Genomic DNA, 56,883 nt, shown 5'->3' with positions numbered 1-56,883 from the left:
CAAGCCCGTCCTATTCATGGCTGCCACGCTCTCGTTGGAACTCCCACAACAACAGCACCCCGGTCACCAGCGCGAAGCCGAACAGGAAGTCCTCGACCGGAATGTCGAACGGAAACCGCAGCCCACTGGTGTGCCGCTCGTCGTAGCTGACGATTGGTGCACTGAGCTTGGTCAACCAGCCGTCCACCGGAACCTGAAAGCCGAGCACGATCACCATCGACAGCCAGTAGGCGGGCCGGCGAAACAGGCCGGTGCGCAACAACATCAGCTCCAGCGCGCACACGCCCAACACCGCGAGCACGGCCGGCAGTGTGTATCCCAGACCGCTCATCGGCGCCTGCTCCACGCCAGAATCGTGGACACCGCGTTATACGTCAGCAATCCGCACAACGGAATCACCACGAAGAACAGCACTTCCTCGATCGGGATGTGCGGGGGGATCTCGATGCCGGTGAGGTACTTGCCGTCGTACCACCACACCCCAGCCGCTATGGCCACCGCATCCCACACCAGGAACAACGCCGCGACCGGCGCCACCGCGCGGACGAGACGGCGGGCCTGACGGTAGACGCCGCTGCCGAACAACTCCAGTGGCGCTGTGATCAGCAGGCACAAGCCGAGCACAATCAAATACTGCCAGCGATCGCTCACGCCGCACCACGCTTTCGGTGCTGGGTCCGTCCGGCGGGATGCGAGAAACGAACCCGCCACGACTGCAGCAGGGCACCACCGGCGACTTGTATCCGGCGCGTGGTACCAACCGTGGCGCGGTGACTGAAGACGGAGAAGTCGCTGTCCTCAATGCAATCCAGGATTTCGGAGTACAGCGTCAAGGCCGTCGCCACACAGGGCTGTGACCGCCGCGCCAGCATCGGGATCCCGCCGGCGGCGAATCGATAGATCTCCCGGGTGATTTCGTGTTGGGCCTGCAACGCGCCGCGCACCCGTTCATCGGTGCGACGATGATGGTGGCACCACATCAACAACTCGCGATCCACCCCGTGTGCGGCGAGTTCGTCGGCCGGCAGATAGATCCGGTCACGCATCAGATCTTCGTCGACGTCGCGCAGGAAGTTGGTCAACTGAAACGCCTGTCCCAGTGCGGCGGCGTACGGTGCGGCCTCGTCGATGTCGCGGGTGCCCAGTACCGGAAGCATCTGCAGCCCAATGACTTCCGCCGAGCCGCGCATGTAGCGGTTGAGCGCGGCGCGGTCGGGATAGTCCGTGACGGTGAGGTCCATCCGCATCGACGCGAGGAAGTCCTCGAACAGATCCGCCGGAATGCGGTAGCGGCGGACGGTGTCGTCGACGGCGGCAAGAATCGGTTCGTCCGGGCGGGCTCCACCGGCGAAGAACTTGTCGGACAGGCACTGCAAGCGCTCGGCGCGGGCGCAGACGTCGAGATCCGGATTGAACTCGTCGAGGATGTCGTCGGCGTGGCGGGCGAAGGCATAGAGCGCATGAACCGCCGGTCGCTGGTCGGGAGCAAGCAACCGAGTGGCCAGAAAATAGGTGCGACCATGTGCGGCGGCGATCTGCCGGCACAGGCGATATGCGGCGCGCAGCGCAGGGCTGTCGATACCGGCGGCGTCTAATTCGGTGCGAATCACGGCAATCGGGCTCTCACACTGGATGTGGGGGAGCGGTCGAGGACCCCGGTGATGCGGTCGGCGGCGAGCCGTCCACTGATCAGGGTCGTCGGCACACCCACACCAGGTACGGTCGACGATCCGGCCAGCACCGCGTTCTCGATTCCGCGCACCAGGTTGGCCGGACGGAACGGGCCGGTCTGGGCAAAGGTGTGGGCGAGGGCGAACGGCGTTCCGGCCGTCATCCCTTGGCGGGCCCAGTCGGCGGGGGTGTCGAGATGCAACAATTCGGCCCCGTCGCCCACCTCCGGCAACAGTCGCTCTGCGACCGCGTCCAGCATGTTCTGCGCATACGGCTTCGCCGCCGTGGACCAGTCGACCCGGCGCCGGGACAGGTTGGGCGCCGGAGCCAGCACATACAGCAGATCTCGCCCGGCCGGCGCCAGACTGGCGTCGCTGGCGGTCGGGCGGGTCACCAGCAGCGAAGGATCCCGCATCAGTTGGCCGTCGCGGATGATGTCGGTGAAGGTGTGCTCCCAGGCGTCACCAAAAAGTATGGTGTGGTGTGCCGTCTGGGCGGGTGTGGCGCGGCAGCCCACATGCATGACCACCGCCGAGGGTGCCGCGCGCAGTGGCAGTAGCCGTCTCGGCTTCCGACCCAGCAGTCGGTAGGTGAGTGGCAGTTCGGTGGTCAACACCACCGCGTCACAAGGGATGCGTTCGCCGCCCTCCGTGAGCACCGAGGTGACCCGGTCGCCGCTGCGTTCGAGATCGGTAACCGTTGAGCTGTAAAGGAATTGGACGCCGGCTTGTTCGGCTACCGCTGCCAGTGCGTCCGGGAGCGCACGCACGCCGCCGCGAGGGAAGAACACCCCGGAGACGGTGTCCATGTAGGCGATCACCGCATACACTGCCAGCGCGTGCTGCGGGGCGACCCCGGCGTAAAGCGACTGGAAGGTGAATACCCTTCGCAGCAGGGGGTTGCTGATGTGCCGCTTGACCATCGTCTCCCACCGCCGGAACCCGCCGATGGCAGCCAGCTTGGCCAATTGGGGAGTCAGCATGGACAGCGGTGAGTCGAAATTCGCGTCGATGAAGCCGGCGAACTCGGTCCGGTACAAGCCTTCCAGCCAGTCGCGCAACGCGCGGTAGCCCGCCGCTTCGCGGGGGCCGCCGAATTCTTCGACCGCGGCGGCCATCCGGTCTGCGTCGCTGTGCACGTCGATGGTGCTGCCGTCGGCGAACATCGCCCGGTAGCAGGGCTCGACCGGCATCAGCTCCACGTGCCGCGCGCTCGTTTCACCGACCGCGGCGAACACCTCGTCGATGATGTCGGGCATGGTGAGCACGGTCGGGCCGGTGTCGATCGAGTAACCGTCGATGTCGCGGCGGCCCGCGCGCCCGCCGGGCCACGGCTCGCGTTCCACGACCGTGACTTCCCGACCGCGGCCGGCCAGGTGCAGCGCCGCGGACAATCCGGCAAACCCCGCACCAATGACGACAACGCGTTCCGTCCGTCCTCGGACCGTGTGCATCAGCGCTCCCGGGAGATCATGCGGCGCGCTGCGTGCACACGCCGGCCATGTCGGTCAAGGCGACCTTGAGTAAGCCGTCGATTCCGCTGCGATCCAACGAGTCCAGTGCATCTCTGACCCGCTTGGCAATCAACTCCTCGACCCATTGCACCGCTCCGGTGGCAGAGATCAGGTTGCGCCAGTAGTCGACCGCGGCTTCGTCGAGCTGATCGACGTTCATCAATTCGCCGAATTCTCGGCGGGTGGAGATGTCGGCCATCTCGTAAGCCGCGACGACGACGCTGGTGGCCTTGCGCTCCAACAGATCTCCGCCATTGGGTTTGCCGGTGCTGGCGGGGGATCCGAAGATACCGAGTATGTCGTCGCGCAGCTGAAAGGCTTCGCCGACGGCGTATCCGTATTGACCGAGCCTGGTCAGGGTCTGGTCGTCACAGCCGGCCATTGCCGCGCCGATCTCCAGCGGGCGGCGCACCGTGTAGTTGCCGGATTTGCGCCGGGCCACTCCCAGCACCGAATCGATGTTCGGGATTTTACGCAAATCCATTGCCAGATCAGCGAATTGACCGACTGCGAGCTCGGTCCGCATCGCATCGTAGCGGGGCCAGGCACGCTGCAGATGATGCTGGTCGAGACCGGAGTCGCGTAACATCTGCTCCGCCCAGATCAGGCACATGTCGCCGAGCAGCGTCGCTGCCGACTCGCCGAACCGGCGCGACGACCCGGACATTCCCCGGTTGCGATGCCAGTCGGAGAACTGCACATGAGCAGCGGGTCGGCCTCGACGGGCAGGCGAGTCGTCCATCACGTCGTCCTGCAGCAGAGCGAATGCGTGCAGCAGTTCCAGGCTCGCCGTAGCCGATAGAGCAGCTTCGCTGGGCGGTGCCCCGCACAGCCAGCCCAGGTACATGAACGTCGACCGCAGACATTTCCCGCCCTTGACGAACTCGAGCAGGATGTTGCCGGCGACGTCGACTCCGCAGTCACCCAACTCCTGGGCGCAACGCGCGCCGACGAACGCGGCAACCTCGTCGAGCACCTGCCGGCGCAGATCCGCTCGCCAGACGTCGAATTGGTCCACCGTGGGCAGGCTCGCCGCGCTCGCTGAAGCTACTTCGGCGAGACGCACCCGCGGAAATTCACGCACACCTCCCACCGAAGCCTCCTTTGCAACGTCGACGAGTCGCTGACCAGAACGGCTCAGATTCACGCGTGGTACCCCCTGACCGAGAAAACAAACCGGTGTCCGGCCCCAGACTTACGGGCGGTGCGGTCGGCCGGCGACTATCTTCATTAGTTTAATCGTTAACTTAATGAATGATCGACCGGCGCGCCAGTCCTGAGTGGAAGCGATTACGACGATCCCGCGGGTGCGGCTGTCAGACTGCGTCTTTCAGTCCTCGCTGGAGGTTTCTCGGGGTTCGGCGGCGTGGTCCGGGCTTCCGGAGGTACGCCGGCTCTCCTTCATCTCGGCTTCGAACACATGCCGGTTGCCGCCGGTCAGCTGGTGCCGCACCAGCTTCTCCATGTCCTGGAAACAGCGGTAGTAGCCGTCGTCATAGTCTTCGATGACCTGGAAGCTCCATCTGCCGGGCAACACATTTCGCCCGATCAGTTCCCGGCTGATGGAATCGGCCAGCTCAGCGTGCCCGCTCTCGCGTAGCAGCTCCACGGCGGTGTCGAGTTGCAGATCAGCATGTCCGGTCAGTTGATGGAACGAGTACAGGTGACCGCGTGCCCGCTCGATGGTCTCGAGCGCTTCGGATACCTTTCCTGCGGCCTCCACGGCGGCATCGTCGGTACCCGGCGGCCGGCGATCACACAGACTCATCGGTTACCTCCCCGTCGCGGCTTTAGGTCGACAGTAATTGCCGAGTCGGCCGCCGCAACTGTCGGTTTCACCGGAGAGGGGCGGGGAACCCTGCGCGGATGGACATCTCAGATCGCCTCTCCGTGCCGTTTCAATGGGGGGCTGCTTTGCGGGGTCGCAAGGTTTTCCACCCCACCGGGGTGCTGGCCGAAGGCTCGCTGGAGCGTGTCGCTCCGGCGGATCAGGGACTGCCGGTGCCGACCTCGCCGGTGATCGCACGGTTCTCCAAAGCGGTGGGAATGCCCGGCTCGGTGCCGGACGCCATCGGTCTGGCGTTGCGGATCCCGCCGCAACTCGCATCCGACCGGGCGTGGGACGTGCTGCTTGTGTCCGCCGGATCCGGCGCGCTGACCCGCATCGTGGGACTGCGGCCCGTCACCTCGTGGTCGTCACAGACGATGACCAGTCTGATGCCGCTGCGCTATCACGGCACGAACTGGTGGTTGCGGGCATGCATCGACACCGAGATCACCGGGAAGGGATTGTCGCTCGACGACGTGCGCGACACGATCCGCAACGGCGGGATCGAACTGCGACTCGATCAAGCGCGCGGGACGGGAGATTTCGCTCCACTTGGTCGCCTGGTGTTGAACGAGATCCTCGAGACCGAATCGGAGCGCGACTTCTCGTTCGACCCGGTGCGCAACACCGCACCCGGCGTCGCCCTGTATCCCGGGTGGTTGGCGGGTCTGCGCAAAAGCGCCTACGCCCGCAGCCGGGAAGGCCGAGACGCTGACTGAAACCTGATGCACGACAAAAGACCCAGCCGCTTGGCTGGGTCTTTTGCGTTGATCGTGCTACTGGTTGGCCTTTTGCCGGCTTTCCGCGGCCTTGGCGCCGCCGCGTGCGCTTTCGGCAGCGGCTTCCTTCTTGGCCGCTTCGCGCTGAGCATCAGCCTTGTCCTGCTGAGCCTTGGCCTCCTTGGCGAGCCTCTCGTTACCGAAGACCAAGCCGATGACCTGCTTGATCAGGCCCTTGACGCCCTCGACGACGCCACTGAAAGCTTCCATCGGTCCACTCTTAGCCATGTCCACCCCTCGGTGTTTTCGGGTACATACTGCGCGGCACTTACCGCGTTGGAAGAAGAGTTCCCGATGCCGCCGTCGAGCAACCACGGCAAACAGGTCGATGCTTGATGCGGACACCGCTACAAGGCCGTGAGCAGTCTGAACGCAGTTGCGAAGTGACCGAAATCTCAGTATCGGCAACGTGCCTGCGAGCGACTGGCGGTGTTTCGACCGGCTTGGTGAGGGTATAGGGGTGTCTGTGAACTCAACCTTGCGCCGCATCCGAAGCGGGGAGCAACAAGTGGTGCGTCTGCAGCGGCGCCTGTGGCTGGCGCAGCTGCTGTTCTGGCCCACCACCCTCGTCGTCGCGATTGCGACGGTTGCAACGGCATGGTCGCTGTGGCAGCGCAGAGCTAGGCAGGGCCGTCCGAGTGACCAAGCGCCGCCGAACACCCCTGTCGAGGTACCCGACCGAGTCGACCCATCATCCGGTGTCGGGCAACTGAACTGACCCGAAAAGCATTGTTTGGTCCGGTTGCGAGCGGGTAACCGCGGCTCATCGGACGGCAGCTGCGCTGAGAGAAACTCTCCGCGAAGCCGCCACTGAACGAATTCGGGTTGGTGGCCCAATGGGATTGGCAAGACGCACTGGCGGGTTTGCAATCGCAATCTTTTTGGCGCTGTGCACTTTTCAGTCACCGGTCACCGCAGCGGGCGACCCAGGGGTGACCGTGCACCCGGGTATGCAGGTTCGCCAAGGTGACAGTGCCTGCGTGATCGGGTTCGTCGAGCCTCAGCTGCGCATCGCGTTGACCGGCGTGCAGTGCGACGACACCCCGCTGGTCACCGACACCCGCGGCCAGCTGGTAGGCACCGTCGTCCTGGTCCGCCGCAACTCGGTCCGACCCGCCGACGGATCGTCCGGGCCGCAGTTCAAAGTCATCAAGCTCGCCGATCAGGCGACCGCCAGCGAGCTGCTACCCGGTGGACGTCGACTGCAGGCGACGCCGCAGCTACGGGCCCAACCGGGCTTACCGGTCTGCCTTTTCGGAACATCGACCGGACAGTCCTGCGGGCATGTCGCCAACCTGGCCGAAAACGGTTTCGACATAAGCGATGTCAAAGCGGACCGGCGCGATCTCGGTGGGCCCGTCTACACGCTGACCGACAACCACGCGGTGATCGTGGGGTTGCTCGGGGGCATGGCCGGGTCGGCGCCGCAGGTGGAGTCGTGGCAAGCGATCATGCGACAGCTCTATCTGGAAAGCCGTGCGCCGGACTCGACCGAGTCGACTGTCGGCGTGCGCATGATCGGTCGTGCGACGCAGTCCAGTGTCGTGGTCCGCTGACGCCCGCCGTGGCCTTCGGCTCAAGAACGTCCCAGCAGATGCCGCAACGCGGCATCGAGGCCGGGCTGACGAAATGCGTGACCGGCCTGAAGTAGGCGGGTGGGGGTCACCCGTTGGCTGGCCAGCGCGAGTTCGCGGGCCCCCTGGGCGCCGAGCAGTACCCGGGGACCTAGCGGCGGCACCGGTAACAGTGCGGGCCGGTGCAACACCTCGGCAAGGGTGCGGGTGTATTCCTCGTTTTGAACCGGTTGTGGCGCAACAGCGTTCACCGCGCCGGACAGACCCGTGTCCCAGAGCGAGCGGTGGTAGATGTCGACCAGATCGTCGATACCGATCCAGGACAGCCATTGCCGACCGTTCCCGAGCCGGCCGCCCAGTCCGGCGCTGAACAACGGTCGCATCAATCGCAACGTGCCGCCGCGCGGTGATTGCACGATGCCGGTGCGGACGAGCACCACCCGCGCGCCGTCCTGCTCGGCGGACTTTGTGGCGTTCTCCCAGTCGGCGACCACATCGGCCAGGAACCCGTCGCCGCGCTCACTGTCCTCGGTGAGGAACTCGTCACCGCGGTCGTAGCCGTAATAGCCGATCGCCGAGGCCGAAATCAGCACCTTCGGACCGTCGGTGGTGCGCGCCATCAGCTCCGCCAACCGGCGTGTCGGCCCGATCCTGCTGTCGTAGACGGCTTTTCGGTGCTTCGCGGAGAACCTTCCGGCGATCGAAGCGCCGGCCAGGTGGATGACGGCGTCCACCCCGGTCAACAGGTCCGCATCGGGTTCTTCGGGGTCCCACCGTCGCTCGCCGGGACCTTGTGCACTGCCGCGGACCAGCCGAATGACGCGATGGCCACCGGTGCTGAGCAACGCCGCCAACGCGGTGCCGACCAACCCGGACGCGCCGGTGACGGCCACAGTCACCGAGCCCAGATTCTGCTCGGCCGCCCGCGCGTGGGCGGCGAGGTCGTCGGCCAACTGGCGGTGCCGGTAGACGAACATCGAACGCAACAGCGAGGCCGGGACCGGGGTGTCCACCGTGTCGACAACCCGGGTCGCGGACGCGTCGACCTCTTCGAAGTCATGGGTGTGCCGCCACCGCCCGATGATCCGCGGCGGCAACGAGGCGGGGCCGTCGCTGGTCAACTCATCGACGAAACGTCTTGGCGGATCGTAGGAATCACCCCGGTGCTGGGCGATCCACCGCAGCCCGCCGGGCAGGCCGAGGATGGCGCGCCCGTCCTCGACCGAGTCGGCCTCGGCGATCAGCCGCATCGGCGACCAGGGCGGCGAAAGTCGGGTGAACGCACCGGGTCGGGTGTGCCAGGCGAACACCTCGTCGCGCGGCACGTTGATCACACTCGAATAAGTGAGGCCCATCTCACGAAGCTACCCGGGAGTTTGCCGGTATGAGGAAGCCGTTTGCGGGAACAGAACTGCATGGACGTTCTCGGTGGTGTGCGGGGCATGTTGGACACCGCCATGGACCGGACGGTCGTCCCGGGATACACCAATGTCGGGTACCGCCTGCGCAACCTGCATTGGGCGGACGACCCTCAGCCGCAGGCGCTGCGGGGGCGGACCGCGTTGGTGACCGGAGCGAATCGCGGTATCGGCAAGGCAATCTCGTCGGGTCTGGCGGCGCTGGGCGCCACCGTCTTGCTGACCGTGCGCGACCGAGAACGCGGTGAGCGGGCCCGCGCCGAAATCCTCGAGGACCATCCCGGGGCCGACATCGCGGTCGAGGTGTGCGACGTGTCCGACCTGACGGCGGTGCACGCCTTTGCCGCCAAACTGGTTGAGCGCGGCTCTGCGCTGGATGTGCTGATCCACAATGCCGGGGTGCTGCCCGCGACGCGCACCGAAACCTCCGATGGGCACGAGCTCACCCTGGCAACCCATGTGCTGGGCCCGGTGCTGCTCACCGAGTGCCTGGGTCCGGCGCTTGCTGCGTCCGGTGACCCGCGGGTGATCCTGATGTCCTCGGGCGGGATGTACACCCAGCCGCTGGCCGCCGATGACCCCGAATACCTGCACGGCAGATACCGCGGTGCGATCGCATATGCCCGGACCAAGCGGATGCAGGTCGCGCTCACTCCCATCCTGGCTCGGCGGTGGGCCGGAATCCGTGTCTACGCAATGCATCCCGGCTGGGCCGACACTCCCGGAGTGGCCGAGGCGCTACCGGGTTTCCGACGGGTCACCGGCCCGCTGCTGAGGTCACCGCAGCAGGGCGCCGATACGGCCGTGTGGCTGGCAGCGACCCGGCCGGCACCGCCGACCGGACGCTTCTGGCATGACCGGCGGTCCCGGCCGCAGCACTATCTGCTGGCGACCCGCTATCCGGACGGCGCGCGAGAACGGTTGTGGGACTACTGCTCTGAAGCCATCGGCTTGCGGGCGAAAGAAGCGGGATAGCCGGCACCGAGACTGGATCCTGGCAGGCCGGCAGATTTTGAATCTCGGCGGTCGGCCAGCGCTACCGATCCGGCAGAGCGTGCTCGACGATGGGTAACCGGGGCTGCGGTTGTCGTTCGGCACGCTTGGCAGCCATGTAGACCTGGGCGGTCCGGGTGGCCACGGTCTGCCAATCGAAGTCGGAAGTGAGGCGTTCGCGCGCGGCGCGGGCACGTCGTTGCGCGGCGGCGGGATCGTCGAGCACGGTGCGCACCGCCGTGGCCAGTCCGGCAACGTCGCGGGGCGGACACGACACCCCCGTGACACCGTCGATCACCGCTTCACCCAACCCGCCGATATTCGACGTCACCAACGGGGTGCCGGCCGCCGCCGCCTCCAGCGCAGCCAGCCCGAACGGTTCGTAGTGGCTGGGCAGCACCGCCGCGTCGGCGCGATGTAACAGCTCCATCAGCTCGGTGTGCTCGCAGTGCCCGGCGAAGTGGACGGGCTTGCGCACCTTGTACTTTCGAGTCTGCTCGACCAGCCAGTCCTGCTGGGTGCCGTCCCCGGCGATGGTCAGCGTGGTACCGGGGTGGGTACGTCTGATCCGGGGCAGCGCGGCAATGGCGTCGTGCACACCCTTTTCGTATTCCAGGCGTCCGACGTAGAGCAGTTCGGCCGGACCGGTGCGCGGGCGCCGCGCGGCGAACGGCCAACGCGCCGCGTCGATCCCGTTGGGGATGACCGAGATCTCAGCCAGCCCGGGCCCGAACAGTTCGGTGATCTCCTCACTCATCGACGCCGAACAGGTGATGAGCGAATCGGATTCGCGCACCAGCCAGGACTCCACGGCATGCACCTGGCGGCTGATGGATCCGCTGACCCAGCCGGAGTGCCGACCCGCTTCGGTCGCATGCATCGTGGAAACGACTGGCACGTCATAGAATTGGGCGAGTGCGATGGCCGGGTGCGCCACCAGCCAGTCGTGCGCGTGCACCACGTCGGGACGCCAGGGGCGGTCGGTGCCGTATCGCTTCAGCGACAGCCCGGCGCGGACCATGGCGTGGCCCATCGCCAGCGTCCAGGCCATCATGTCGGTGCTGAAGCTGAACTCGTGTGGGTCGTGTGCGGCGGCGATCACCCGCACACCCTCGCTGATCTCGTCCGAGGACGGGTGGGTGCTGGGATCGGTGCCGGTGGGTCGGCGGGACAAGACGACGACCTCGTGGCCCGCGGCGGCCAGCGTCGTCGACAGGTGATGGACGTGCCGGCCCAGGCCGCCGATCACCACCGGCGGGTACTCCCACGAGATCATCAGGATCTTCATGCGAAGCGTCCGTCCCGGCGCGAGCGTCCGGAAAATGACACCTGAAGCGGCGTGTCGCCGTACATATGGGGCCGCTCGCGCGGCCGGTGGGAGCTCATCGCGGCAGCCTGCGGGCGTCCAGCGCGCCGAAGAGGCCGTCGGCGAGGTTCCAGCCGTCGGCCAGGCGCTGCGCGGCGTCCCGACGTCCCGACGCCAGCGCCCCGGCGATCTCCCGGGTGGCGTGGGCATGCAGGTGGGCGCGGTAGCGGGCGTAGTCGGCGGCGGAGTCCTTGCTGACCATGAACGGCCAGTCGCTGGACACGGTCAGCAGCGTCTCCCGCAGGATCTGGTCTGCTACCTGATCGCGAGGGATCGGCCCGTCCAGCGACGCTGTCTGCGCCAGCGCCTTGTCCACCGTGGTCAGGGCGGTGTCGACGACCTCGGCGTTGAGCTGGACCAGATCGGCCACCTGCTCGCCGTTCCACACCTGCCAGTCTTTGCCGGAACCCCAAGAGCTGGGCGGTAATTCGACCGGCCCGCCGACGAATCCATCGTTGATGGCGTCGCGCAGCGTGCCCACCCGCACACCGGCGTCCGGCAACGCGCGCAGCACCCGCGCCAACCAGGTCGGGCCCTCGTACCACCAGTGACCGAACAACTCGGTGTCGAAGGCGGCGATGACGTGGGCGGGCCGGCCGATGCGCTGCGACTCGGTCTGCAACCGGTTGCGCACCACGTCGACGAAGTCGGCGACGTGGCCGTCCACGGCGCGGTCGGCGCGCTCCGGGTCGTAGGGCGCCTTGTCCTGCGAGCCGACGTGACGGCCGGTGACCCGGGCCGGTTTGAGGCCGGTGAGGTGGTCGTAGGTGTGGAAATCGCGGTACGCGGCGTGGCCCGGGTAGCCGGACTTGGGCGACCAGACCCGGTAGCTGACCTGCAGATCCCGGCCGAAAGCCACCACGTCGCTGTGCCCGACCGGACGGCCCAGCGCGGTGTCGCCGTGCAGCGACGGCCCGTCGACCATGAAATGACTGACCCCGGCGGCCGCATAGTCGTCTTCCATGCCCGGGGCGTAGGCGCATTCGGGCGCCCAGATCCCGGTCGGGTTGTGCTGCAGTCGCAGTCGCGCGTCGGCCAGGCCTTCGCGCAGCGCGAACTCGCGCAGTCGTGGCGCCAGCAGCGGCTGGAACGGGTGGGCCAGCGGACCGCCGAGCAGCTCCACCGTGCCGGCATCGATCAGGCCGCGCAGCAGCGGGCTGCCCCCGTGCCGCCACAGTGACGCAAAATCCTCCAGAGCCTGGTCGGCCTCCGCTGACTCGCGAATACCGAAGGCGCGCAACGCTTCTGGCGTGCACGACTGGTAGTTGGCCGACTTAGACGCCGGGATGGTCCGCACGCTGGCGGCCTCGGCCGCGCGCAGCTGCCAGTTGGCCAGCCAGTGGTACATCCCGTCCAGGCAGTACGGGTCGTCGAGCTGTGCGTTGACCACCGGCGTCATACCGAGCGTGATCAGGCCGCGACGGTCCTCGTCGGCCAGTGCGCGCAGCACCCGGAACAGCGGCAGGTAGGCCGCCGACCACGACTGGTAGAGCCACTCCTCGCCGACCGGCCAACGCCCGTGGTGCGCCAACCACGGCAGGTGGGTGTGCAGCACCAGGGTGAACATGCCCGGCACCCGGTGCTGCGGCCCCGTCAAGGGCGCACCGCGATTGCGATCAGGTCCAGGCTTGCGTCGATGTCGCGTTGCTGTCGGTCGACGAGCTCGAAGTCAGTTGTCGCTACGGCGGCGACGTCGGCCACCAGCTCGGGGGACCAGGGGGCGTCGGCCACCGCCCGCTCGATCTGCGCGTCGATGATGGATCCGCCGTGACGTGCATCCATCTCGAGCAGCCGCGGGCCATGAAACAGGCCCAGCAGAGCCACCTCTTCGAACCCGCCGTCCATGAGCAACTCGGTGAGCTCGTCGGCGTTGAGTTCGCGGGTGTGGAAAGGGTTGACCGGGGTGTCGCGGCCGGGGGAGAAGGTGATCCGGTTCGGCGTCGACATCATCAGCAGTCCGGATGGCTGCAGCACCCGCGCGCACTCGCGCACGAACTGGCCCTGGTCCCACAGATGCTCGATGACCTGAAAATTGACCACGACATCAACCGAATCGTCGGGTAGCGGCAACTCGGTCAGGTTGGCCTGCAGCACCTCGACCCGGGGGTAGCGAGTGCGGACGTGGGCCACCGCGGCCTCGTCGTAATCCACCGCCACCACCCGCCGGGCGACACGTGCGATCAAATCCGCACCGTAACCTTCGCCACATCCCGCTTCCAGGACGTCGCGGCCGGCGCAACGCGGTGCCAGCCGCTCGTAGACCACCTCGTGGCGACGGAACCAATAGTTCTCAATGTCCAGGTCGGGGATGGTTCGCTCGCCGGTCAGGGTCAACACGGCGTCCAGCGCCGCCGGGTCGTCGGCGTGCGTCTGCGGGGGTCCGCCGGGGACGAATGCGCTCATTGCTAAGGCAGGCTAATGCCTAGCAGCCGATTCGCGAACCATGTACCGGATCCAGGCGAAAGAATGCCCAGCACTACCCGCTATGGTGTTTGAGCAGACCGCAAAAAGTTACCGCCGAGTAACATGCCTGTGCGGTCGCAATAACGCAAAGTCCTGCAGTCGACCGCTGCGGACTCCTTCTAGGAGGACAAACCACACTCATGACGAACATCGTGGTCCTGATCAAGCAGGTCCCAGACACCTGGTCGGAGCGCAAGCTGTCCGACAGCGATTACACGCTGGACCGCGAGGCCGCCGACGCGGTCCTGGACGAGATCAACGAGCGTGCCGTGGAAGAAGCCCTGCAGATCCGCGAGCGCGAGGGCGGCGAAGGAACGGTGACCGTGCTGACCGCCGGTCCCGAACGCGCCACCGAAGCGATCCGCAAGGCGTTGTCCATGGGCGCCGACAAGGCCGTCCACCTCAAGGACGACGGCCTCAAGGGATCCTGCGTCGTGCAGACCGCGTGGGCGCTGGCCCGTGCGCTGGGCACCATCGAAGGCACCGAGCTGGTGATCGCCGGCAACGAAGCCACCGACGGCACCGGTGGTGCGGTGCCCGCCGTCATCGCCGAGTACCTGGGTCTGCCGCAGCTCACCCACGTGCGCAAGCTGTCCGTCGAGGACGGCAAGGTGACCGCCGAGCGCGAGACCGACGACGGCGTGTTCGCCCTCGAGGCCACACTGCCGGCAGTGGTGAGCGTCAACGAGAAGATCAACGAACCCCGCTTCCCGTCCTTCAAAGGCATCATGGCCGCCAAGAAGAAGGAAGTCACCGTGCTGACGCTGGGCGAGATCGGCGTCGAGGGTGACGAGGTAGGCCTGGAGAACGCCGGGTCGACCGTGCTGTCCTCGACCCCGAAGCCGCCGAAAACCGCCGGCGAGAAGGTCACCGACGAGGGCGAGGGCGGCAACGAGATCGTCAAGTACCTGGTCGGTCAGAAGATCATCTGAGCACTTCGAAGAGACGAGAGAGCGAAATAACTCATGGCTGAAGTATTGGTGCTTGTCGAGCAAGCCGAGGGTGCGCTGAAGAAGGTCACCTCCGAATTGATCACCGCCGCACGTGCATTGGGCGAGCCGGCCGCCGTCGTCATCGGTGCGCCCGGCACGGCCGAGCCGCTCATCGAGGGACTGAAGTCCGCCGGTGCGGCCAAGATCTACGTTGCCGAGTCCGATGTGGTCGACAACTACCTGATCACCCCCTATGTCGACGTGCTGGCTGCGCTGGCCGAGTCCTCGGCGCCGGCCGCGGTGCTGGTGTCCAGCAATGCCGATGGCAAGGAGATCGCCGGACGGCTCGCGGCGCGGATCGGGTCGGGTCTGCTGGTCGACGTGGTGGGCGTGCAGGAGGGTGGCAAGGGGGTGCACTCGATCTTCGGTGGCGCCTACACCGTCAAGTCGCAGGCCAACGGTGACACTCCGGTGATCTCGGTGCGCGCCGGTTCCATCGACGCCGAGCCGTCCGACGGCGCCGGTGAAGTGGTGAACGTCGACGTGCCCGAACCCGCCGAGAACGCCACCAAGATCACCTCACGCGAGCCCGCGGTGGCCGGCGACCGGCCCGAACTCACCGAGGCCAGCGTGGTGGTGTCCGGTGGCCGCGGTGTCGGCAGCGAAGAGAACTTCAAGGTCGTCGAGGAGCTGGCCGACTCGCTGGGTGCTGCCGTGGGTGCTTCGCGCGCCGCGGTCGACTCCGGCTACTACCCGGGCCAGTTCCAGGTGGGCCAGACCGGCAAGACGGTCTCGCCGCAGCTGTACATCGCCCTGGGCATCTCCGGCGCCATCCAGCACCGGGCCGGCATGCAGACGTCCAAGACCATCGTCGCGGTGAACAAGGACGAAGAGGCGCCGATTTTCGAGATCGCCGACTACGGCGTCGTGGGCGACCTGTTCAAGGTGGCTCCGCAGCTGACCGAGGGGATCAAGGCCCGCAAAGGCTGAGTTTGTCTGCGCGAGCAGACGTAATAGCCCCCATTTCCTGCGGAAATGAGGGGCTTTTGCGTCTGCTCGGCCAACTGGTCACCTGGCGTGCACCGACATGTCAGGGCGTTGATGCCGATTAGCTGACCGGCTGCGCCACGTTGGGGGCATGAGCATCGCTTCTGTCCTCATACCCAGCGACAAACCGCGTGGTCCCTCGACACAGTCGTCCGTTGGACCGCACTACTCCCTGCTGCTCTCCAGCGACGCCGCCCTGATCGAGGCCGCCCAGCGGCTGCGCTACGACGTATTCAGCGGCACACCCGGATTCACCCTGCCTTCGAACGGCGATGGCCGCGACACCGACCGCTTCGACGAGTACTGCGACCACCTGCTGGTCCGCGACGACGACACCGGGCAGCTGGTGGGTTGCTACCGCATGCTGCCGCCGGCCGGTGCGATCGCGGCCGGGGGACTATACACCGCAACGGAATTCGACGTTCGCGCCTTCGACCCGCTGCGGCCTTCGCTGGTCGAGATGGGCCGTGCCGCGGTGCGCGACGGTCACCGCAACGGCGCGGTAGTGCTGCTGATGTGGGCAGGCATTCTGGCCTACCTGGATCGCTTCGACTACGACCACGTGACCGGCTGCGTGTCGGTGCCGGTCCAAACCGACGGCGACGCACCCGGTAGCCAGCTGCGCGGCATACGCGACTTCGTGCTGCAGCGCCACGCCGCCGGCCGGCGGGTCCGGCCCTACCGGCCGGTGCGCGTCGACGGCAGAGGCCTCGACGACATCGCGCCACCGGCGCGGCCGTCGGTCCCGCCGTTGCTGCGGGGTTACCTGCGCCTTGGTGCGCGGGTTTGCGGGGAACCCGCCCACGACCCCGACTTCGGTGTCGGGGATTTCTGCGTGCTGTTGAGCAAGAGCGACGCTGATACCCGCTATCTCAAGCGTCTGCGCTCGGTTTCGGCCGTCGCGCAGATCGGCAGTGAGACCGGCAGGTGACCGGATTGGCCGGCCACGCCTGGTTGCCGCGCACATCGTGCGACGTCAGCTGTACGGGTCCAGACGGCGCGGTTGCGCTGCGGTCGACCCGAGTGCTGCTGCGGGTCATGCTACGGCTCACGTTGCTGATCCTCCTGGCCCCCGGGCTAACGCTGCTCGCAATGCCGCTGCCCGGCCGGACCCAGCTCCAGCGCACCTACTGCCGGTTGGCGCTGCGCAGCCTCGGGGTGCGAATCATCGTGTCAGGCAACCCCATTCGTAATCTGCGCGGGGTGCTGGTGGTCAGCAGTCACATGTCCTGGCTGGACATCTTCGCCGTCGGCGCCGTCCTGCCCGGATCGTTCGTCGCCCGTGCCGACATGTTCACCGGACCGGCGACCGGGCTGGTGGCACGCCTGCTGCGAATCATCCCGATCGAACGGACGAGTCTGCGACGCCTGCCCGCAGTGGTGGACGCCGTCGCGCGCCGGTTACGCGCCGGCCACACGGTGGTGGCGTTCCCGGAGGGCACCACCTGGTGCGGTCTGGCCTACGGGAACTTCTACCCGGCAATGTTCCAGGCCGCGATCGACGCCGCCCGGCCGGTGCAGCCGCTGCGGCTGACCTATCACCACGTCGACGGCAGCGTGTCGACGGCGCCGGCCTACGTCGGCGGGGACACGTTGCTGCGCTCGGTGTCCCGCGTGGTCCGGGTGCGCCGCACCGTGGCCAAGGTGCACGTCGAGTCCCTGATGTTGCCGGGTTCGGACCGTCGGGAGTTGGCCAGTCGGTGCCAGACCGCCGTGCGGATGGGGAAGCCGTCGACGGGGCACTTGACGGGTCACGCATTCGAGCTGACCGCATAACCCTGGTCTGAGAACCAGGCGTCGTGCCCGTGACCTGTCACAGTGGCCACAACTGTTCCGTGCGGTGGCGCATTCGTGTCGGCCCAGTTTCCGGGCTGCATCGTCGCTCGAGGGTGCCGGTATCGTAAAGCGGGTCATGGTCTACCTCGATCACGCTGCCACCACCCCGATGCACCCCGCTGCCATCGAGGCGATGACGGCCGTCCTGGGCACCGTCGGCAACGCGGCATCCCTGCACACCACGGGTCGCGCGGCACGTCGTCGGGTCGAGGAGTCCCGGGAATTGATCGCCGACAAGCTGGGCGCGCGTCCGTCGGAGGTGTTGTTCACCGCAGGCGGCACCGAAAGCGACAACCTGGCGGTCAAGGGCATCTACTGGGCCCGCCGCGACGCCGAACCGACCCGGCGGCGCATCGTCACCACCCAGGTCGAACACCACGCGGTGCTGGACTCGGTGAACTGGCTCGTCGAGCACGAAGGTGCCGAGGTGAGTTGGTTGCCCACCGCGTCCGACGGCTCGGTGTCCGCGGCCGACCTGCGCGAGGTGCTGGCGGCCCACGACGACGTGGCGCTGGTATCGGTGATGTGGGCCAACAACGAAGTCGGCACCGTGATGCCGGTCGCCGAGCTGGCCGCGGTGGCCGCGGAGTTCGGTGTTCCCATGCACAGCGACGGCGTGCAGGCGATCGGTCAGCTGCCGGTGGACTTCGCGGCGAGCAACTTGTCGGCGATGAGCGTGGCCGCGCACAAGTTCGGCGGCCCGCCGGGGATCGGTGCGCTGCTGCTGCGCCGCGACGCGGCTTGTGTGCCGCTGTTGCACGGCGGCGGGCAGGAACGCGATATCCGTTCCGGCACACCGTACGTCGCCGGTACCGTTGGCATGGCCACAGCCGCTCGACTGGCCGTCGACGGGTTGGACGCCAACAGCGCCAGGCTGCGCGGCTTGCGTGACCGCCTGGTCGACGGTGTGCTCACCGAAATCGACGATGTCCACCTCAACGGCGCTCGTGGCCCGTTACGGCTTCCGGGCAACGCGCACTTCACTTTTCGCGGTTGCGAAGGCGACGCATTGTTGATGTTGTTGGACGCCAACGGGATCGAGTGCTCGACCGGGTCGGCTTGTACCGCCGGTGTCGCGCAGCCGTCACATGTGCTGCTGGCGATGGGTGCCGATCCCGCCAGCGCGCGCGGATCGTTGCGACTGTCGTTGGGGCACAGCAGCGTCGACGCCGACGTCGACTCGGCGTTGCAGGTGCTGCCCGCCGCCGTGGCGCGAGCGCGACGCGCCGCCCTTGCCGCAGCGGGGCTTTCGTAGTGAAGGTCCTGGCCGCGATGAGCGGCGGTGTCGATTCCTCGGTCGCCGCCGCCCGCATGGTCGATGCCGGACACGACGTGGTCGGTGTGCATCTGGCACTGTCGACCGCCCCGGGCACACTGCGCACCGGTTCCCGAGGATGCTGCTCGAAAGAAGACGCCGCGGATGCGCGGCGGGTAGCCGACGTCCTCGGAATACCGTTCTATGTCTGGGATTTCGCGGAGAAGTTCAAAGCAGACGTGATCGACGATTTCGTGTCGTCCTATGCGCGCGGGGAAACCCCGAACCCGTGCGTGCGCTGCAATCAGCAGATCAAGTTCTCCGCCCTGTCGGCGCGCGCGCTGGCACTGGGCTTCGACACGGTGGTCACCGGCCACTACGCCCGGCTCTGCGACGGACGGCTGCGCCGCGCCGTCGACCGCGGCAAGGATCAGTCCTACGTGCTGGCCGTGCTGAGCGCCGCCCAGTTACGCCACGCCGCTTTCCCGATCGGGGACACCGCCAAGGAGCAGATCCGCGCGGAGGCGGCCCGGCGCGGCCTGGCGGTCGCCGACAAACCGGACAGCCACGACATCTGCTTTATCCCCTCGGGGAATACCCAGGCGTTCCTGGGCGCTCACATCGGCGTTCGTCCGGGCAGCGTGGTGGACCAGGACGGCGCGGTACTGGCCGAACACGACGGCGTCCACGGCTTCACCATCGGCCAGCGCAAGGGATTGGGTATCCCCGGGCCCGGGCCAGACGGTCGACCGCGTTACGTGACGGCGATCGATGCCGATACCGCGACCGTGCACGTCGGCGACCTGGCCGACCTCGACGTGCACGCCCTGACCGGCCGGCAGCCGATCTTCACCGCCGGTGCGGCGCCGTCCGGGCCGATCGAGTGCGAAGTCCAGGTTCGTGCGCACGGCGAAACCACCAGTGCGATAGCCGAATTGGTCGGCGACGAGCTCTCCGTGCAGTTGCGCTCCCCGCTGCGGGGCGTGGCGCGCGGTCAGACGCTGGTGCTCTACCGCGCCGACCCCGAGGGTGACGAGGTACTCGGCAGCGCGACCATCGCGGCCGCTGTCTGATACCGGAAGCTTCTCAGCGAGTCGCCGCGGGGTCTGAGTGCGGCATAGTGACGAGTTGTGTTGTCACTGCGGCACGTTGGCGGCCATGTTCGTCATCACGATCTCCGATACGGACTCGGTGAATCCGCAGAATGTGACTTCCAGCAGCGCCACCGACAACACCCGATAGTCGCGGCCGCAGTTGCCCGGTCGCATGCGCAGCGAGTCCGCGTCGGCCTCCCAGTCGCTGACCAGCAGCCAGCCCATCGAGCTGGTTGCGCACGCGTTGACCGTCGCCACCAGTGCGTCGAACGCGCTTCGGGCGGTTGCGGTGTCGTGGTAGCTCGCCGCGCCTTCGGAAATCAACCGGCCGTCGGGCGGGTCCTGAAAGGTCGTCTTGTGGAACGCCTTGACGTCAGGGCCGAACGTGGCGGTCTCGGCGAACACGAAGCGGCATTCCCGCGGCGCCGTCGACGCGAGGCTGTCGACGTCCACCGGGTACCTGCCGTCCATCGACGGAATGATGGTCAGATGCTCACCGGCGCCGGTGATCGCGCGCATCCGTGACTGGTCCAGCAGCAGCGTGCCGGCGTCGAGCACGCCGAGCGGGAGGGCGCCGAAAGCCGGGAGCGCTTCGCCGTCGATTACCCGGGTGCACGCCGCCGTCATCAACATCGCTAGCCCTAACACGGCGACCCGCTGCGCCCGCCGGGGACACCACAGCCGTCTGACCATCCGCCGCCCTTCTGCGTCGAACCTACCCGCGCGACGCGACCGTAAACACCCCTGCCGACCAGCACGCTATGCGATGTCGAATACGGTTGCCGGGTGAGTGTTTTGGCGGCGCTGCCGGTCAAGGCGACCGGGCTCGGGTCCTGGCCCGGCACCGCGGCGCGCCAGGCCGCTGAGGTCGTCGTAGGTGAACTGGCGGACGCGATGGCTCATCTGGTCGAGTTGCCCGCCAGGGGAGTAGGCGCCGACCTGCTCGGGCGCGCCGGTGCGCTACTGGTCGACGTCGCCGTCGACACGGTGCCGCGGGGCTATCGGATCGTCGCCCGTCCCGGAGCGGTGACGCGCAGAGCGATCAGCCTGCTCGACGAGGACATGGACGCGCTGGAGGAGGCGTGGGAGACGGCCGGTCTGCGCGGCGGCGGCCGGGTGGTCAAGGTGCAGGCCCCCGGACCGGTCACGCTGGCCGCGGGCCTGGAACTCGGTAACGGCCACCGCGCGATCACCGATCCGGGCGCACTGCGGGATCTGGCGGCTTCCCTAGCCGAGGGAGTCGCCGCTCATCGCGCGACGCTGTCACGTCGGCTGGACACACCGGTAGTGGTGCAGTTCGACGAACCGACCCTGCCGACCGCGTTGGGTGGCCGGCTCACCGGGGTCACCGCACTGAGTCCTGTCCGTCCGCTCGACGAGGCGCTGGCCCTCACCCTGCTGGACAGCTGCGTACAGGCCGTCGGCGGGGACGTCCTGTTGCACTGCTGTGCGCCCGACATACCCTGGAACCTGTTGCAGCGCAGCGCAATCGGTGCCGTCTCGGTGGACGCCGGGACGTTGCAGGCCGCGGACTTGGAAAGCATCGCGGCGTTCGTGGATTCCGGTCGTGCTGTCCTGCTCGGTGTGGTCCCCGCCAGCGCGCCGGAGCGGCCGGTGTCGGTCGAAGAGGTGGCCACCTCGTTGGTCGCGGTGACCGATCGGCTCGGCTTCGCACGCTCGGCGCTGCGCGGCCGCGTCGGGGTCACCCCGGCGTGCGGTCTGGCCGGCGCCACGCCCTCATGGGCTCGCACGGCGATCGAACTCGCCCGCAAGGCGGCCGAAGCATTTGCCGACGACCCCGACCAGATCTGACCCGGCAAGCGACGACGCCAGGACCTGGTCTCGACATCGTCCGGTGCCGAATCCGGGATTTACCGACGGCCCGAGCGCGGCTTGACCGGCATCAGGACCGGCAACAGCACATTGCGCGCGATTTCGCGCAGGTAGTGGTCGTCCATCCCGGTGTTGGGCGGGGCATTGGAAAACGAGTGCGCCAGCCGGATCATGGCCGTCGCCACCGCGTCCACGCTTGCCGCCGTGTACTCAGACGAATCGGGTGCGCGCCGCAATGCCTCGCGCGTGATCTTGGTCGCGTATTCCAGCAGCAGGCCCGCCTCCGGACCCACGAGGTATCCCATCGCCGCGGTCGGGTCGCGCTTGAGCAACGCGTCCAGAATGTGCTGTTCGCGGCGGCGGGCTACCCCGGCCACGAAGCCCTCCTCGACACCCGAGCGCAGGTCACCGCCGGTGATGCTCTGACCCACGCTGTCCAGATAACGCTTCGCCTCGCGCAGCATCACTGCCTTGGCCAGTGCATCCTTTTCGAATCTCCGCGAGACGACCCACGGGTCGACACCGAGCCGTCTGGCCACGCTGTCGATACTCGACCGCTGGATACCGTGATCCATGAACTCCGCCAGCGCCGCATCGAGGATGCGGTCGGTGAGCTCGTCTTGTTGCGTCAGCTGAGGCAACGAATGTCGCGGTGCCATCGTCAAACTGTAATCGCAACCCAGGGCGGCGGGTCTGCGCTTTCGTCGCTTTGCTGGGCGGCAGAGCCGCTGAGGTGTCGGCGCGCTCGGCTAGCCTGCCAGAGTGAGCTCCCCTGCAGCCGATCACACCGCCCCGGAAATTCTGCGGCAATGGCAGGACCTGGCCGAGGAGGTCCGCGAACACCAGTTCCGCTACTACGTGCGGGACGCGCCGATCATCACCGATGCCGAATTCGACGTGATGCTGCGCAGGCTGGAGGCGCTCGAAGCCGAGCATCCCGAGCTGCGCACCCCGGATTCGCCCACCCAGCTGGTCGGCGGTGCGGGGTTTGCGACGGACTTCGAGCCGGCCGAGCACCTGGAGCGGATGCTCAGCCTGGACAACGCGTTCAGCAGCGACGAACTGTCCGCCTGGGCGGCCCGGGTGCACGCCGAGGTCGGCGACTCCGCGCACTACCTGTGCGAACTGAAGATCGACGGCGTCGCGTTGTCCCTGGTGTATCGGGACGGCCGACTCACTCGTGCGGCGACCCGAGGCGACGGCCGCACCGGCGAGGACGTCACGAACAACGCCCGCACCATCGACGACATCCCGCACCGGCTCACTGCCGCCGACGAGTATCCGCTGCCCGACGTGCTCGAAGTCCGGGGCGAGGTCTTCTTCCAAGTGGCCGATTTCCAGGCGCTCAACGCCAGCCTGGTCGAGGACGGAAAGTCGCCGTTCGCCAACCCGCGCAACAGCGCTGCCGGCTCGCTGCGCCAGAAGGACCCGGCCGTCACCGCGCGGCGCAAACTGCGGATGATCTGCCACGGCCTGGGGCATACCGAAGGTGTTCGTCCGGTGACCCAGCACGATGCATACATGGCGCTCAAAGCGTGGGGACTGCCGGTTTCCCAGCACACCACCCTGGTCGACGACCTGGCCGGCGTGCAGGAGCGCGTCGACTACTGGGGTGAGCACCGGCACGAAGTCGCTCACGAGATCGACGGAGTTGTCGTCAAGGTCGACGAGGTGGCGTTGCAACGGCGGCTGGGCTCCACCTCGCGGGCGCCGCGCTGGGCTATCGCCTACAAGTACCCGCCCGAGGAAGCTCAGACCGAACTGCTCGACATCCGGGTCAACGTGGGACGCACCGGCCGGGTCACCCCGTTCGCGTGGATGACACCGGTGAAGGTGGCCGGTTCCACGGTGTCGCAAGCAACGCTGCACAACGCCTCGGAGGTCAAGCGCAAGGGCGTGCTGATCGGCGACACCGTGGTGATCCGCAAGGCCGGCGACGTCATCCCCGAGGTGCTGGGACCCGTGGTCGACCTGCGCGACGGGTCCGAACGCGAATTCGTCATGCCCACAACATGTCCCGAGTGCGGAACCACCTTGGCGCCGGCGAAGGAAGGCGACGCCGACATTCGTTGCCCCAACACCAAGCGGTGTCCGGCGCAGCTGCGGGAGCGGGTTTTCCACGTCGCCAGCCGCAACGCGCTGGACATCGAGGGCCTGGGTTACGAGGCCGGCGTGGCGTTGTTGCAGGCCCAGGTGATCGACAGCGAAGGTGATCTGTTCGATCTCACCGAAGACGACCTGTTACGCACCGAGTTGTTCCGGACCAAAGCCGGCACCTTGTCGGCCAACGGCAAACGGCTGCTCGCCAACCTCGACAAAGCCAAGGCCAAGCCGTTGTGGCGGGTATTGGTGGCGTTGTCGATCCGCCATGTCGGGCCGACCGCGGCCCGGGCACTAGCCACCGAATTCGGCAGCCTCGATGCGATTGTGGCGGCATCCACCGAGGAGTTGGCCGCGGTCGAGGGCGTGGGAGCCACCATCGCCGCCGCCGTCACCGAGTGGTTCACCGTCGACTGGCACCGCGAGATCGTCGAAAAGTGGCGCGCGGCCGGGGTGCGGTTGGTCGATGAGCGCGACGAGGGCGTGCCGCGCAACCTGACCGGGCTCACCATCGTGGTCACCGGTTCGCTGGCCGGTTTCTCCCGCGACGAGGCCAAGGAAGCCATCGTGTCCCGGGGCGGCAAAGCGGCCGGCTCGGTGTCGAAGAAGACGTCCTACGTGGTGGCCGGCGACGCGCCCGGATCCAAGTACGACAAGGCCGTCGAACTCGGCGTGCCGATCCTGGACGAGGACGGATTCCGGGACCTGCTGGCCGAGGGTCCCGCGACGCCGGCAGATGGCGCAGACTAGGACGATGCCGTTCTATCAGTGCCTGGTCCCGGCCGGATCGCTCAGCGTCGACGCCCGGTCGAAGCTGGCCGAGGCGATCACCGGAATTCACTGTGCCGTGACAGGCGCGCCCCGCGGATTCGTCAACGTGTTGTTCGTCGAATACGAACCCGGGATGTACTTCACCGCCGGCAAACCCAACAACGCCGCGGTGATCAACGGCAATATCCGAGCCGGCCGGGACCGCGAGACGAGGGCGCGGCTGCTGACTGAACTCTCCACGGCTTGGGTGTCGATCACCGGCCAGGACCCACGCTCACTGCTGATCGGGCTCAACGACGTCGATCCCACCTCGATCATGGAGGCCGGGCTGATCATGCCTGCCCCCGGCGAGGAACACGAATGGCTAGAGCGCAACCAGCAGGTGCTGGGGGAGTTGCTGGCCAGCCAATAGGTTCTATGGTTGGCGCTATGACCCAGACCGCCGACCCGTCCGCGGACGTCTCGCCGTGGTCGCCGCGCGAGGCCGAGTTACTGGCAGTGACGTTGCAGCTGCTACAGGAACACGGCTACGACGGGTTGACCGTGGACGCCGTCGCCAACACCGCCCGCGCCAGCAAGTCGACGGTGTACCGCCGCTGGCCCTCCAAGGCCGAGTTGGTGTTGGCCGCGTTCATCGAAGGCGTCCGTCAGGTCGCGGTGCCGCCGAACACCGGCACACTGCGCGGCGACCTGTTGCACCTCGGCGAGACCATCTGCCGGCAAGGCAGCCAGCTCGCCAGCACGATCCGCGCGGTGCTGGTGGAGGTGTCGCGCCACCCCGCCCTCAACGACGCGTTGCAACAGCAGTTTCTGGAGCAACGCAAAGCAGTGTTCCAGCACGTCCTGCAACAGGCCGTCGACCGGGGAGAGATCACCCAAGCCGCCATCACCGACGAGTTATGGGACCTGTTGCCGCACTACCTGATCTTTCGCAGCATCGTTCCCGGAAGTCCGCCGACCCGCCGCACCGTGCAATTGCTCGTCGACAACTTCATCATCCCGGGCCTCACCCGGCCCACCGGATGAGAGGCCCGGCGATCAAACCGTCGACCGGAACGCCCGCGTCTATTGTGCAGTACGGTCCAGTACCGTACTGTGCTGACCAGGACGCCGCGCGGGGCGCCCTGCTCGGGGCGACCCCCCGGAGTCGAAAGGTCAACGGGTGAAAGTGTTTTCACTCTCGAGCCTGGTCAGGCGGGGCTGGATGGCGATCGTCGCCGTCCTCGTGGTCGCGATCGCCGGGTTCGCCATTTACCGGCTGCATGGACTCTTCGGTGCCCACCGCAACGAGGCGGCCAACAACGGCATCTCGAACCAGATCGTCCCGTTCAATCCCAAGAACGTGGTGCTCGAGGTCTTCGGTGCACCCGGAGCCACGGCGACCATCAACTACCTTGATGTGCACGCCCAGCCGCAGCAGGTCCGCGACGCACCGTTGCCTTGGTCGCTGACGATCACCACCACCGAACCCGCGGTGCTGGGAAACGTTGTCGCACAGGGCGATGGCGGTGTCCTGGGCTGCCGGATCACCGTGGACGGCAAGGTTAAAGACGAACGCACCGTCACCACCAAGGACGCCTACACCTTCTGCCTGGACAAGTCCGGATGAGCGATCGGGAACCGCCGCGCCTGGCTCATACCATCCGGCGGCTGTCGGTGCCGATCCTGCTGCTGTGGATCGCGCTCGCCGCGATCACGAATGCGTCGGTCCCGCAGCTGGAGGAAGTCGGCAAGACCCACAACGTGGCGTTGAGTTCACCCGACATGGCCTCGTTGCAGGCGACCAAGCGCATCGGTCAGGTGTTCAAAGAATTCGACACCGACAGCACGGCCATGGTGGTGCTCGAGGGTGACAAGCCGCTGGGTGCAGAGGCGCACCGGTACTACGACACGTTGATCCACAAGATCGGGCAGGACCGCAAGCACGTCCAGCACGTCCAGGACTTCTGGGGCGACACCCTGACGGCGGCGGGATCGCAGAGTACCGACGGCAAGGCCGCCTACGTGCAACTCAACCTTGCCGGCAACCAGGGCTCGGCGTTGGCGAACGAGTCGGTGGGCGCGGTTCGCGACGTCGTCGAACACACCCCGGCGCCGGCCGGGATCAGGGCCTATGTCACCGGCGCGGCGCCGATTATCTCCGATCAGTTCGACGTGGGCAGTAAGGGCACCGCCAAGGTCACCTCGATCACCGTCGGTGTGATCGCGTTGATGTTGCTGTTCGTCTACCGGTCGTTTCTCACCATGCTGCTCGTCTTGGTAACGGTACTGATCGAAATGGCCGCCGCCCGTGGCATCGTCGCGGTTCTCGGCAATGCTGGAATCATCGGACTGTCCACCTATGCGACGAACCTGCTGACGTTGTTGGTGATCGCCGCCGGAACCGACTACGCGATCTTCGTCGTCGGCCGCTATCAAGAGGCGCGCAGCGTGGGCGAGGACCGAGAAGCCGCTTACTACACCATGTTTCGCGGCACCGCGCACATTGTGCTGGGTTCGGGGCTGACCGTGGCCGGGGCGGTGTTCTGTCTGAGTTTCACACGGTTGCCGTATTTCCAGAGCCTGGGCATTCCAGCGGCGCTGGGCATCCTGGTCGCTCTTGCGGCCGCGCTCACCCTCGCGCCCGCTGTGTTGACCCTGGGTGCCGCCGTCGGGATGTTCGAACCCAAACGCAAGATGCGCACCCGCGGCTGGCGGCGCATCGGCACCGCCGTCGTCCGCTGGCCGGGCCCCGTACTCACCGTGGCGTGCGCGCTGGCCTTCGTCGGCCTGCTCACCCTGCCCGGGTACAAGACCAGCTACGACACCCGTCCCTATATGCCGGCCAGCGCCCCAGCCAACGTCGGGTACGCCGCCGCCGAGCGGCACTTCTCCCGAGCCCGGCTGGAACCCGAGCTGCTGATGATGGAAGCCGACCGCGACCTGCGCAATCCGGCCGACATGCTGGTCGTGGACCGGGTAGCCAAGGCGGTGTTCCACACAGCCGGAATCGCCCAGGTGCAGACCATCACCCGGCCGCTGGGGACCCCGCTCGACCACACCTCGCTGGCGTTCCAGATGAGTGCGCAAAGCGCAAACCAGATCGAAAACCTTGGGTATCAACGTGATCGCGCCAACGACATGCTGCGCCAAGCGGGTGAGTTGTCGAACTCGATCGACCTCTTGCATCGCCAGTACACGCTGCAGCAGGAGCTCGCGGCCACCACGCACAGCGAGGCGCAGAGCTTCCGCGACACCATCGCCACCATCAACGACTTGCGGAACAAGATAGCGAACTTCGACGACTTCTTCCGGCCGCTGCGCAGCTACTTCTATTGGGAGAAGCATTGTTTCGATATTCCGGTCTGTTTCGCGATCAGGTCGGTACTCGACGCGTTGGACGGGATCGACCAGCTCAGCGCGCGTTTCGAGGATCTGACGGCGACGCTGGACAAACTCGACGCGCTGCAGCCGAAGTTGGTGGCGCTGATACCCGAGCAGATCGCCAGTCAACAGACCAACCATGACCTGACGATGACGAATTACGCGACGCTGTCCGGGATCTACGCGCAGACCGCCGCCGCGATCGAGAATGCCACAGCGCTCGGACGGGCCTTCGACGAAGCCAAGAACGACGACACCTTCTACCTGCCGCCGGAAGTGTTCACCAACCCCGAATTCCAACGCGGCCTCAAGTTGTTCCTCTCACCCGACGGCAAGGCCGTCCGGATGATCGTCACCCACGACGGTGATCCGGCCACCACCGAAGGCATCTCGCATATCGAGCCGATCAAGAAGGCGGCGCACGAGGCGGTCAAGGGAACCCCCTTGGCCGAATCGAAGTTCTATCTCGGCGGCACCGCGGCCACCTACTCCGACATCCAGGACGCCTCGAAATACGACCTGATGATCGCCGGAATCGCGGCGCTGAGCCTGATTCTGCTGATCATGATGCTGTTGACCCGAAGCCTGGTCGCCGCGCTGGTAATCGTTGGCACCGTGGCGCTTTCGTTGGGGGCGTCGTTCGGATTGTCGGTGCTGGTGTGGCAGTACATGTTCGGCATCAAGCTGTACTGGGTCGTGCTGGCGCTCGCCGTGATCCTGCTGCTGGCGGTGGGTTCTGACTACAACCTGTTGTTGATATCCCGGTTCCGCGAGGAGATCGGCGCGGGGTTGAAGACCGGGGTCATCCGCGCGATGGCCGGGACCGGTTCGGTGGTGACGTCCGCGGGTCTCGTCTTCGCAATCACCATGTGCGCGTTCTTGTTCAGCGGTTTCCAGGTACTCGGCCAGATCGGCACCACAATCGGACTCGGGCTGTTGTTCGACACGCTGATCGTGCGCTCGTTCATGACGCCGTCGATCGCGACGCTGCTCGGACGATGGTTCTGGTGGCCACAACGGGTGCGCCCGCGCCCGGCCAGCACCATGCTGCGGCCGTACGGCCCGCGCCCGGCGGTCCGGCAGCTGCTGCTGTGGGAAGATGACGACCCAGTGGTGGCGTCCGAATCTCGTTCGCGCGCTTAGATATTGGTTGAGACGGAGCCCACGGTCAGTAGTCGTCGAGTGGCCGCGGCGGTCATCGGGCGACAGAACAAGAAGCCCTGCGCGCGAAAACATCCCTCGTCGAGCAGCGAACGGGCCGCCCCTGGCGTCTCGACGCCCTCGGCGACGACGTTGAGATCAAGGGCGTCGGCCAGGCCTATGACGGCCCGCACGATCGCCAGATCATCACTGCTGTGCTCCAGATCGCGGACGAACCCGCGGTCGATCTTCAACGTGCTCACCGGCAAAGTCCGCAACAGACCCATCCCGCTGAAACCGGTGCCGAAATCGTCGATGGCGATGTCGACGCCCATGTCGGTGAGTCCGCTCAGCACGGTCCTGGTGCTGACCAGATCCCTGATCAACATGCTCTCGGTGATCTCGAGACCCATTGCGCTGCCGTCGAGTCCGAACCTGTCCAGCACGCGGCTCACCGTGCCCACCAAATCGTGGGCCACCAGTTGTGCCGGAGACACATTCACGCGCAACATGGTGCCGGTCCCCACGCCGCCCGCCCGCCAGCTGGCCATGTCGGCGCATGCCGCGTTGAGCACCCACTCCCCGAGTTGCCCTGCCAGATTGAGGGATTCCGCGACGGGGATGAACAGGTCCGGCAGCAACAGTCCGCGGGTCGGGTGCTGCCAACGCACCAACGCTTCTACGGCCAGCACGTTGCCGGTCACCATGTCGATCTCGGGAAGGTAGACGACGGTGAGGGCGTCGGCTTCGATGGCGTGCTGCAGATGCAGTTCCATCTCGGCGTGGATCTCGCGCCGGCCGCGCATCTCGCTGGAGAAGACGCTGATCCGTTCTGCCCCCGAGGTTTTCGCCGCCAGCAGCGCTTCGTCGGCGTGCCGCAGCACGTCCAGGCCGGAGTCCCGGCCGGGATTTCCGATCGCGACGCCGATGCTGACGGTGCGGGTGAGCATCTCCCCGTCGATCTGCACCAGGTCGGTGAGTCGCTGGCCGAGACTCTCGGCCAGTCGTCGTGCCTCCCCGGAGTCCATCGCCGCGGCGGGCACCACGACGAAGTCGTCGCCACCCACTCGGGCGATCAGTCCCTGACCCGCCAGCGCGGCCCGGGTTTCGGTGGCAAAGTCACGCAGGAACTCATCTCCGGCGGCATGGCCGAGATAGTCATTGATGGCTTTGAGCCGATCGAGGTTGAAGGACAACACCGGCACCGGCCCGTCGTCGGCGGCCAGTCGCTCGTCGAGGTGCGCCAGCAGGGTACGGCGGTTAGGCAGGGCGGTCAGATCGTCGTACCCGGCTTGATAACTCAACTGGTCCTCGACCTGGATACGTGCCTGAACCTGGGAAAACATGGTGGCCACGACCGTCAGCGCGTTGATCTCGTCGTCGTCCCATTCCCGATCGCCGAATTTGACGAAACCGAGGACCCCGGTGGTGACCTCGCCGGATACCAGCGGGACACATGCCATCGAGATGGCCGGTGCGCCGCTCGCCTCGGCGATGGTTCGGCGATATTCCCCGCTCTGGGCTTCGGGTCGCAGAATGACCGGTTCTCGGGCGTTCTCGGCCATCGCGAACACCGGGTCGGCGTCGGCGAAGTAGATCGTGTGCAGCGGGTCCGGGTCCGGCACATCGAGCCGCGGTGGCCACTCGGCCACCAACACCGTCGCCTGGGTCCGGTGGTCGTTGTGCCTTAGAAAGCTGACATCGACCCCCAGAAAGCCCACCAGATCGGAAAGCACCTCGGTGCTGACAGTCGCGGCATTGCGGGCGGTGACCCCCATGAGTTTGGTCGCCACGGCGGTGACGATCGAATTCAAACCAGCGGGGGAAGTGGAGCTCTCCATTCAGTCGTGCCGCGTTTCCTGTCGAAAGTTCGCGGTGCCTGCTTGACGATTCCGAACCGGTCCGGTCCGGAACCGCAACAGCAAAATGTCGCTCCGCCCGAGTGGGACCCTCAATATAACGCGACGAATTCGAAGAAGACGAGTTGAGCCACGGGTCGTCAGCGCAACATGGTCGCGGCAATGCCGGCCAGGTAACCCAGCCGAGCTACCTCCGACGGGCGAAATTCCGGGCCCGGACGGCCCAGCACCATCGCAGTATGTGGGTCGCCCAGTGGGGCCGCGACCATCGTGGTGTCCATGTCACGCCAGGCCGGCGGGACCCATTCGGCAGCACTGTCCAACGTCGCGGCACGTTCGATCGGCAGCCACGGCGCCGAATCGGCGCGCGTTTCCGGCGCGCCCGGACTGCCGGCGAGTCGCTGCACCTTGCCCTGCGCGCTGTGCAGCACGGTGCACCAGCTAACCCGCAGGATCCTGGGCGCCTGATCGACCAGCACCTGCAGCTTCGCCGCCCGATCTGCGGCCGCGGCGACGAGGTCCAGTAGTTCCAGCTCACGGTGGGCCTCGAGCAGTCCGGTATGCGGACGGACGCTGTCGACTCGAACGCCGGACAGCGCTTCGGCGGCAGTGATCAGGGTGTCGGGCATCGATCCCGGCGGCAGCTCGATCACCAGGTCGTCGATGGCGTATCCCGAGGCGCGCTCGACCACGTCCAGCGAGAGGATGTCAGCCCCGACCGAGCCGAGCGCGACCGCGAGCGACCCGAGGCTACCTGGTCGGTCGACCAACTCGATGCGCAACAGATACGACGGCACGGCCAACACTGTCGCACAGCGGCGCGGATACGGCATGTCGGCTCATACCCGCACGTTGGGGTGGTGGGCGGTTCAGCCGGGTCGCGCGGCCACGACTTCGCGCAGCGCTATGGCCAGATGGCTCGCGGTGGGAATGCTGATATGCGGAGTGTCGGTGACGGCCTCGTCGATGACGGCGGCCAGCCGAGGCGGAATATCCGGATTGAGCCGACGGATCGGCCGGGCGGTCGTGGTCATCACGACGTCGACGGGATCCTGGCCGGCGGCGGCGTGCCGGGGCGCTTCCCCGGTCAGCAGGTAATACAGGCACGCCCCCATCCGCCAGGTGTCGACGTCCCGCGCCGCCCGCTCGGGTTTGAGCAGCTGGGCCAGCGGGGTGAACGCCGGGTCGGGCGGAATGGGCGTGGCGAAACCGAAGTCGGCGATCTTGGTGACCGGATCGGCTCCAGACCAGGTCAGCAGCAGGCTGGCCGGGGTGATGTTGCGGTGCATGACGCCCCGCGACCGGTCGCCGCGGGTGCAGCTGTGGGCTGCGTCGAGACCGTCCAGACACGGCAGGATCAGCGACATCGCCTGACGAACCGAGAGCCGGCCGAGCCGCCGGACCAGATCCTCGACGGTGTCGCCCGGGCAGTATTCCGAAGCGATCAGAACGAACTCGCCGACGGCCTTGGCTTCCCGAAACTGCACAATGTTGGCGTGGCGCAGGCTCGCGAGGTCAGACAACGGCTGCGGCCGGCGCATCTCGTCGGGCGCGATCGCGGCCTTGGGTGCGACCCGCAGGGCGCATATCTGTCCGGTCTGCTGGGAGCGGGCGCGGAAGACGGGCCCGGGCCCACGCCGGTCGAGCAGGTCCAGCAGGGTGTAGCCGGCGACGGTGACCGGTTCGACCGAGTCGCCCCCCACTCGTCGCACCAATTCGTGCGGGAGTCCCTGCTCTCGGCAGTTGCGGCACAACATCGCGTGCTGGCCCGCCTCGGCAATCTCGCCGCAGACCGTGCAGACCGGCGACCAGACCGGGCTGCTCACCGTCGAAATCTCCACCGTCTGAACGGGACTCGTTTGCTCCATGGTCTGGGCCGCCACCGACGCCAGTGCCCCGCGGGCAGCCGTGGCCAGCTCGCCGGCGGTCGGGTACCGCTGTTGTGGGTCGGTGGCCATGCCGCGTGCGATGACGTCGTCGAACGTGGCAGGCACCCACTCGTTGACCACGCTGGGTTTTGGTGGCTCGTCGCCGCAGTCGGGTGGCGTCCCGGTCAGGCACGCGTAGAGGATGCACGCCAGTGAGTAACGGTCCCCGGCATTGGTGCGGTCGCCGCTGTCGAGACGCTCGGGTGCGAGATAGACCTGGCCGGGCAGGTCCGAGTCGCGTCCGCCGTCCTGCAGTATCGGATCGCACAGCAGGTAGGCCATGTTGTCGTGGCCGACCAGGATCTTGTCCGGCAGTACCGCTCCGGGTATGGGCGCCGCCTTGTGTACCGCGTCGAGCACGCGCGCGATCTGACTGACGATCTGCACCGCACGTGAGGGGGTGAGCGGTCCGTAGCGCTCCAACATCGTGTCCAGGACGATCCCGTCGATGAACGGCATCTGCAGATAGAACTTCCCGTCCACCTCGCCGATGTGGTCGACGACGACGAGCTGCGGTTCACCGAGCGCTCTGAGCACTATGGCCGCCATGCTCGCGTCCCGTTTCACCCGACGGACCAGGGGATCCTCCGCGTCGCCCGTCGCGAACATTTTCAGGGTGACCCGGGCCGAGGTCGTGGCGTCCTCGGCTTCCCAGCACGGGACGTTCGTGTCGGATAGCTTGCGTAGCAACCGATACGGCCCGAACGGCACCCGCTCGTCGGCGTCCTCGGTGCCCAGCGCGTCGCGGATCGCGTTGGCCAGATGGCCCGGGCCGGCAAAGCGCTCCGCGGGATCTTTGGCCATGCCACGACTGATCGCGTCGTCGATGCCGGCCGGCAGACCTGGGCGCAGCTCGCTCGGCGGTGGCGGCGTCACGGTCAGGATCTCGGCCATGTGCTGGCGCGCGTCGGTAGCCGGATGGGGGAGCGCCCCGGTCAGGCAGGCATATGCGACTTGGGCGAGTCCGTAGACGTCGGCGCGCTCGGACCGCTCGTCGGCCGTCAACCGTTCTGGGGGCAACCCGACCAGATTGGCAAGCAGCGGCTCGGGGTCGGCCATGTCGTCGTCGCTCGACTGGCATTGCGCCAGGTAATCGCGGTAGCCGAGGCCCATCAGATGCGCCGACCCGTCGTCTGCGACGAAGACGTTCTGCGGTGCTACGCCGGAGTGGATCAGCCCTGCGTGGTGCGCAGCCTCCAGCGCGTCGGCAATCTGACAGACCAGGTCGGCCGCCTCGGAGAGACCCAGTGGACCTTCGCGATCCAACATCGTCTGCAGATCGGTGCCGCTCAGCAGCGGCATCTCCAGATAGATGCGACCGTCGATCTCACCCCATTCCTCGACCGGAACGAGGTGGGGCTCGCGTAACAGGGTCGCGACGGCCATGTCTTGCCGCAGCCGATCGCGCAGCTCGGTTGAATCGGTCCAATCCGGCAGGATCTTCAACGCGACCTGTCGTCGGCTGGTGGTGTTCTCGGCGGCGTACACGTCGCAGCGCGCCCCGGCCAGCAGCCGTAGCAAGCGGTAATGCCCGAATTCGTTGAGCACGACTATCGATCCGATGCTTGGTGTGATCCCTGCATGAGGGTAACCCCACGCGAGGTGCTAGCCGACAGGCTTTGATCGCCGACGACTAGGCTTTCCGCTCGTGTCCCAGATCTCCCGCGACGAGGTGGCCCACCTGGCCCGGCTGGCCCGGTTGGCGTTGACCGAGGCGGAGTTGGACAGCTTCGCCGGTCAACTCGACGCCATCATCAGTCACGTCAGCCAGATCCAGGCCGTCGACGTCACGGGCGTTGAAGCCACCGACAACCCGCTCAAGGACGTCTTGAAAGATCAGGTTGTCACCCGCCCGGACGAGACGCGGCCGTCGCTGCAGCAGCAGCAGGCGTTGGCCGCCGCGCCCGAGGCCGTCGACGGCCGCTTCGCCGTCCCGCAGATCCTCGGGGAGAGCCAGTGACGGACATCATCCGGCTCGACGCGGCGACGCTGGGCGCCAAGATCGCTGCCAAGGAACTGTCGTCGGCCGAGGTCACCCAGGCCTGTCTGGACCAGATCCAGGCCACCGACGACCGCTACGGAGCCTTCCTGCACGTTGCGGCCGATGAGGCGCTGGCCGCCGCGGCTGCCGTCGACCGGGCCGTTGCGGCTGGCGACCCGCTGCCGTCGCCGCTGGCCGGGGTACCGCTGGCGCTCAAGGATGTCTTCACCACCGCCGACATGCCCACCACCTGCGGCTCCAAGATCCTCGAAGGGTGGCAGGCGCCCTACGACGCCACCCTGACCGCCCGGCTGCGCGAAGCCGGCATCCCGATCCTCGGCAAGACCAATATGGACGAGTTCGCGATGGGCTCGTCCACCGAGAACTCCGCCTATGGGGTGACCCGCAACCCGTGGGACGTCGAGCGGGTTCCCGGCGGCTCCGGGGGGGGTAGCGCGGCGGCGCTGGCCGCCTTCCAGGCGCCGCTGGCCATCGGCTCGGACACCGGGGGTTCGATCCGGCAGCCGGCCGCTTTGACCGCGACCGTCGGGGTCAAACCGACGTACGGCACCGTGTCCCGCTACGGCCTGGTGGCGTGCGCGTCGTCGCTGGACCAGGGCGGGCCGTGCGCGCGCACCGTCCTGGACACCGCGCTCCTGCATCAGGTGATCGCCGGGCACGACCCGCGCGACTCCACCTCGATCGACGCCGAGGTGCCCGACGTGGTCGGCGCCGCTCGGGCCGGCGCTTCCGGTGACCTGAGCGGCGTGCGGGTGGGCGTGGTGCGCCAGCTGCACAGCGGCGAGGGCTACCAGGCCGGCGTGCTTGCCTCGTTCGAAGCCGCCGTCGAGCAGCTCAAGGCGCTGGGCGCGGTCATCAGCGAAGTCGACTGTCCGCACTTCGATTACGCGCTGCCCGCCTACTACTTGATCCTGCCTTCGGAGGTGTCGAGCAACCTGGCGCGCTTCGACGCGATGCGCTACGGGTTGCGCGTGGGTGACGACGGCACGCATAGCGCCGAGGAGGTCATGGCGATGACCCGGGCGGCCGGTTTCGGGCCAGAAGTCAAGCGCCGCATCATGATCGGCACCTACGCATTGTCCGCGGGCTACTACGACGCCTACTACAACCAGGCGCAGAAGGTGCGCACGCTGATCGCCCGCGATCTCGACGAGGCCTACCAGTCCGTGGACGTGCTGGTGTCGCCGGCGACCCCGACGACCGCATTCCGGCTGGGGGAAAAGGTCGACGACCCGCTGGCGATGTACCTGTTCGACCTGTGCACGCTGCCGCTGAACCTGGCCGGTCACTGCGGCATGTCCGTGCCGTCGGGGTTGGCTCCGGACGACGGGCTGCCGGTGGGGCTGCAGATCATGGCGCCCGCGCTGGCCGACGACCGGCTGTATCGGGTGGGCGCGGCCTACGAGGCCGCTCGCGGCGCGCTGCCCACCGCAATCTAGGCCCCGCGAGCAGACGCAGAATCGCATGAAAAGGTGACTTCTGGTGCGATTCTGCGTCTGCTCGCGAGCGGGAGGTTCCCCCTGCTCGCGAGCGGGAGGTTCCCCCAGCTCGCGCGATCGGGCGGGGCGCGGGGCAAGATGAGAGCATGCGCATCGGAGTACTCACCGGCGGCGGCGACTGCCCCGGCCTCAACGCAGTCATTCGGGCGGTAGTGCGTACCTGCGACGCCCGGTACGGCTCGTCGGTGGTCGGCTTCCAGGACGGCTGGCGCGGACTGCTGGAAAACCGCCGCATGCAACTGCGCAACGACGACCGCAACGATCGACTGCTGGCCAAGGGCGGCACCATGCTGGGCACGGCGCGCGTGCATCCCGAGAAACTGAGGGCCGGCCTGGAACAGATCAAGGAGACGTTGGACGACAACGGCATCGACGTGCTGATCCCGATCGGCGGGGAGGGCACGCTGACGGCCGCGCACTGGCTTTCCCAGGAGAACGTCCCGGTGGTCGGGGTTCCTAAGACCATCGACAACGACATCGATTGCACGGACGTCACTTTCGGGCACGACACCGCGTTGACGGTCGCCACCGACGCCATCGACCGGTTGCACAGCACCGCCGAATCCCACCAGCGGGTGATGCTGGTCGAGGTGATGGGTCGGCACGCCGGCTGGATCGCGTTGAACGCCGGTCTGGCGTCCGGCGCGCACATGACGCTCATTCCCGAGCAGCCTTTCGATGTCGAGGAGGTGTGCCGGCTCGTCAAACGCCGCTTCCAGCGAGGGGATTCGCACTTCATCTGCGTAGTGGCCGAGGGCGCGAAGCCCGTCGAAGGCTCAATTGCACTGCGCGAAGGCGGAATTGACGAATTCGGTCACGAGAAGTTCACCGGCGTGGCAGCCCAACTCGGGCTCGAAGTGGAGAAGCGCATCAACAAGGACGTGCGCGTGACGGTACTGGGTCACGTGCAGCGCGGTGGTTCCCCCACGGCCTACGACCGGGTGCTGGCCACCCGGTTCGGGGTGAACGCCGCCGACGCGGCGCACGCGGGCGAGTACGGGCAGATGGTGTCACTGCGCGGGCAGGACATCGGGCGGGTATCGCTGGCCGACGCGACGCGCCAACTCAAGCTGGTACCCGAAAGCCGGTACGACGACGCCGCCGCCTTCTTTGGTTGATGCCCGGCGTTGTTCGCCAAACGGTCGTGTCGTCTTAACCAACAGGCCGGTTTCTGGTTTATCGGCGTCGGTTATACGTCATGTATGAGCAACCGCGGTCAGGCTAGCGGAGTCCTTCAACCCCCCGCCCCACCGGTTCAGCAGCCCCCACCGAAGTGGTCGGTGGACGCCGAAACCGGACTCGTCACGGTGGCACAGCCGCCCCGCGCGCCAAGCCCGGCAAACCGGCAACCGGCCGGCTCAGCGCGTACCGCCGACGCACCGAGTACGTCCGCCCAGCAGCGGCCGCCGGTCCCACTCCAGCGGGTACCCGGCGGGTTGGCGCTGGACGCGATCGAGCAGCTCGGAGCCGACGACTTCGCCCGCAGCAACTGGCGGGATCTGGTCTCGCGCTGCGCGGGCTCCGGTAAGGGAGCGGTACGTGAAACGGCCGTACGCGGTCAGATCAACACCGCCGTCGGCGGCGCGTTCCCCATCGCCGTCCTGAACCTCAAGGGTGGCGTGGGCAAGACCGCAGTGGTCGAAGCCCTCGGCTCGACATTCGCCAGCTTGCGCGACGACCGGGTCATCGCCGTCGACCTCGATGCCGGTGACCTGGCAGATCGGCACGGTCGCCGCAACCCGCTGACCCTGGCCGACCTCCTGCTGGATCGTCGCATCGCGCGCTATGCCGACGTGCGAGCACACACGTACATGAACAGTGCGGGACTGGAAGTGCTGGGTCCGCCGGACTACGCCGAGACGCACTGGAGCCCTACCCGGCAGGATTTCGTCAAAGCCTTTTCGATCCTGCGAAACCACTACTCGGTGGTGCTGGTGGACTGCCCGAAAGCCCTCAAGGCCGAGGTGATGGGAGCGGTGCTGGCCGAGTCGCGTGCCCTGGTGGTGGTGACCAGCACGTCGCTCGACGCGATACACAAGACGAGTACGACGCTGGATTGGCTGACCAACAACGGCCACCGACGGTTGGCCGAATCGACCGTGCTGGCGGTCAACAACATCGAGCGGACAAAGCCCGAACCGCTGGCGGCCAAGCAACTCGAGCAGTTGTCTGACCGGGTGGGCGCTACCGTGGCACTGCCGTTCGACCGGCACATCCGTCAGGGCACAGAGATCGGGCTGGACCGGATGAGCAAGGACAGCAGACGCGCGTACCTGCAGATGGCAGCCGCGCTGGCCCAGATGTTTCCGGGCCGGCTGGGTGCGACGCACTCCGGAGGCCCTGTCAGTCACCACTAGGATCGGTCCCTATGACGGTTGCCAGGGCTGATCTGCTGGACTACGACGAGGTCATCGAACGATTCGACCCGGTGCTCGGTCTGGAAGTGCACGTCGAACTCTCCACCGCCACCAAGATGTTCTGTGGCTGCGCCACGACCTTCGGCGGCGAGCCCAACACCCAGGTGTGCCCGGTGTGCCTGGGGCTGCCCGGCTCGCTGCCGGTGCTCAACCAGGTCGCGGTGGAGTCGGCGATCCGCATCGGGCTGGCGCTGAACTGCGAGATCGTGCCGTGGTGCCGGTTCGCCCGCAAGAACTACTTCTATCCCGACATGCCCAAGAACTACCAAATCTCGCAATACGACGAGCCGATCGCGATCAACGGCTTCCTGGAGGCGCCGCTGGAGGACGGGACCACCTGGCGGGTGGACATCGAGCGCGCGCACATGGAAGAGGACACCGGCAAACTCACCCACATCGGCAGCGAGACGGGCCGGATCCACGGCGCCACGACCTCACTGATCGACTACAACCGGGCCGGGGTGCCGCTGATCGAGATCGTCACCAAGCCCATTGTCGGGGCTGGCGAGCGGGCACCGCAGATCGCGCGAGCCTACGTGACCGCGTTGCGGGATCTGTTGCGCTCCTTGGATGTATCCGACGTCCGGATGGACCAGGGCTCGATGCGCTGTGACGCCAACGTGTCGCTGATGCCCAAGGGGACAACGGAATTCGGCACCCGCACCGAGACCAAGAACGTCAACTCGCTGAAAAGCGTCGAGGTTGCCGTGCGTTACGAGATGCAGCGTCAGGCCGCCGTTCTGCTGGCCGGAGGCCAGATCATCCAGGAGACCAGGCACTTCCACGAAGCCGGTTACACGAGTCCGGGTCGCGCCAAGGAGACCGCGCAGGACTATCGGTATTTTCCCGAGCCCGATCTCGAGCCCGTCGCGCCCAGCCGGGAACTGGTGGAGCAACTGCGTCAGAGCATCCCGGAGCTACCGTGGTTGAGCCGCAAGCGGATTCAGGACGAGTGGGGAATCTCCGACGAAGTCATGCGCGACCTGGTCAACGCCGGCGCGGTCGAACTGGTGGCCGCGACCGTCAAGCACGGCGCGTCCAGCAAAGAGGCGCGGTCCTGGTGGGGAAACTTCCTGGTACAGAAGGCCAACGAGGCCGGCACCTCACTTGACGAATTGCCCATCACCCCGGCCCAGGTCGCGGCCGTCGTCGCGTTGGTCGAAGAAGGCAAGCTCTCCAACAAGCTGGCGCGCGAGGTCGTCGAAGGGGTGCTGGCCGGGGAAGGCGAACCGGCGCAAGTGATGTCGGCCCGCGGTTTGGAACTGGTCCGTGACGACTCGGTGACCCAGGCTGCCGTCGACGACGCCTTGGCCGCCAATCCCGAAGTGGCGGACAAGATCCGGGGCGGCAAGGTGGCCGCGGCGGGAGCGATCGTCGGTGCGGTGATGAAAGCGACCCGCGGGCAGGCCGATGCCGCGCGGGTGCGCGAACTCGTGTTGGCTGCCTGCGGCCAGGGCTGATCAGCGCTCAGTTGATATCGCGATCACTACCCGTTGAGCGGGGCGTTGATTCATGATGATCACGTGGCACAAAACTGGCTGTCGCGGCTGACCAAGACCATGAACGGCACCATGCTCGCCGTCACCACCGAAGCCGACGGTGAGAAATCCGGCTGTCTGGTGGGGTTCTCCACACAAGTCGGCATCGACCCCCCTCGATTTCTGGTCGGTTTGTCGCGCACCAATCACACGTTTGACGTGGCGCGCCGATCCGACCATCTCGCGGTCCACGTCCTGGCGCGCCGCGACCTGAGCCTGGCGCACCTGTTCGGCGGTGAAACCGACGACGAAGTCGACAAGTTCGAGCACTGCGCGTGGCACACCGGCCCGCACGGCATGCCGATCCTCGACGATGCGATCGGTTGGGTGGTGGGCAGAACGTTGGATCGCATCGAATTCGGCGACCACTTCGGCTACTTGCTCGAACCTGTCGACGGGTGGTTCGCCGACTCCGACGCCGATGCGATCCGGTTCACGGACGTGATCGATGTCGAGCCCGGCCACGACCCTTGAGCCAATCGGATATGAACTCGCCGACCATCGGGCGCGAAATGACTGCTGCAAGACCGGTTGGCAAGCATCATGGTGAAGTGATCGAGGAACCCTTCGACGGCATGATGTCCATGCTGGATGCCCCGGTGTTCGTGGTGACAACCCAGGCCGACGGTCAGCCGTCGGGCAGTCTGATCGCTTTCGCCACCCAGACGAGCGTGCAACCGCCCAGTTTCATGATCGGTATGCCGCAGGACAGCCCCACCCACGAGGTGGCGAGCCGCTCCGAGTATGTGGCGGTACACGTTCTGCCGCGACACCAGCAGGTGCTGGCCGAGATGTTCGCACGCCAAAGCGGCGACGGTGCGGACACATTCGCGCACTGCTCCTGGCGGGCCGGTCCGGCCGGGATGCCGATTCTCGACGACGCCGTGGGGTGGTTCGTCGCCCGGACACTGAGCCGCAGCGAAGTCGGTGACCATGTGGCCTACCTCCTGGACCCGGTTGCCGCCTGGGCCTCCGAGAACGGCGAGGAGCTGCTGTATCTGTCCGATCTCGACGAGGATGTCGATCCCGGTCAGGAAGCCCCGCAGCGGTTATACGAGGGCAGGCGCGCCGACGCGACGGGCCGTTACGGCATGAGGTTCACCCTCGACGTGCCCTAACCGCCCGACGGCTCAGACCTTGTCGTCGTTGTTGCGCGGGAAGCCGCCGCCCTGCGGGAACAGTGGGAACACCACGTCGTCGAGTTTCTCGGGATCGCCGGCGGTCTTGTTCACGGTGGCGCCCCAGACGTTGCCGTCCGGCGACATCCGCAGCGCCCACGCGTGCCCGTGTGTGTCCTTGCGGACGACGTCGGGTTCACCGGTGACCGCCCCCGTCTTGGCCGCGAGGCGGACCGCCACGGTCAGCTTGGTATTGATCAAGTTGACCAGCACGGTGCCGTCCATCGCCGCGCACCCGGCCACCCCGGGTTTGTCCGGCCAGCTCCACACCGTGGATACCTCGGACTTCTTCGTGATGCGTTGCAAGCGGTCCGCGCTGGGAGTGCGGTCGGCGACATACAGCGAGCCGTCGACGGGATCGATGCACAAGCCCCCGGCCGAGCCGATGCCCGACAATGCCGTCGTCGGAGGGGCCTGGCCCAGAGTCGTGGGCTGTTCGATGCGCAACACCTTGCCGGCCAACGACTTCGGGTCGGCAGCCAGCGCGGGGTTGCCGGCATCACCGGTCATCACCACCAGGGTGGTCGGGCTGGTGAAGATCAGCGCACCGGTATTGCCGGTGGTTCCTTTGGGGATGCCGGTCAGGATGTCCTTGGGGACGTCGTCTTCGGCGATGCGGATCACCCGGTTGTCGGTGGGGGTGCTGACGTAGGCGTACATCAGTCGGTCCTGGGAGAACGTGGGGGACAGCACGATGTCCATCAGGCCGCCGTCGCCGGACGGGTCGACCGGGATGACCATCTTCACCTTGGGCTCGGCGCTGACCGACACCTCTTTGACCACACCGGTGGTGCGCTCGGCGACCAGCGCGGTCTTGCTGTCACCGCCCATGATCAGGCCGCTGGTGCTCTCCAGGCAGCCCTGCATCACCCCCGGCGCGGGGCAGGCTTTCGGAAAGGGCGTGGCCGGCAAGGGGGGCGGCGGGGGAGGCGTGGAGCTGGGTTGGGGCTTGAGTTCGGGCATCGTGGTGAACGGCTGCGATTGGGCGTCGTTGAACCGTGCGCAGCCGCTCGACACCAGGGCCGCGGCGCACAGCGCAACCAGCACGCACCGAATCGACCGCCGTATCCGCATGACCGACAGGCTACGGGAATTTGCTGTCGTGGCCGCCGCCTGCTACCGGGTAGGCACTGATACCGCAGCTGGGCGCCCGATTGCCCGATGGAGCGCCGCTTACTCTCATATATTCATTTCGTGCTCGATCAGTGGCCCATGGTTGGCAGGGATCGGGAGGTCAGCGAGATAGCGCGCTCAAGGAGAGCCAGAATACGAGCCTTGCGGGCCGTCGGGGCGTATCGGCGGGCAAACTGCGGATTTGTCGGGCAAAAGCGCCTGTCAAATCCCAGCTTCCAGCGAAATTGCCCTTACCCTGACACCCGTGAGCAGTTCGAATGACGCACTTTGGCAGCGCCCGGACGATTCCCACGGGCCGATCGCGGCTCCGCCCGCCTCGGCAAGGCTGGTCGACCCGGAAGACGACCTGACCCCAGCGGCGTTTCAGCGCGAACACACCGGGACGACCACCATCATCCCGCCCTACGACCCCGGTCCTGGCATCGGCGGACCTGGCTACAGCCCGCTCGACGAACCACTGCCCTACGTCCAACCGCAGCAACCCGCCCGAGCGCACCCGGTCGCTCCGGCAGCCATCGATATCGACGACGAAGACGATCGGCTGCGTACGGCCGGACGGCGCGGCACCCAGCATCTCGGGCTGTTGATCCTGCGGCTGGGACTGGGCGCGGTCCTGATCACCCATGGGCTGCAGAAGTTGTTCGGCTGGTGGGGTGGCTCCGGGCTGCACGGGTTCCGGAATTCGCTATCCGACGTCGGCTACCAGCACGCCGACATCCTGGCTTACGTAAGTGCCGGCGGCGAGATCGTCGCGGGTGTGCTGCTGGTGCTGGGCTTGTTCACTCCGATCGCGGCGGCGGGCGCGCTGGCCTTCCTGATCAACGGACTGCTCGCGAACGCCTCGGCCCAGCCACGTTCGAACACGTTCGCCTACTTCTTGCCCGACGGGCACGAATACCAGATCAGTCTGATCGTCATGGCCGTCGCCGTGATCCTGTCCGGTCCCGGACGTTATGGCCTGGACGCGCGGCGGGGCTGGGCCAACCGGCCTTTCATCGGATCATTCGTGGCGTTGCTGGCCGGAATCGCCGCCGGTATCGCCGTGTGGGTGCTGCTCAACGGGGTCAACCCGCTGGCCTGAGCCGCATTTTTTCGCCGCTGCGGGGGCGATGACCTAGCCTGGGATGCGCCGGTGTCGGGTCGAGCATTGGGGATACTTTGAGCACACCCCGCGATTACAACCAGCCTCCTTGGCCGCCACGGCCGAATCCAGGACACGATCCGCGCCGAGCGCCCAGATACCCGCAGCAGCCCGCGAATCCATGGGCACATCAGCCGACCCAGTGGGCCCAGCCGCCCGCACCGCCGAGCCAGCGGCCCACCCACTGGGCCCAGCCGCCCGCACAATACGGACCGCCCGCTGCGCCGCCGACGACCAGCCCGCCGAAGAAGAAAAGCTCGAAAAGCAGACCGCTACTCATCGTCGGGGCCGTCGTCGCGGTGCTGGCCGTCGTGTTGGTCGTCCTGCTGGTGACGACCGCCGTCGTCAACCGCGACGTCAAGAAACTCGCCGTCGCCGACGTGCAGACCCAGGTCCAGCAAGTCCTGCTGGACCGCGTCACCGGCTATGCCTCCGGCGACATCAAGGACGTCAAGTGCAATGACGGCAAAGATCCCACGGTGGAGAAGGGCGAGAGCTTCACCTGCAACGTCAGCGTTCGCGGTAAGCCGCGCAAGCTGACGGTGAAATTCAAAGACGACGACGGGACGTACCAGGTCGGATTGCCCGAGTTGGACGGCGGCAAGTGAAGCGCGCGGGGTGGGCCAGGGCTGTCGTCGTCGGCGCGTGCGCGCTGCTGGCTTTGACCGGCTGCAGCAGCTCGTCAGGCAAGACGAGCATGATCACTGGGCGCGCTGTGTCGGGACTCTACGATCCGTCCGGGGTAGCCGGGCTGCCGTTGAATGAGGGCGCCAGCGGACCTCGTGCCAATGCGCCCCGGCCGACCGGCACCGTGAAGAACACCGACAACGGTGAGATCGACCGACTGTCGATGCTGGCGCTCAACGACCTCGAAGAGTTCTGGAAGAAGAACTGGCCCGACGACGCCAAGAAGCCCTTCAAGGCCGTCAGCGAGGTGACGTCCTACGACTCGACCGATCCGCGCAGCCCGGTTGTGTGCCGAGCCAAGACATATCAGAACGTCAACGCCTCCTATTCGTTGAATTGCAACTCCGTCAAATGGGATCGGGGACAGCTGTTCCCGGCGGCCAAAAAGTATTTCGGCGACATGGCGGTGGTCGGCATCCTCGCCCACGAGTACGGCCACGCGATACAGCACAACGGCGGGATTCTCGGTCGGACGGCGCCCACCATCGTCGGCGAGCAGCAGGCGGACTGTTTCGCCGGGGTCTATCTGCGCTGGGTCGCCGAGGGGCACTCGTCGCGCTTCACGCTGAGCACCGGTGACGCGCTGAGCCACGTGATCGCCGGGATGTTGAAGATCTCCGACCCGATCATGGGCGAGGAGGAGTACGAGGAGACCGAAGACTCCGAGCACGGCTCCGGATTCGACCGGGTCAGCGCGTTGCAGATGGGCTTCGACAGCGGGTCCGGAACGTGCGCCAAGATCGACACCGCCGAAATCAAGAAACGCCGCGAAGGTCTTCCGGTGGCGCTGCAAGAGGGCTCATCGCGCGATGCCAATGCCGGCGAAGTGGAGATCAACGAAGACACCGTGCAAACGTTGGTCGACATCCTCAACGTGGTGTTCGCCCCGAAAACGGCGCCCACGGTGGTCTTTTCGTCGACCAGCTGCTCGGACGCCAAGCCCACCAAGGGCGCTTCCTACTGCCCGTCCACCAATACCGTCGTCGCCGACCTGCCTACTTTGCAGGAGATCGGCAAGCCCGGCGGCCGTAAGGGCATGACCGACCCGCAGATGTTGCAGGGCGACAACACCGCGTTGTCGATCGTCGCTTCCCGGTATGTGCTGGCACTGCAGCGGGAGCGCGATCTGCCACTGAGCTCGGCGGTGACCGCGGTGCGCACGGCCTGTCTGACCGGCGCCGCGCAGCGTGGCATGGCTCAGCCGGTGAGCATCCCGTCCGGTAAGCAGCTGGTGCTGACCGCCGGCGACCTGGACAAGGCGGTCATCGGACTGTTGATGAACGGCATCGCCGCCAGCGACGTCAATGGCGCCAACACGCCCGCCGGCTTCACCCGGATCGTCGCTTTCCGTGGTGGCGTGCTGGACAACACCGACGAATGTTTCGACAGAATCGGCTGATCACCGATAGGGGTTCGGTACCCGCCCCGAGCTGGCTTCGGTCAGCTGCGGCAGCGTCGCGAAGGTCACCGCGGGCAACCGCAGTTCCGTGCCGCTCTTGAGTTGCGCCCGCGCCCAGTTGCCGCGGTGGAACCGCAGCCCTTCGATGTCCTCCCAGGCCACCCGCCGGCTGCCCAGCAGTGTCCGCACCGTCACGCCGTCGTCGTCGGCCACGGTGCGCAGCCGCACGATCAGCGCCGACAACAGCACCGGAATCAGCAGTACCGGCGCGCTGGGCGGCCAGGCCAGCACCGGCACCAGCAGGCACAGCGTCAGGAAACCGACGGCGAGATGGGCAATCGGGGAGACTTTGAGCACGACCGATGACTTGGTGACCACCCTCGCATCATTCCACCGCTGCCGGCGGGACCCGGATTTGACTGCTGAGCTGTGCGAAGGCTACCGTCGGACGCTATGAAGCCTGGAATGCTCGTAGTACTTAGTCGGCGCGTTGGTGCCTGACTAGCCATCGAGCACCAACGCGACCCTCGTGCAGCAGCTGAGCTGACGGGGGTTTTTTGTTGCCCCGAGACTCCACGAAGCCGAAAGATTCAAGAGGACAAAGTGAGCGCACCGACCAAGCCACCCTCACCGGCCCCGACGCCGTCGCGCCAAGGACCGGCCAACGGTGTCAAGTCCGCCCCGCCGCCGGCGAAACGCATTGCACCCCAACAAGTTACCGGCGCACAGTCCGTCATCCTGTCGTTGGAGGCGCTGGACGTCGACGTGATCTTCGGCATCCCGGGTGGCGCCGTCCTGCCGGTCTACGACCCGCTGTTCGACTCGCAGAAGCTGCGTCACGTCCTGGTGCGCCATGAGCAGGGTGCGGGTCACGCCGCCAGCGGCTACGCGCACGCCACCGGTCGGGTCGGGGTGTGCATGGCGACCTCGGGACCAGGGGCCACCAACCTGGTCACCCCGCTGGCCGACGCGCAGATGGACTCGATCCCGGTGGTCGCGATCACCGGACAGGTCGGCCGGCAGCTGATCGGCACCGATGCCTTCCAGGAAGCCGACATCTCGGGCATCACCATGCCGATCACCAAGCACAACTTCCTGGTGCGCACCGGTGACGAGATCCCGCGGGTGATGGCCGAAGCGTTCCACATCGCAGCGTCGGGGCGGCCGGGCGCGGTGCTGGTCGACATCCCCAAGGACGTGCTGCAGGGCCAGTGCACCTTCAGCTGGCCGCCGCGCATGGAGCTGCCGGGCTACAAGCCCAACACCAAGCCGCACAACCGTCAGATCCGGGAGGCGGCCAAGCTGATCGCGGCCGCGCGCAAGCCGGTGCTGTACGTCGGCGGTGGTGTCATCCGCGGCGAAGCGACTCAGGAGTTGCTGCAGTTGGCCGAGCTGACCGGCATCCCGGTGGTCACCACCCTGATGGCGCGCGGTGCGTTCCCCGACAGCCACCGGCAGAATTTCGGCATGCCGGGCATGCACGGCACGGTGGGCGCGGTGGCGGCGCTGCAGCGCAGCGACCTGCTGATCGCGCTCGGCACCCGCTTCGACGACCGGGTCACCGGGCGCCTGGACTCGTTCGCGCCCGAGGCCAAGGTTATCCACGCTGACATCGACCCGGCGGAGATCGGCAAGAACCGGCACGCCGACGTGCCGATCGTCGGCGACGTCCGCAACGTCATCACCGAGCTGATCGAGATGCTGCGCCACTACGACGTTCCGGGCAACATCGAAATGACCGACTGGTGGGCGTATTTGGAGGACGTCCGCAAGACCTACCCACTGAGCTACGACCCGCAGAGCGACGGCAGCCTGGGCCCGGAGTACGTGATCGAGAAGCTGGGCGAGCTTGCCGGTCCGGACGCCATCTACGTGGCCGGCGTCGGGCAGCACCAGATGTGGGCCGCCCAGTTCGTCAAGTATGAAAAGCCGCGCACCTGGCTGAATTCCGGCGGTCTGGGCACCATGGGCTTCGCCATCCCGGCGGCCATGGGCGCCAAGATCGCACTGCCCGACACCGAGGTGTGGGCCATCGACGGCGACGGTTGCTTCCAGATGACCAACCAGGAACTGGCCACCTGCGCCATCGAAGGCATCCCGATCAAGGTGGCGCTGATCAACAACGGCAACCTGGGCATGGTGCGTCAGTGGCAGACGCTGTTCTACGAGGAGCGCTACTCGCAGACCGACCTGGCCACCCACTCGCATCGCATCCCGGACTTCGTGAAGCTGGCCGAGGCGCTGGGGTGTGTTGGAATGCGTTGCGAGCGTGAAGAAGACGTCGCAGACATGATTCAGAAGGCGCGGGAGATCAACGACCGTCCCGTCGTCATCGACTTCATCGTCGGCGCCGACGCACAGGTCTGGCCGATGGTCGCCGCCGGCACCAGCAACGACGAGATCCAGGCCGCACGCGGCATCCGTCCGCTGTTCGACGACATCACCGAAGGGCACGCCTGATGCAGACCAAGACGCACACGCTGTCGGTGCTGGTCGAGGACAAACCCGGCGTGCTTGCCCGCGTGGCAGCGCTGTTCTCGAGGCGGGGCTTCAACATTCAGTCTCTGGCCGTCGGCGGTACCGAGCAGAAGGACATGTCGCGGATGACGATTGTGGTCTCCGCCGAGGAGACGCCGCTCGAGCAGATCACCAAGCAGCTCAACAAGCTGATCAACGTGATCAAGATCGTCGAACAGGACGACGACAATTCGGTGGATCGGGAGTTGGCGCTGATCAAGGTCCGTGCCGACGCCGGTACCCGCAGCCAGGTGATCGAGGCAGTAAACCTGTTCCGCGCCAACGTGATCGACGTATCCCCGGAGTCACTCACCGTCGAGGCCACCGGCAACCGCGGCAAGCTCGAAGCGCTGCTACGGCTGCTGGAGCCGTTCGGTATCAAAGAGATCGTCCAGTCCGGTGTGGTGTCGATGGCCCGTGGCCCGCGCAGCATCGGCACGGCCAAGTAATTTTCGATAGCCAATACAAGAAGGAGATATTCACGTGGCAGATGTGCCAGCGCAGACGTTGGAGATGTTCTACGACGACGACGCAGACCTGTCGATCATCCAGGGCCGCAAGGTCGGTGTGATCGGTTATGGCAGCCAGGGGCACGCGCACTCGCTGAGCCTGCGCGACTCCGGCGTCGAGGTTCGCGTCGGGTTGAAGGAAGGTTCGAAGTCCCGGGAGAAGGTCTCCGAGCAGGGCTTGGAGGTTGACACGCCCGCCGAGGTGGCCAAGTGGGCCGACGTGATCATGCTGCTGGCGCCGGACACCGCGCAGGCCGAGATCTTCACCAACGACATCGAACCCAACCTCAAGGACGGCGACGCCCTGTTCTTCGGCCACGGGCTCAACATCCACTTCGACCTGATCAAGCCGCCCGCAAACGTCACGATCGCGATGGTCGCGCCCAAGGGACCGGGCCACCTGGTGCGGCGCCAGTTCGTCGACGGCAAGGGTGTGCCGGCGTTGATCGCCGTCGACCAGGACCCGACCGGTGAGGGCGAGGCGCTGGCGTTGTCGTACGCCAAGGCCATCGGCGGCACCCGCGCGGGCGTCATCAAGACCACGTTCAAGGACGAGACCGAGACCGACCTGTTCGGTGAGCAGGCCGTGTTGTGCGGTGGCACAGAGGAATTGGTGAAGACCGGGTTCGACGTGATGGTCGAGGCGGGCTATCCGCCGGAGATGGCCTACTTCGAGGTGCTGCACGAGCTGAAGCTGATCGTGGACCTGATGTACGAGGGCGGGATCGCGCGGATGAACTACTCGGTGTCCGACACCGCGGAGTTCGGCGGGTATTTGTCGGGTCCCAGGGTGATTGACGCCGACACCAAGGAGCGGATGCGCGCCATCCTGCGCGACATTCAGGACGGCAGCTTCACCAAGAAGCTGGTCGCCAATGTCGAGGGCGGCAACAAGCAACTCGAGCAGCTGCGCAAGGAGAACGCCGAGCACCCGATCGAGGTGACCGGCAAGAAGCTGCGCGACTTGATGAGTTGGGTCGACCGGCCGATCACCGAGACCGCTTAGGGTTTGCGCGAGCAGACGCAAAAGCCCCAAATCCTTGCGGATTTCGGGTGCTTTTGCGTCTGCTCGCGCTCGGAAGTCGGGTGGTGCGCCGAGCGTCACGCTGGAGTGGCGCTCGGCGTCTGCCGTTGCGCTAGCGTGACGTTCGGCGAGGCGGGACGGTCGGCTAGGCGAGGTGTGCTTGGGTTTCGCGCCGAGCGTCACGCTGGAGTGGCGCTCGGCGTCTGCCGTTGCGCTAGCGTGACGTTCGGCGACCCGACGCAAGAGCAGCTGTGGGAGAGGGCTTTTCGCGCACCGGCCTCAGATTCGACGGCGGCGTTGTCGGTTATTGGCCAGCGGACTAATCAGGGGCGCCTAACCGCCCGCCGATGTAAGGCGGTCGGTCACCGCGACCACCCGCTGGGCCAAGTGGTCCAGCGCATCCGTCGTCGCGTCATCGAGCTCGTCGATGTTGTCGCGAGTGGCAATCAGACCAACACCGTAAGGGTTGCCGTCGACGAATTTCAACGGGTCGGTGTATCCGGGCGGCACGAGGATGCCGCCGAAATGCATCAGCGAGGTGTACAGGCCGATCAGCGTGGTCTCCTGCCCGCCGTGCGGGGATTGCGTCGAAGTCCATGCCGCATAGACCTTGTCGGCCAGCTTGCCCTGCGCCCACAAGCCGCCGAGCGAGTCGATGAACGTCTGGAATTGCGACGTGGTGGATGCGAAGCGGGTCGGCGAGCCGAAGATCACCGCGTCGGCCCACACGATGTCGTCGCCGGTGGCCGCCGGAAGGTCTTTGGTCGCTTCGTAATTCGCCGTCCACGCCGGATTCTCGGCGAACGAGGCCGGGTCGCGGGTTTCGGCGATGTGGCGGACCCGCACCTCGGCGCCGGCGGCCTCGGCCGCCGCAGCGACGCGCTTGGCCATGGTGGTGCCGTGCCCGGTGGCGGAGTAGTAGATGACAGCGAGTTTGGTCATGGGGCCAGCCTAGGCTCTGCTCGGACGAGTCACGTCAGGATGACGACGCGGTCCTTGACCGATATGGTCAGGCGTTCACCAATCCCAACTAACTGCGCGAGTTTCTTGTGTTCGTTGAGATACAGCGTGGCGCACCGGCCGCGCTTTCGCGAGTTCGGATTCCATTTGGCTGCAACTGTTGCACTACGCAATTCGAGCTCGACTGGGCCGCAAGTTTTTGGTAGTCGGCTGTTCGCGACTTTCGGGATGCGAATTCGGCCAGCATCTAAGTCGGCGTGCGTAATGCGGGTGGTGAACTCATCGGCGGTAGATGGTTGCGGCGCGGCGCATCGCCCTTGCGTTGCGGGAACACCAGGCCGATGCCAGGTTCGGCTTCGTTGACCAGATCTTTCGGGGATTGCAGCCCGTCGTAGGTGAGTCGCGAGAGCAGGTTGTACTCGTTGGGTGACGGCCTGCTTGCGAGCGTGGTCGTCGGCTTTGGTGGAGGCCGCGCCGGCCGTGTAGAAGCGGACGCGGACGTGGTCTTCGGTGTTCACGTGGTGGAAGGCCTGCCAGTCCTGCCAGCCGTCGCCGTCGGCGAGGGCTTCTCGTCGATGATCCAGGAGCCGACCTCACGCTGGCGGCGCGGAGCCAGACCGATCGCCTTCATCAGACCGGCGATTTGCGCGCCGTCACGTTCGCTGATCGGGTCGTGGCGGGCGGGTGCGAGCAGCCGCTCGGAGATGCCGGGCAGGCCGGTGGTCCTTTGCTTGCCGTCGAGACCGTAGAGACTGATGCGCGAGCTCTGAGATAAGTCGCAGACGAATTCGGAGGGATGCAGGAAGACCAGCTCCTGCACGTAGGGGATCCGGTCGACGGCTTGGTTGCCGCCGCGCCGGCGGATCGCGTCTTCGAGCAGCGAGGCGAAATACTGGGCTTCGCGCCGGGCCAGCAGTAGCGGTGAGTCCTCCGTGCGGCCATTGCGCTTCCACAGGTGGTCGTTGCCGGTGAGGACGCCGCGGGGCTATCGTGCTCTGTCCGTTTGATCTCGCCGCTATGCAAATCGTTTCCTTCATGTCGGAGGGGGCACATATCGTGGGTACCCGGGCGACGGGAGGAGGGCCTAGCAATGGTGGATAGCGGCAAGACACTTGTGCCCGTATGGACGCTGGCGACGCGTGACGTGTCGGTACCCTCGCTAGTCGGCGAGACCATTACCCCCGAGCGGCTATTCGACCTGCGGACTGCACTTGCGGCGATGGCCGAAGCGCCGATCGCGACGCTGGAAGCACACCCGTTGCCGAACAACATTGACCGCAGCAAAGGGTTACACCTAGAGGCCGCTAGTCCTCTGGCTACGCAACTCTCGCAGCTGATCAGTCAGACAGCGAAATCGGCACCCGCCGCGGTAGTCGAGACGGGCGGCGAGACGTTGTATCGAATGGTTGTTCCGGCGAAGGTCGCTGCCGAATTCGGCAGTGGGCTCGTCACACCGATGGTGTCCAAAGCGGCATCCGGTGGGGTTCACGGCGCTCTGATGGGGTCGTCCGGCATCGCTGCGCAGGCAACTTTCGTGCCGGTTGCTGCGGGACAAGCCGCAGCCGCGGGCGCGGCGGGTGGGTCGGCGGCCACCGTTGGTGTGGCAGCTGCCGGCGCGGGCGCTCTGACTGTCGCAGCTCCGTTGGTCCTGATGGCAGTCGCAGTTGGTGTCAGCGCCCACGCCGACCAGGAGCGTCAGCGAGCGATCGAGAACATCACTTCGCTGCTTGAGAAATTGCACGATGACAACCTGCAGCGCGAACGGACGGCGCTCAATGGCTGTAGAGCGGCCATTGATAAGGCGACTGCCATTTTGTTGGACCAAGGGCGAATTGGGGCTTCAGTGGGGTTGAGCCCCGCGGTCTACGCGATCGACACGGCCATCGCCGAGGCGGACAGTCGTCTCAAGAAATGGCAGACCGCTGTCGAAGAGTTTGGCGAGGGGCCAGTCGAAGTCGCCAAACTGCGAACGAAATTCGATGGAATCGAGAAGGATGAGGGTGGTCTTTTCCGCGCTCATCTCGATCTCGCCGAATTGGCCATCGCGCTGAAGAAGCGCGTGCTCGTGCTCCAAGCTGTGGAACATGCGCAGATGGATGCAGCGAATCCGTTCGAGAGTTTCGTGCAATCGCTTCGCGCCGATCAGCAACGGGTGGAGGAACTGGAATCCGGTATCGCTGGTGTGCTGCAGCGTCTTTCGTCGCTGCAGTTGACCCGCCCACGAGGCGTACGCGACATCATGTTTACGCGCGGCGAAGTGGACATGCTGCTCAACACCTCGTACCGCCTTCGAGACCTCGCTTCCGGCATCAACCAGGACCGCCGAAATTCCGACGTGGCGATCGACATCGCGCGAAGCGAGGATGGCTCGGTGGTGGTGTTTCCGGCGACGGCCGTGGCGTAGCAGAAACTGGGGCGATGCAAGGGTTCCGGGTCGCAGGGTATCGCCCGTGACTATCGCGGGCATGGTGAGCAGCGGCGAACCTCGCGACGTGCTGGTCGCAGAGTACGGCCTGAGCTTCGAGCAGTTCGATCAAGCAGTCACCTACACCGAAAGGTACGGGCTGAGCGCGGCATAAGGCATTTGCCGCGCCCTCTGCGCACTCGACCAGCCGAGGCAACGTCGACAATTGCGCACAAGCTCAAGGTGATTCGGTTGCATTTCCGAACGAAGCCGTCGGGGGTGATACCCAGCGGAGTAGGTCCTACCATTTCGCACGGTGTGGCGGTCACGCTGGCGTGACGCTCGGCGTCGGCAGTCACGCTAGCGTGACGTTCGCGGGGGCAACGGCCCCAGAGGAGGGACTTCCCGAATCCCAAACTCCCGCTGCAACACCGTGCGCGCCGCGTAGTACCCGCCCATGCCGTGCACCCCGGCGCCCGGCGGGGCCGCCGCCGAACAGAGATAAGCCCTGGGAATCGGTGTGCTCCAAGGATTTAGCCGCGGACTCGGGCCGGTGAGCGCTCCCAACAGCGAGTTGGCGCCCACCGAAATGTCTCCGCCGACATAGTTGGCGTTGTGCTCGGACATTCGCGCGGCGGGAACGCTGCGTGCGGCCACGACGACGTCGCGGAACCCCGGCGCGAAGCGCTCGACCACCCGGGTCACGGCTTCGGTGGGGTCGACGGGCGATCCTGCCGGTACGTGCGCGTAGGTCCAGAACGGCCGACGGCCGTCGGCATCGAGCCGGCCGGTATCGGCCAGGTGCGGAAGCGACGCAAGCACCATGGGGAACTCTGCGTGGCGACCGGCCGCGATATCCGCTTCGGCGCTCGCCATTTCCGCTCGGGTGCCGCCCAGGTGCAGGGTCGGCGCTTGCTGCAGGCGCGGGTCAGACCACGGGATGTCGTCGTTGAGCACGAAGTCGACCTTGGCCGCGCCTGCACCGAATTTGTAGCGCTGCAACACTTTTGCGTAGTGCGACGGCATCGCATCGCCGTAGATGCGCAGCAGCGCGGTCGGTGCCGTGTCATAGATCGCGACACCCTCTGGCGGTTCGGTGACTTCGACGCCGGCCGTCAATTCGCCACCGTGCGCCCGCAAATCCTCGATCAGGGCGTCCGGAATGACCTGACTGCCGCCCACCGGTAACGGCCACCCGACCGCATGGGCCAGCGTCGCCAACATCATTCCGGCACCGCTGGACGCCAGAGACGGCAGCGGCGTAATCGCGTGCGCGGCAACGCCAGTGAACAACGCGCGCGCATCCTCACCGGCCAGCGTCCCCCACGCCGGGGTGCCCTGAGCCAGCATGCGCAACCCCAACCGCGCGACGGTGAGCAACGCGCGCGGAACCGAGCGCTTGTCGCCCAGCAGGAATGCCACCACTGCATCGCTGTCTGCCGCGACCGGTCCCAGCAGACGCCGCCAGGACGCGCCGTCGTCCAACTCCGCGCAGGTGCGCTCCAGATCCCGGTAGGCGATCGCCGCGGGCCGCCCGGGTAGCGGGTTGGCGTAGGAGATCTCGGGCACGGCAAGGTTGACGCCCCGGCCGGGCAGATCGAACTCAGCGAAGAACGGCGAGGCCAGTGCCAGCGGGTGTACCGCCGAGCACACGTCGTGCAGGATCCCCGGATAGTCGATGTCGACGGCGCTGCGGGCACCGCCGCCGAAGGTCGGCTGGGCCTCGATGACCTGCACTTTCAGTTCGGCGCGGGCGAGAATGACGGCCGCGGCCAATCCGTTGGGTCCGCTGCCGACGACGGTGACATCCATCTGTGAATTACAGCCGACGACATCCTCGGCGCAAACCGGGCCTACCGGTCAGGCCGAGGTGATGCACAACACCTGGTCGAGGCTCGCGGTCGCCAACCCGGCGGCTGCGGCTCGTCGGCCCAGCTCGGCGAGCGCATCGGGGTCATCGGCACGGATACCGCCGAGGCGGTCCAGTCGTGCGGTGTCGAACATCGCCGGGCCGTGCGCCACCTGCTTGCCCAGCACGTAGCGTCCGGCACCGGGCGCCTGAGACACCATTTCGTCCGTCGCGCTGGCACCGATGAGCTGGTCCGCGTCGGTGAAGTTGACCGCCACCTGCAACACGTGGTCCGCGGCCTCCAACACGCTGGTCAGGCGGGTGATCAGGTTGTCGGCGGCATAGAACCGCCAACCCTGATCCAGATGCAGCCAGAACCGTCCGTAGATCTGGTCCCGGATCTGTGCCAACAGCCCCGCGCGGGACTCCGCGGGAGGGAACGGGCAGAACTCCAGAAACGGATACCGCTCGAGCAGTACCGCGCGGTCGGCCGCAGACAGCCCGGCATCGACCACCAGAAACAGCCCGACCCGCCAGACGTCGGTGCAGCAGTTCAGCAGTGAGTTCAGCGTCACCTCGGTGCCGGCGCGATCCGGCCCGGCGATCAGGCTGAGCGTCACCTCGGCGTGGCGGCGACCGCCCGTCAGCTGCCGCGCCAGCTCACCGGGGTACGCGGCGGCCGCGTCGATCATCCGCGTGGCACTGTTGTCGCAGTTGGCGGCGATGCGTTGCCGATCTTCTTCGGGAACGCCGGGGCGGGCCAGGATTCGCCGCCAGAGTGCGACCGCCTCAGCGTGCTCGCCGATCCACGATGCGCAGACGGCTGCCTCGTCGAGGGCACCCCAGTTGTAGGTGTCCGCGCTGACAGACAACGTGTCCTCGGCGGGAAACGCGATCTCGGCGGCATGCTTGGCGAACAGATAGCCGAGCCGGTAACGCCCGTCGAGGCGGTATCGAAATGCGATGGCGTACAACGGTTCCGCGCGGGTCGGCCGGAACTCCCAGGCCCGCAGGTAGGCGTCTTGCACCTCCGGCCAGGACGCACCCATCGACCACATCGACTCCGCGACCCGGTACATCGATAGGTAGACCTCTTCGGCCCACCCTCCCATGTCGACACGCCTCAGATACCACCTGCGGGCATTCTCGAAATCGCCCAGATCGAAATAGCTTTGCGCCAGATAGAACACCGACCGGGCATCGTCGGGATTGCGTTCGACCTCGGCGAGCAGCAGGTCACGGTCGCTCTCGTATTTCTGTTGCGGGTCGCGGTTGCGCGCTCCGAGGCGGCGAGAATCGATGTAGTAGTCGCCGTCGAGCCGGTCGTGGCTGAAATCGGAGTCCACCATCACGTACTCATGGACCACGCCTTCGTATCGGACCGGTAACCCGTCGCGGAACAGGTTCGGGCGCCAGTACACCTCGGAGCTTTCGCTTTGGCCATACCGGAGCTGGTAGAGGTCATAGCCCAGCTGGCCGAAATCGATAGTGCCCGTGACCTTGTCGTCAGCATCGAGGACCCAGATGTAGTCTCCGCGGCCCTGGGCCAGGGTCAGCGCCTCGGACCTGTTGTGTCCGAAGTTGCGCCACGGTCGCTCGTGCAACTCCCCGGGAATGCCGAGCCGGGCCATGTGATCGCGAATGAGTTCCTGGGTCCCGTCCTCGGAGCCGGTGTCCACGATCACCCAGGAGCTGATGTAGGGCGCGATGTTGTCCAGGGTCTCCTCGATGATCGCCGCCTCGTTGCGGACGATCATGTTGACGCAGATCGCCGGGCGGGTGGGGGAGGACACGGCCGGATCGTACTCAGCAGCGCCGGCGTCGTTCTGGGAATCGGCCGCAGCGATGTCTGGCCGCCGCAA

General features: G+C 66.6%; 55 protein-coding genes (1 of these 55 only partly in view). 30 read left to right on the top strand and 25 right to left on the bottom strand.

The features are described from left to right. From AC5Y46_RS19220 to AC5Y46_RS19190, 7 genes are all read right to left on the bottom strand, one after another. On the bottom strand, positions 1–18 hold the 5' end (the start) of the coding sequence (locus AC5Y46_RS19220; RefSeq protein ID WP_499992515.1) for a class I SAM-dependent methyltransferase. The gene continues 702 nt to the left of window position 1, outside the view; the window shows 18 of its 720 coding nt (coding positions 1–18); it begins with the start codon at positions 16–18; its stop codon lies beyond the left edge, outside the window. After that, positions 11–331 carry a lycopene cyclase domain-containing protein gene (locus AC5Y46_RS19215; RefSeq protein WP_499992514.1) on the bottom strand — a complete coding sequence of 107 codons (321 nt, stop codon included), beginning with the start codon at positions 329–331 and terminating at the stop codon, positions 11–13. Before AC5Y46_RS19215 ends, AC5Y46_RS19220 begins: the two co-directional genes overlap by 8 nt. After that, complete coding sequence (locus AC5Y46_RS19210; RefSeq protein ID WP_499992513.1) at positions 328–651, bottom strand: lycopene cyclase domain-containing protein; 324 nt, start codon at positions 649–651, stop codon at positions 328–330. The genes AC5Y46_RS19215 and AC5Y46_RS19210 overlap by 4 nt, the downstream gene beginning before the upstream one ends. Next, positions 648–1,610, bottom strand: a complete 963-nt coding sequence (locus tag AC5Y46_RS19205; protein ID WP_499992512.1) for a phytoene/squalene synthase family protein — start codon at positions 1,608–1,610, stop codon at positions 648–650. Before AC5Y46_RS19205 ends, AC5Y46_RS19210 begins: the two co-directional genes overlap by 4 nt. Further along, positions 1,607–3,124: a phytoene desaturase family protein gene (crtI, locus tag AC5Y46_RS19200; RefSeq protein ID WP_499992511.1), complete on the bottom strand. Its 1,518-nt coding sequence runs from the start codon at positions 3,122–3,124 to the stop codon at positions 1,607–1,609. The genes AC5Y46_RS19205 and crtI overlap by 4 nt, the downstream gene beginning before the upstream one ends. Before the next feature lie 16 nt (positions 3,125–3,140). Further along, entirely contained in the window at positions 3,141–4,250 is a 1,110-nt protein-coding gene (locus tag AC5Y46_RS19195) for a polyprenyl synthetase family protein (protein ID WP_499992534.1), read from the bottom strand. Between the two features lie 264 nt (positions 4,251–4,514). Beyond that, positions 4,515–4,952, bottom strand: coding sequence for a hypothetical protein (locus tag AC5Y46_RS19190; protein ID WP_499992510.1), 438 nt, complete (start codon positions 4,950–4,952; stop codon positions 4,515–4,517). Between the two features lie 98 nt (positions 4,953–5,050). Here AC5Y46_RS19190 and AC5Y46_RS19185 point away from each other — a divergent pair, with 98 nt between their 5' ends. Next, positions 5,051–5,731 (top strand): phosphodiesterase, encoded by a 681-nt coding sequence (locus tag AC5Y46_RS19185; RefSeq protein WP_499992509.1) that lies wholly within the window; start codon positions 5,051–5,053, stop codon positions 5,729–5,731. 57 nt (positions 5,732–5,788) lie between these two features. On the opposite strand, the gene mbp1 is transcribed toward AC5Y46_RS19185, so the two are convergent. Next, entirely contained in the window at positions 5,789–6,019 is a 231-nt protein-coding gene (gene mbp1, locus AC5Y46_RS19180) for a microaggregate-binding protein 1 (RefSeq protein ID WP_499941960.1), read from the bottom strand. A 608-nt stretch (positions 6,020–6,627) separates the two neighbouring features. On the opposite strand from mbp1, the gene AC5Y46_RS19175 reads away from it, so the two are divergent. Further along, a complete protein-coding gene (locus AC5Y46_RS19175) occupies positions 6,628–7,347 on the top strand; it encodes an Rv1815 family serine proteinase (RefSeq protein WP_499941962.1) in 720 nt (239 codons plus the stop codon). 20 nt (positions 7,348–7,367) lie between these two features. Here the strand turns inward: AC5Y46_RS19175 and AC5Y46_RS19170 are convergent, their stop codons facing one another. Continuing rightward, positions 7,368–8,720 (bottom strand): TIGR01777 family oxidoreductase, encoded by a 1,353-nt coding sequence (locus tag AC5Y46_RS19170; protein ID WP_499941964.1) that lies wholly within the window; start codon positions 8,718–8,720, stop codon positions 7,368–7,370. 60 nt (positions 8,721–8,780) lie between these two features. Here AC5Y46_RS19170 and AC5Y46_RS19165 point away from each other — a divergent pair, with 60 nt between their 5' ends. Beyond that, complete coding sequence (locus AC5Y46_RS19165) at positions 8,781–9,758, top strand: SDR family NAD(P)-dependent oxidoreductase (RefSeq protein ID WP_499942344.1); 978 nt, start codon at positions 8,781–8,783, stop codon at positions 9,756–9,758. Positions 9,759–9,819: 61 nt separating this feature from the next. Here the strand turns inward: AC5Y46_RS19165 and AC5Y46_RS19160 are convergent, their stop codons facing one another. The 3 genes from AC5Y46_RS19160 to AC5Y46_RS19150 form a co-directional block, all read right to left on the bottom strand. Beyond that, entirely contained in the window at positions 9,820–11,064 is a 1,245-nt protein-coding gene (locus AC5Y46_RS19160) for a glycosyltransferase family 4 protein (RefSeq protein WP_499941966.1), read from the bottom strand. A 94-nt stretch (positions 11,065–11,158) separates the two neighbouring features. After that, the gene (locus AC5Y46_RS19155; protein WP_499942346.1) at positions 11,159–12,709 is read right to left on the bottom strand and encodes a 1,4-alpha-glucan branching protein domain-containing protein; all 1,551 of its coding nucleotides are present in this window, start codon (positions 12,707–12,709) and stop codon (positions 11,159–11,161) included. A gap of 26 nt (positions 12,710–12,735) precedes the next feature. Further along, positions 12,736–13,545, bottom strand: a complete 810-nt coding sequence (locus AC5Y46_RS19150; RefSeq protein WP_499941968.1) for a class I SAM-dependent methyltransferase — start codon at positions 13,543–13,545, stop codon at positions 12,736–12,738. A gap of 200 nt (positions 13,546–13,745) precedes the next feature. Here AC5Y46_RS19150 and AC5Y46_RS19145 point away from each other — a divergent pair, with 200 nt between their 5' ends. From AC5Y46_RS19145 to mnmA, 6 genes are all read left to right on the top strand, one after another. Continuing rightward, complete coding sequence (locus tag AC5Y46_RS19145; protein ID WP_499941970.1) at positions 13,746–14,537, top strand: electron transfer flavoprotein subunit beta/FixA family protein; 792 nt, start codon at positions 13,746–13,748, stop codon at positions 14,535–14,537. 33 nt (positions 14,538–14,570) lie between these two features. Further along, positions 14,571–15,527 (top strand): electron transfer flavoprotein subunit alpha/FixB family protein, encoded by a 957-nt coding sequence (locus tag AC5Y46_RS19140; protein WP_499941971.1) that lies wholly within the window; start codon positions 14,571–14,573, stop codon positions 15,525–15,527. A 148-nt stretch (positions 15,528–15,675) separates the two neighbouring features. After that, a complete protein-coding gene (locus tag AC5Y46_RS19135) occupies positions 15,676–16,515 on the top strand; it encodes a GNAT family N-acetyltransferase (protein WP_499992508.1) in 840 nt (279 codons plus the stop codon). Then, positions 16,512–17,360, top strand: coding sequence for a lysophospholipid acyltransferase family protein (locus AC5Y46_RS19130; protein ID WP_499941974.1), 849 nt, complete (start codon positions 16,512–16,514; stop codon positions 17,358–17,360). The genes AC5Y46_RS19135 and AC5Y46_RS19130 overlap by 4 nt, the downstream gene beginning before the upstream one ends. Before the next feature lie 136 nt (positions 17,361–17,496). Next, on the top strand, positions 17,497–18,675 hold the full coding sequence (locus AC5Y46_RS19125; RefSeq protein WP_499941976.1) for a cysteine desulfurase family protein: 1,179 nt from the start codon (positions 17,497–17,499) through the stop codon (positions 18,673–18,675). After that, positions 18,675–19,748 (top strand): tRNA 2-thiouridine(34) synthase MnmA, encoded by a 1,074-nt coding sequence (mnmA, locus tag AC5Y46_RS19120; RefSeq protein ID WP_499941978.1) that lies wholly within the window; start codon positions 18,675–18,677, stop codon positions 19,746–19,748. The genes AC5Y46_RS19125 and mnmA overlap by 1 nt, the downstream gene beginning before the upstream one ends. Positions 19,749–19,811: 63 nt before the next feature. On the opposite strand, the gene AC5Y46_RS19115 is transcribed toward mnmA, so the two are convergent. Continuing rightward, a complete protein-coding gene (locus AC5Y46_RS19115) occupies positions 19,812–20,462 on the bottom strand; it encodes a sensor domain-containing protein (RefSeq protein ID WP_499992507.1) in 651 nt (216 codons plus the stop codon). A gap of 111 nt (positions 20,463–20,573) precedes the next feature. Between AC5Y46_RS19115 and AC5Y46_RS19110 the strand changes: the two genes are divergently transcribed. After that, positions 20,574–21,581 (top strand): uroporphyrinogen decarboxylase/cobalamine-independent methonine synthase family protein, encoded by a 1,008-nt coding sequence (locus AC5Y46_RS19110; protein WP_499942349.1) that lies wholly within the window; start codon positions 20,574–20,576, stop codon positions 21,579–21,581. A 59-nt stretch (positions 21,582–21,640) separates the two neighbouring features. On the opposite strand, the gene AC5Y46_RS19105 is transcribed toward AC5Y46_RS19110, so the two are convergent. Next, positions 21,641–22,261, bottom strand: coding sequence for a TetR/AcrR family transcriptional regulator (locus AC5Y46_RS19105; RefSeq protein ID WP_499941979.1), 621 nt, complete (start codon positions 22,259–22,261; stop codon positions 21,641–21,643). A 103-nt stretch (positions 22,262–22,364) separates the two neighbouring features. Here AC5Y46_RS19105 and ligA point away from each other — a divergent pair, with 103 nt between their 5' ends. The 5 genes from ligA (at position 22,365) to AC5Y46_RS19080 (ending at position 28,979) form a co-directional block, all read left to right on the top strand. Continuing rightward, positions 22,365–24,452, top strand: a complete 2,088-nt coding sequence (gene ligA, locus AC5Y46_RS19100; protein WP_499941981.1) for an NAD-dependent DNA ligase LigA — start codon at positions 22,365–22,367, stop codon at positions 24,450–24,452. Between the two features lie 4 nt (positions 24,453–24,456). Continuing rightward, positions 24,457–24,885, top strand: a complete 429-nt coding sequence (locus AC5Y46_RS19095; RefSeq protein ID WP_499941982.1) for a tautomerase family protein — start codon at positions 24,457–24,459, stop codon at positions 24,883–24,885. A gap of 5 nt (positions 24,886–24,890) precedes the next feature. Then, on the top strand, positions 24,891–25,499 hold the full coding sequence (locus tag AC5Y46_RS19090) for a TetR/AcrR family transcriptional regulator (protein ID WP_499941984.1): 609 nt from the start codon (positions 24,891–24,893) through the stop codon (positions 25,497–25,499). A gap of 178 nt (positions 25,500–25,677) precedes the next feature. Beyond that, a complete protein-coding gene (locus AC5Y46_RS19085; protein WP_499942351.1) occupies positions 25,678–26,082 on the top strand; it encodes an MmpS family transport accessory protein in 405 nt (134 codons plus the stop codon). Then, positions 26,079–28,979 (top strand): MMPL/RND family transporter, encoded by a 2,901-nt coding sequence (locus AC5Y46_RS19080; protein WP_499941985.1) that lies wholly within the window; start codon positions 26,079–26,081, stop codon positions 28,977–28,979. The genes AC5Y46_RS19085 and AC5Y46_RS19080 overlap by 4 nt, the downstream gene beginning before the upstream one ends. Here the strand turns inward: AC5Y46_RS19080 and AC5Y46_RS19075 are convergent. The 3 genes from AC5Y46_RS19075 to AC5Y46_RS19065 all read right to left on the bottom strand — a co-directional run bounded on the left by AC5Y46_RS19075 (position 28,976) and on the right by AC5Y46_RS19065 (position 34,311). Further along, positions 28,976–30,817, bottom strand: coding sequence for a putative bifunctional diguanylate cyclase/phosphodiesterase (locus tag AC5Y46_RS19075; RefSeq protein WP_499941987.1), 1,842 nt, complete (start codon positions 30,815–30,817; stop codon positions 28,976–28,978). The genes AC5Y46_RS19080 and AC5Y46_RS19075 overlap by 4 nt on opposite strands. Before the next feature lie 158 nt (positions 30,818–30,975). After that, positions 30,976–31,632 (bottom strand): ACT domain-containing protein, encoded by a 657-nt coding sequence (locus AC5Y46_RS19070; protein ID WP_499942353.1) that lies wholly within the window; start codon positions 31,630–31,632, stop codon positions 30,976–30,978. Between the two features lie 72 nt (positions 31,633–31,704). Continuing rightward, on the bottom strand, positions 31,705–34,311 hold the full coding sequence (locus AC5Y46_RS19065; RefSeq protein ID WP_499941989.1) for a serine/threonine-protein kinase: 2,607 nt from the start codon (positions 34,309–34,311) through the stop codon (positions 31,705–31,707). Positions 34,312–34,411: 100 nt separating this feature from the next. On the opposite strand from AC5Y46_RS19065, the gene gatC reads away from it, so the two are divergent. The 7 genes from gatC (at position 34,412) to AC5Y46_RS19030 (ending at position 41,337) form a co-directional block, all read left to right on the top strand. Further along, on the top strand, positions 34,412–34,723 hold the full coding sequence (gene gatC / locus AC5Y46_RS19060) for an Asp-tRNA(Asn)/Glu-tRNA(Gln) amidotransferase subunit GatC (protein ID WP_499941990.1): 312 nt from the start codon (positions 34,412–34,414) through the stop codon (positions 34,721–34,723). Beyond that, positions 34,720–36,204, top strand: a complete 1,485-nt coding sequence (gatA, locus tag AC5Y46_RS19055) for an Asp-tRNA(Asn)/Glu-tRNA(Gln) amidotransferase subunit GatA (protein ID WP_499941992.1) — start codon at positions 34,720–34,722, stop codon at positions 36,202–36,204. Before gatC ends, gatA begins: the two co-directional genes overlap by 4 nt. A gap of 146 nt (positions 36,205–36,350) precedes the next feature. After that, complete coding sequence (locus AC5Y46_RS19050) at positions 36,351–37,382, top strand: ATP-dependent 6-phosphofructokinase (protein WP_499941993.1); 1,032 nt, start codon at positions 36,351–36,353, stop codon at positions 37,380–37,382. 162 nt (positions 37,383–37,544) lie between these two features. Further along, positions 37,545–38,621, top strand: coding sequence for a MinD/ParA family ATP-binding protein (locus AC5Y46_RS19045; RefSeq protein ID WP_499941994.1), 1,077 nt, complete (start codon positions 37,545–37,547; stop codon positions 38,619–38,621). Between the two features lie 11 nt (positions 38,622–38,632). Beyond that, complete coding sequence (gene gatB / locus AC5Y46_RS19040; RefSeq protein ID WP_499941996.1) at positions 38,633–40,141, top strand: Asp-tRNA(Asn)/Glu-tRNA(Gln) amidotransferase subunit GatB; 1,509 nt, start codon at positions 38,633–38,635, stop codon at positions 40,139–40,141. 99 nt (positions 40,142–40,240) lie between these two features. After that, the gene (locus AC5Y46_RS19035) at positions 40,241–40,693 is read left to right on the top strand and encodes a flavin reductase family protein (RefSeq protein WP_499942355.1); all 453 of its coding nucleotides are present in this window, start codon (positions 40,241–40,243) and stop codon (positions 40,691–40,693) included. A gap of 38 nt (positions 40,694–40,731) precedes the next feature. Further along, a complete protein-coding gene (locus AC5Y46_RS19030; RefSeq protein WP_499941997.1) occupies positions 40,732–41,337 on the top strand; it encodes a flavin reductase family protein in 606 nt (201 codons plus the stop codon). A 12-nt stretch (positions 41,338–41,349) separates the two neighbouring features. Here the strand turns inward: AC5Y46_RS19030 and AC5Y46_RS19025 are convergent, their stop codons facing one another. Continuing rightward, complete coding sequence (locus AC5Y46_RS19025; RefSeq protein ID WP_499941998.1) at positions 41,350–42,471, bottom strand: PQQ-dependent sugar dehydrogenase; 1,122 nt, start codon at positions 42,469–42,471, stop codon at positions 41,350–41,352. A 304-nt stretch (positions 42,472–42,775) separates the two neighbouring features. On the opposite strand from AC5Y46_RS19025, the gene AC5Y46_RS19020 reads away from it, so the two are divergent. Then, the gene (locus AC5Y46_RS19020) at positions 42,776–43,612 is read left to right on the top strand and encodes a DoxX family protein (RefSeq protein WP_499942000.1); all 837 of its coding nucleotides are present in this window, start codon (positions 42,776–42,778) and stop codon (positions 43,610–43,612) included. 190 nt (positions 43,613–43,802) lie between these two features. On the opposite strand, the gene AC5Y46_RS19015 is transcribed toward AC5Y46_RS19020, so the two are convergent. Further along, positions 43,803–43,952, bottom strand: a complete 150-nt coding sequence (locus AC5Y46_RS19015) for a hypothetical protein (protein ID WP_499942001.1) — start codon at positions 43,950–43,952, stop codon at positions 43,803–43,805. A 19-nt stretch (positions 43,953–43,971) separates the two neighbouring features. On the opposite strand from AC5Y46_RS19015, the gene AC5Y46_RS19010 reads away from it, so the two are divergent. Next, a complete protein-coding gene (locus tag AC5Y46_RS19010; RefSeq protein WP_499942002.1) occupies positions 43,972–44,280 on the top strand; it encodes a DUF4333 domain-containing protein in 309 nt (102 codons plus the stop codon). A gap of 89 nt (positions 44,281–44,369) precedes the next feature. After that, complete coding sequence (locus AC5Y46_RS19005) at positions 44,370–45,758, top strand: neutral zinc metallopeptidase (RefSeq protein ID WP_499992506.1); 1,389 nt, start codon at positions 44,370–44,372, stop codon at positions 45,756–45,758. On the opposite strand, the gene AC5Y46_RS19000 is transcribed toward AC5Y46_RS19005, so the two are convergent. After that, entirely contained in the window at positions 45,759–46,136 is a 378-nt protein-coding gene (locus AC5Y46_RS19000; protein WP_499942005.1) for a PH domain-containing protein, read from the bottom strand. A 225-nt stretch (positions 46,137–46,361) separates the two neighbouring features. On the opposite strand from AC5Y46_RS19000, the gene AC5Y46_RS18995 reads away from it, so the two are divergent. From AC5Y46_RS18995 to ilvC, 3 genes are all read left to right on the top strand, one after another. After that, positions 46,362–48,218 carry an acetolactate synthase large subunit gene (locus AC5Y46_RS18995; RefSeq protein ID WP_499942007.1) on the top strand — a complete coding sequence of 619 codons (1,857 nt, stop codon included), beginning with the start codon at positions 46,362–46,364 and terminating at the stop codon, positions 48,216–48,218. Further along, positions 48,218–48,724: an acetolactate synthase small subunit gene (ilvN, locus tag AC5Y46_RS18990; RefSeq protein ID WP_499942008.1), complete on the top strand. Its 507-nt coding sequence runs from the start codon at positions 48,218–48,220 to the stop codon at positions 48,722–48,724. Before AC5Y46_RS18995 ends, ilvN begins: the two co-directional genes overlap by 1 nt. A gap of 64 nt (positions 48,725–48,788) precedes the next feature. Beyond that, positions 48,789–49,790 (top strand): ketol-acid reductoisomerase, encoded by a 1,002-nt coding sequence (gene ilvC, locus AC5Y46_RS18985; protein WP_499942357.1) that lies wholly within the window; start codon positions 48,789–48,791, stop codon positions 49,788–49,790. Between the two features lie 351 nt (positions 49,791–50,141). On the opposite strand, the gene wrbA is transcribed toward ilvC, so the two are convergent. The 3 genes from wrbA to AC5Y46_RS18970 are packed head-to-tail and all read right to left on the bottom strand — an operon-like array spanning position 50,142 to position 51,588. Continuing rightward, positions 50,142–50,750: an NAD(P)H:quinone oxidoreductase gene (wrbA, locus tag AC5Y46_RS18980; protein WP_499942010.1), complete on the bottom strand. Its 609-nt coding sequence runs from the start codon at positions 50,748–50,750 to the stop codon at positions 50,142–50,144. A 29-nt stretch (positions 50,751–50,779) separates the two neighbouring features. Continuing rightward, on the bottom strand, positions 50,780–51,286 hold the full coding sequence (locus AC5Y46_RS18975; protein ID WP_499942011.1) for a hypothetical protein: 507 nt from the start codon (positions 51,284–51,286) through the stop codon (positions 50,780–50,782). Beyond that, the gene (locus AC5Y46_RS18970) at positions 51,283–51,588 is read right to left on the bottom strand and encodes a hypothetical protein (protein ID WP_499942013.1); all 306 of its coding nucleotides are present in this window, start codon (positions 51,586–51,588) and stop codon (positions 51,283–51,285) included. Before AC5Y46_RS18970 ends, AC5Y46_RS18975 begins: the two co-directional genes overlap by 4 nt. A 270-nt stretch (positions 51,589–51,858) precedes the next feature. On the opposite strand from AC5Y46_RS18970, the gene AC5Y46_RS18965 reads away from it, so the two are divergent. Together AC5Y46_RS18965 and AC5Y46_RS18960 are read left to right on the top strand one after the other, a co-directional pair. Next, on the top strand, positions 51,859–53,172 hold the full coding sequence (locus AC5Y46_RS18965; protein ID WP_499942014.1) for a hypothetical protein: 1,314 nt from the start codon (positions 51,859–51,861) through the stop codon (positions 53,170–53,172). Positions 53,173–53,218: 46 nt separating this feature from the next. Then, on the top strand, positions 53,219–53,347 hold the full coding sequence (locus AC5Y46_RS18960; protein WP_499942015.1) for a hypothetical protein: 129 nt from the start codon (positions 53,219–53,221) through the stop codon (positions 53,345–53,347). A 185-nt stretch (positions 53,348–53,532) separates the two neighbouring features. Here AC5Y46_RS18960 and AC5Y46_RS18955 read toward each other — a convergent pair whose 3' ends face one another. Continuing rightward, positions 53,533–54,984: a phytoene desaturase family protein gene (locus AC5Y46_RS18955; RefSeq protein WP_499942017.1), complete on the bottom strand. Its 1,452-nt coding sequence runs from the start codon at positions 54,982–54,984 to the stop codon at positions 53,533–53,535. 48 nt (positions 54,985–55,032) lie between these two features. After that, a partial coding sequence (locus tag AC5Y46_RS18950; RefSeq protein WP_499992505.1) for a glycosyltransferase occupies positions 55,033–56,883 on the bottom strand: 1,851 nt, incomplete at its 5' end.

Source organism: Mycobacterium sp. NGS59 (assembly GCF_059812345.1).
This window is presented reverse-complemented; position numbering and strand designations above follow the sequence as displayed.

Bases quoted from the DNA above. Each gene is read 5' to 3' on its own strand.
- AC5Y46_RS19030 (WP_499941997.1), top strand. From the start codon at position 40,732: ATGACTGCTGCAAGACCGGTTGGCAAGCATCATGGTGAAGTGATCGAG.
- AC5Y46_RS19085 (WP_499942351.1), top strand. From the start codon at position 25,678: ATGGCGATCGTCGCCGTCCTCGTGGTCGCGATCGCCGGGTTCGCCATT.
- crtI (WP_499992511.1), bottom strand. From the start codon at position 3,124: ATGCACACGGTCCGAGGACGGACGGAACGCGTTGTCGTCATTGGTGCG.
- AC5Y46_RS19160 (WP_499941966.1), bottom strand. From the start codon at position 11,064: ATGAAGATCCTGATGATCTCGTGGGAGTACCCGCCGGTGGTGATCGGC.
- AC5Y46_RS19080 (WP_499941985.1), top strand. From the start codon at position 26,079: ATGAGCGATCGGGAACCGCCGCGCCTGGCTCATACCATCCGGCGGCTG.
- AC5Y46_RS19005 (WP_499992506.1), top strand. From the start codon at position 44,370: ATGATCACTGGGCGCGCTGTGTCGGGACTCTACGATCCGTCCGGGGTA.
- ilvN (WP_499942008.1), top strand. From the start codon at position 48,218: ATGCAGACCAAGACGCACACGCTGTCGGTGCTGGTCGAGGACAAACCC.
- AC5Y46_RS18955 (WP_499942017.1), bottom strand. From the start codon at position 54,984: ATGGATGTCACCGTCGTCGGCAGCGGACCCAACGGATTGGCCGCGGCC.
- AC5Y46_RS19095 (WP_499941982.1), top strand. From the start codon at position 24,457: ATGCCGTTCTATCAGTGCCTGGTCCCGGCCGGATCGCTCAGCGTCGAC.
- AC5Y46_RS19185 (WP_499992509.1), top strand. From the start codon at position 5,051: ATGGACATCTCAGATCGCCTCTCCGTGCCGTTTCAATGGGGGGCTGCT.
- gatB (WP_499941996.1), top strand. From the start codon at position 38,633: ATGACGGTTGCCAGGGCTGATCTGCTGGACTACGACGAGGTCATCGAA.
- AC5Y46_RS19145 (WP_499941970.1), top strand. From the start codon at position 13,746: ATGACGAACATCGTGGTCCTGATCAAGCAGGTCCCAGACACCTGGTCG.
- ilvC (WP_499942357.1), top strand. From the start codon at position 48,789: ATGTTCTACGACGACGACGCAGACCTGTCGATCATCCAGGGCCGCAAG.
- AC5Y46_RS19015 (WP_499942001.1), bottom strand. From the start codon at position 43,952: ATGAGTAGCGGTCTGCTTTTCGAGCTTTTCTTCTTCGGCGGGCTGGTC.
- AC5Y46_RS19105 (WP_499941979.1), bottom strand. From the start codon at position 22,261: ATGGCACCGCGACATTCGTTGCCTCAGCTGACGCAACAAGACGAGCTC.
- AC5Y46_RS19075 (WP_499941987.1), bottom strand. From the start codon at position 30,817: ATGGAGAGCTCCACTTCCCCCGCTGGTTTGAATTCGATCGTCACCGCC.
- AC5Y46_RS19115 (WP_499992507.1), bottom strand. From the start codon at position 20,462: ATGGTCAGACGGCTGTGGTGTCCCCGGCGGGCGCAGCGGGTCGCCGTG.
- mbp1 (WP_499941960.1), bottom strand. From the start codon at position 6,019: ATGGCTAAGAGTGGACCGATGGAAGCTTTCAGTGGCGTCGTCGAGGGC.
- AC5Y46_RS19215 (WP_499992514.1), bottom strand. From the start codon at position 331: ATGAGCGGTCTGGGATACACACTGCCGGCCGTGCTCGCGGTGTTGGGC.
- AC5Y46_RS19140 (WP_499941971.1), top strand. From the start codon at position 14,571: ATGGCTGAAGTATTGGTGCTTGTCGAGCAAGCCGAGGGTGCGCTGAAG.
- AC5Y46_RS19170 (WP_499941964.1), bottom strand. From the start codon at position 8,720: ATGGGCCTCACTTATTCGAGTGTGATCAACGTGCCGCGCGACGAGGTG.
- AC5Y46_RS19150 (WP_499941968.1), bottom strand. From the start codon at position 13,545: ATGAGCGCATTCGTCCCCGGCGGACCCCCGCAGACGCACGCCGACGAC.
- AC5Y46_RS19135 (WP_499992508.1), top strand. From the start codon at position 15,676: ATGAGCATCGCTTCTGTCCTCATACCCAGCGACAAACCGCGTGGTCCC.
- AC5Y46_RS19090 (WP_499941984.1), top strand. From the start codon at position 24,891: ATGGTTGGCGCTATGACCCAGACCGCCGACCCGTCCGCGGACGTCTCG.
- AC5Y46_RS19050 (WP_499941993.1), top strand. From the start codon at position 36,351: ATGCGCATCGGAGTACTCACCGGCGGCGGCGACTGCCCCGGCCTCAAC.
- AC5Y46_RS19190 (WP_499992510.1), bottom strand. From the start codon at position 4,952: ATGAGTCTGTGTGATCGCCGGCCGCCGGGTACCGACGATGCCGCCGTG.
- AC5Y46_RS19035 (WP_499942355.1), top strand. From the start codon at position 40,241: ATGAACGGCACCATGCTCGCCGTCACCACCGAAGCCGACGGTGAGAAA.
- AC5Y46_RS19125 (WP_499941976.1), top strand. From the start codon at position 17,497: ATGGTCTACCTCGATCACGCTGCCACCACCCCGATGCACCCCGCTGCC.
- AC5Y46_RS19155 (WP_499942346.1), bottom strand. From the start codon at position 12,709: ATGTTCACCCTGGTGCTGCACACCCACCTGCCGTGGTTGGCGCACCAC.
- AC5Y46_RS19165 (WP_499942344.1), top strand. From the start codon at position 8,781: ATGGACGTTCTCGGTGGTGTGCGGGGCATGTTGGACACCGCCATGGAC.
- AC5Y46_RS19175 (WP_499941962.1), top strand. From the start codon at position 6,628: ATGGGATTGGCAAGACGCACTGGCGGGTTTGCAATCGCAATCTTTTTG.
- AC5Y46_RS18965 (WP_499942014.1), top strand. From the start codon at position 51,859: ATGGTGGATAGCGGCAAGACACTTGTGCCCGTATGGACGCTGGCGACG.
- AC5Y46_RS19025 (WP_499941998.1), bottom strand. From the start codon at position 42,471: ATGCGGATACGGCGGTCGATTCGGTGCGTGCTGGTTGCGCTGTGCGCC.
- wrbA (WP_499942010.1), bottom strand. From the start codon at position 50,750: ATGACCAAACTCGCTGTCATCTACTACTCCGCCACCGGGCACGGCACC.